The organism is Streptantibioticus silvisoli (genome assembly GCF_027947535.2).
Classification (GTDB): domain Bacteria; phylum Actinomycetota; class Actinomycetes; order Streptomycetales; family Streptomycetaceae; genus Streptantibioticus_C; species Streptantibioticus_C silvisoli.
Map to the genome: position 1 here is coordinate 56,385 of NZ_JAAGKO020000011.1, position 57,671 is coordinate 114,055.

Consider the following 57,671-nt stretch of genomic DNA (forward strand, 5'->3'; position numbering starts at 1 on the left):
TGGAACGCGAGGTGCTCTTCGAAGGGGTGCATTTCCCCGACGGACACGACCCGGAGGTGCTGCACCGGATCGGCCCGCTCGCCTGAGCCCGGTCCACCGCACCTCCCGCGCGAACCCGCTCGCCCCCACCCCCGAAGGAGCCCCACGGTGACCATCACCCCGCCCGAACTCAGTGTCTTCGAGTCGCTGGAGTCCGAGGTCCGAAGCTACTGCCGCGGCTGGCCGGCCGTCTTCGACCGCGCCCAGGGCAGCTGGCTGCACGACGAGGACGGTCACGCGTACCTGGACTTCTTCTCCGGGGCCGGCGCCCTCAACTACGGCCACAACAACCCGGTGCTCAAACGCGCGCTGCTGGACTACCTGGAGCGCGACGGCATCACCCATGGACTGGACATGTCCACCACCGCCAAGCGGCGGTTCCTGACCAGCTTCCAGGACGTCGTGCTGCGGCCGCGCGAGCTGGACTACAAGGTCATGTTCCCCGGCCCCACCGGCACCAACGCCGTCGAGGCGGCGCTGAAGCTGGCCCGCAAGGTCAAGGGCCGCGAGGCCATCGTGTCGTTCACCAACGCCTTCCACGGCATGTCGCTGGGCGCGCTGGCCGTCACCGGCAACGCCTTCAAGCGGGCCGGCGCCGGCATACCGCTGGTGCACGGCACCCCGATGCCGTTCGACCACTACCTCGACGACCAGACCCCGGACTTCCTGTGGTTCGAACGGCTGCTGGAGGACCAGGGCTCCGGCCTGAACCGGCCGGCCGCGGTCATCGTCGAGACCATCCAGGGCGAGGGCGGCATCAACGTGGCCCGCCCGCAGTGGCTGCGGCAGCTGGCCGAGCTGTGCGAGCGGCGCGACATGCTGCTCATCGTCGACGACATCCAGATGGGCTGCGGGCGCACCGGACCGTTCTTCTCGTTCGAGGAGGCCGGCATCACGCCCGACATCGTCACGCTGTCGAAGTCCATCGGCGGCTACGGCATGCCGATGTCGCTCACGCTGTTCAAGCCGGAGCTGGACATCTGGGAGCCGGGCGAGCACAACGGCACCTTCCGCGGCAACAACCCGGCGTTCGTCACCGCCACCGCGGCGCTCGACACGTACTGGGCCGACGGGCAGATGGAGAAGCAGACCCTCGCCCGCGGCGACCAGGTCGAGTCCGCGATGCGCGACATCCTGCGCGAGCACCGCGACACCAAGGCCGACTTCCGCGGCCGCGGCCTGGTGTGGGGCCTGGAGTTCGCCGACAAGTCCCGGGCCGCCAAGGTCTGCGCCCGCGCCTTCGAACTCGGCCTGCTGCTGGAGACCTCCGGCCCGCAGAGCGAGGTCGTCAAGCTGCTGCCCGCGCTGACCATCGGCCCCGACGAGCTCGACGAGGGCCTGCGCATCACCGCCCGCGCCGTCCGCGAGACGGCCTGAGACCACCGGCGCCGGACCGGCGCCGGCGCCGCCGCGCGAGCGCCCCGGCGCGGGAGCGCGGCACGGGGCGCCGGTGACACCGTCCGACCGCGCGCCCCCGGCCGGAACCGTGGAACCCCCGACCGGACAACCGTAGAACCCCCGACCAGAAAGGTATGCCCGTGATCGTTCGATCGTTCAAGGAACTCGAGGGAACCGACCGGCACATCAAGTCGGAGTCCGGTACCTGGGAGAGCAAGCGCATCGTGCTGGCCAAGGAGGGCGTCGGCTTCTCCCTGCACGAGACGATCCTGTACGCCGGGACCGAGACGGCGATGTGGTACGCCAACCACATCGAGGCCGTCTGGTGCCTGGAGGGCGAGGCGGAGCTCACCGACGAGGAGACCGGCGAGAAGTACTGGATCTCGCCGGGCACCATGTACCTCCTCAACGGCCACGAGCGGCACACCCTGCGCCCGAAGACCGACTTCCGTTGCGTGTGCGTCTTCAACCCGCCGGTCACCGGGCGGGAGGACCACGACGAGCACGGGGTGTACCCGCTGCTCACCGAGGAGGCCTGAGCCATGACCACGATCACCGACCTGTACCCGACCCGGGGCGCCGCCGAGGTGTCCACCCCGCGCCAGGACCCGGTGGTGTGGTCGCAACCAGGTGCGGCCGGACCGATCCGGCCGGGGGACCTGCGCGGGCTCGACCGCGACGGTTTCCTGACCGTGGAGCAGATCGTCGGTCCGCAGGAGGTCGACCAGTACCGTGCCGAGCTGGACCGGATGATCTCCGACCCGGCCGTGCGGGCCGACGAACGCTCGATCATCGAACCGGGGACGCAGGACGTCCGGTCGATCTTCGAGGTGCACAAGATCAGTGAGGTCTTCGCCTCGCTGGCGCGCGACCCGCGGCTGCTCGACCGCGCCCGGCAGATCCTCGGCTCCGACGTGTACGTCCACCAGAGCCGGGTCAACGTCAAGCCCGGTTTCGGGGCCAGCGGCTTCTACTGGCACTCCGACTTCGAGACCTGGCACGCCGAGGACGGCCTGCCGCGCATGCGGACCGTCTCGGTGTCCATCGCCCTCACCGAGAACCACGACACCAACGGCGGGCTGATGATCATGCCGGGCTCGCACCGGACGTTCGTCGGCTGCGCGGGCGAGACGCCGAAGGACAACTACAAGCGGTCGCTCCAGATGCAGGACGCGGGTACCCCGTCCCACCTGGCGCTGACCGAACTGGCCGAAGAACACGGCATCAAGCTGTTCACCGGCCCGGCCGGCTCCGCGACCTGGTTCGACTGCAACTGCATGCACGGCTCGGGCGACAACATCACGCCCTACCCGCGCAGCAACGTCTTCATCGTCTTCAACAGCATGGACAACCAGGCCGTCGACCCGTTCGCGGCCCCGATCGCCCGCCCCGACTTCATCGGAGCGCGCGGCCCGTTCACGGCCCTGACCAGCGCGTAGCCGCTGCCGCCGCGTCACGGCGTGACATCCCGGCCCCGGAAGCCCCCCGTGCTTCCGGGGCCGCGGCACGCCGGAAAACCCGTCGGCGCCGGCCCCGCACTCCTTCTAGGGTCTCCCTCATGACGGACAGTGAGCAGGAGCACCGGGACCACCGGGCACAGCGGGCGTTGTCGTTCGGCACGCAGGCGGCCTCGTACGAGATCAACCGGCCGCCCTACCCGCCGGCCGCGGTGCGGTGGGGCCTGCGGGTCGCACCGGGAGCGGACGCGGCCGGCATGCGGGTGCTCGACCTCGGCGCGGGCACCGGGAAGCTGACCCGGGCACTGGTGGCGCTGGGGGCGGACGTGGTCGCGGTCGAACCCGATCCGCAGATGCTGGCGGAGCTGCGGCGCGGCCTGCCCGGCGTGGAGTCGCACGCCGGCCGCGCGGAGGCGATCCCGCTGCCGGACGCGTCGGTGGACGCGGTGGCCGTCGGACAGGCGTTGCAGTGGTTCGACACGGACCGCGCGATGCCGCAGATCGCCCGCGTACTGCGGCCGGGCGGCGTGCTGACCGGGCTGTGGAACGCCGACGACCACACGGTGGACTGGGTGGCGGGCCTGGCCCGGATCGAGGGACGCGCGGTGCAGCGGCTGCGCGAGACCTTCGCCGGCGACGACGCGGTGGAACTGCCCGGATTCCCGCACAGCGACGGCAGGTTGTTCGACAACGCGCACCGGCGCACCGCCGAGTCGCTGACCTCGACCATGGCCACCCGGTCCGCGGTGGCCGTACTGCCCGACGCGGAACGGGCGGCCCGGCTGGCCGAGATCCGCGCCTACCTGGTCTCGGTGCCGCAGACCGCGCGGGGCGAGTTCGACATGCCGCTGGTGACGATGGTGCACCGGTGGTGGCGGGAGTGAGGGGGGCTCCGCCGGTTACCGGGGATGGGGGCGCCGGCCGGTGACGGGGTGCCGCGGGTGCTGGCGGGGACGGGGGCGCCGCCGGTCGCGGTGAACGGGGGCGCTGGCCGGTGACGGGGGAACGGGGAAGGGGGACGCCACCGGTGACGGGGGGACGGGGGCGTCGCCGACAGCGGGTCGACGGCGGCGTGGCGCCCGCAGCGGGGCGGCGGCGTGGCGCCCGCAGGAATCCGCCGCAGCGGCAACTCACCGTCACGCGGGGGCAGTTGGGGCAACCGGTCGGCGCGGCGGCCCGGTGGGGGCAGCCGGCGCGGCGCGGCGGCGCGCGCGGGCGGCCGGATGGCTGGAACCACATCGGGTCCGGCGGCGTTCCTATGGGCATGACCGCCATGACGCCCGGTTCCAACGTCGCGCTGACCGCCGCGCGGCTCACCGTCGAGGTAACCGCGCCGGTCGCGCTGGACGTGTCCGCCCTGCTGGTCACCGCGGACGGCAAGGTGCGGTCCGACGACGACTTCGTCTTCTACAACCAGCCCTCGGCGCCCGGCGTCCGCTACGAGGGCGGCGCGATCGTGGTGGACACCGCCGAGGTGCCGGACGGCGTCGAGAAGGTCGTCGTGACCGCCAGCCCCGGCACCGACGGGCAGACCTTCGCCGGCACCGAGCCGACCGCCACGGTCACCGGCGACGGCGCGGTGGTCGCCGACTTCACCCCGTCGGGCCTGGGGGCGGAGACCGCGCTGGTCGTGGTGGAGGTCTACCGGCGCGGCGCCGCCTGGAAACTGCGCGCGGTCGGCCAGGGCTACGCCGACGGACTGGCCGGCATCGCGACCGACTTCGGCGTCACCGTCGAGGAGCCGGCCGGCGTGGCCACCGGCGAGCCGATGAGCACGTCCGCGACGGCGGCGGTCGCCCCGCAGGCACCGCAGGCGCCGACCGCACCGGACCCGCGGATCGCCGCGCCCGTATCCGCCCCCGCGCCCGCCCCCGCGCCGTTCACCCTGCCGGCCAGCTTCCCGCCGCCGCCCGCGCCGCCCGGTCCGCCGCCGCCCACCGCGCCGACCGGGTTCGGGCCGCCGCCGGGCGGGTTCGGTGGTGGGCCGGCGCCGGACCTCCCGCCGCCGGCCGGTGCCCCGGTCACCGCGTTCCCACCGCCGTCCGGCACGCCGGCCCCGGTGCCGCCGCCGGCCGGGGGCAAGGTCAACCTGGACAAGGGCCGGGTCAGCCTGCGCAAGAACGAGAGCGTGTCGCTGGTCAAGGGCGGCCGCCCGCTGCTGTCCGCGGTGCGGATGGGGCTGGGCTGGGAGCCGAGCCGGTCCGGCCGGGACATCGACCTCGACGCGTCCGTCATCGTCTACGGCCCCGGCCGCGAGCACGTCGACTCCTGCTACTTCGGCAAGAAGACCGTGCTCGACGGCGCGATCCGGCACTCCGGCGACAACCTCACCGGGGCGGGCGGCGGTGACGACGAGACCATCGTGGTCCACCTGGGTTCCTTGCCGCCGCAGGCCGCCGCCCTGGTGTTCACCGTCACCTCCTACTCCGGCCAGAAGTTCACCAAGGTCGCCCGCGCCTACTGCCGCCTGCTCGACGACGCCACCGGCGAGGAACTGGCCCGGTTCGACCTGACCAACTCCGAGAACAGCACCGGCGTGATGATGTGCAAACTGGTCCGGCAGCCCACCGGTGAATGGGACATGACCGCCCTCGGCGTCTTCGCCGCCTCCAAAACGGTCCGCGGCATGGTCCAGCCGGCCACGGAGCTTCTGTAACCCCGGGCGTCCGCGACGGCGGGCGCCGCGCGGGCCCGGGCGCCGCACACGGTCGGTCGCCGCACACGGTCCGATCGCCGCACACGCCCGGGCGCCGCAGACCGTCGACCGCCGCAGCCGCCGCCAGGCACCGCGGACGGCCCCGCGCCGCGGTCCCCGCGCCGCAGACCGTCAGTGGCCGCCGCGGAGCCCCCGGCACCGCGGACGCCCCTCCCCCGGACACCGGACCCCGACGCGGACACCGGGCCCCGACCCGAACCCCGGTGCGGCCGGCGCCGCGCGGGCCTGTCAACCCGCGGAGCGGGCGGCCCCCTCAGCCCGCGGAGCGGGCCTTGAAGGCGGCCTTGCGGGCCTCCTTGGCCACCGAGCGGTCCGGGTGCAGGCGGCCGACGGCCTCCAGGACGGCGGCGGTGTCCGGGTGGTCGACCCGCCAGGCGGCGTCGAAGAAGCCGTCGTGCCGGGCGACGAGGTCGCGCACCAGGTCGGCCAGCAGTTCCGCGTCGTCGTCCACGTCGAGCTGGGCGGCCAGGGTGTCGACGGTGAGCCAGAAGACCATCGACTCGTCCGGGGCCGGCACGTCGGACGCACCGCGTTCCACCAGCCAGACGCGGGCCAGGCCGCCGAGTTCGCGGTCGCCCAGCACCTCGCGCAGCGCGGGCTCGGCGCGGATGTCCAGCCGGCTGAGCGTCTGCTGGCAGGCCAGCCGCCGGGCCGGGGCGCCGGTGCCCGTGCCGCGGGCCGCCGCCAGCAGCTCACCCGCCGCGACCCGCGGTTCGCGGTCGGCCAGCCAGCGCTCCGCCTCGTCGAACGCGGCGTCCTCGGGGTAGGAGACCAGCGCCGCCAGCAGGGTGGCGGCGTCCTCGCCGGCCAGGTCGCCGACGACCGGCGCGGTGACGCCGGCCGCGCGCAGCCGTTCGCGCACCCCCAGCACGCCGAGCGGGGTCAGCCGGACCATGCCGTAGCGGGAGACCTCCTCCTCGTCGAGCTCGTCGGGCACCGCCGGTTCCTCCTCGTCGGCGGCATCCTCCTCGATCAGCGCGTCGTCGACCGGCTGGTAGTCGACGAGGCCGGTGTCGGCCAGCAGCCGGAAGTGGTCGTCGAGGCGCATCATCGCCTCCGAGACCTCCTCCAGCACCGCGTCGGTCGGTACGTCCATGTCGTCCGGCACGACCATGGACGCCGCCAGCACCGGCAGCGGCACGGCCTGGGCACCGGGGGCGGTGCCGGGCGGCGGGGAGCCGGCGGCGGCGGCCGGTACGGGTCCGGCCGGGGCGGTGGAGCGGCGGGCGGCGGACTCCTCCAGCGCGGTCAGCAGGTAGAGGTTGGCGAGCGCGCCGTCGAGGAAGGCGGCCTCCTCGCCGGGGTTCCAGGCCGGCTCGTCGGCGTCCCGGTCGGGTTCGCCGTCCGGGTCCGCATCACCGAAGAGATCGGCCAGCCCCGCGGAGGCCGCCTCGGCGAGCGCCGACTCGAAGCCGGTCCGCCACAGGCCGAGTACGGCGGCCGGGTCGCCGGCACCGACGACCTCCAGCGTGCCGCCGGGCACCGCGGTGCCGGCCGGGGTGCCCGGGTCGGCCCCGGGGACGTGCGGGTCGTCGGCCGGCCCCGCGTCGGCCAGCTCGACGTCGACCAGGCCGGTGTCGACCGCGAACGCCCAGGCCTCGGTGGTCTCCGGCAGGCCGTCCGGATCGTCGGCGATGCCCAACTCGGCTGCGGCGCGCAGCAGTTCGGCCTCGACCAGCTCGGCGGCGGCGTCCACCGCGACCTGCGGCGCGGCCCAGCGGGCCAGCCGGACCGCCCGGTCGAAGAGCGGGGCGGCCAGCGCGAGTCGCGCGAGGTCGGCGTCGGGCAGCAGCCGCACCGGCGGCATGTCGCGGCTGTCAGCGGGCATCGGGGTTGGTCTCCTCGTACACGTGGTACACGGGCTCGGTCCCGGCCCCGGGGCCGGAAGGCGGCGCCACGGGGCGGGTGCGGCATCAAGCGTAGACGTATTCGCGCGGCCGGCGTCCGGTTCACCGGCGGGTCTCCCGGCGTTCGCCTGTTCTCTCTTGACAACTGGGGCGAATCGGCAGGAGATTTACGCGCGTAGAGATCGCTGGCCGGAATCCGCCGCCCGATCGCGCACCCCCTCTTCTCCCGTCCCCGGAGGACTTCCGTGACCCCTCGTCGCCACCTGCGCAGACCCGTGACGGTCAGTGCGCTGTCCGCCGCCGCGATCGCCGCCGGACTGCTGATCGCTCCCGCGCAGGCCTCGGCGGACCAGGTCCGCATCCACGACATCCAGGGCTCCACCCGCCTGTCCCCGCTGGCCGGGCAGACCGTCAGCGACGTACCGGGCGTGGTCACCGGGGTGCGGACCTACGGCTCCAACAAGGGTTTCTGGCTCCAGGACCCGCAGCCGGACGACAACCCGGCCACCAGCGAGGGCATCTTCGTCTACACCTCCGCCACCCCCACGGTGAAGGTCGGTGACAGCGTGACGGTGACCGGCACCGTCGACGAGTACTACCCGGGCGGCGCCTCCACCGGCGTGCAGTCCATCACCGAACTGGGCGGCAAGCCGGTCGTCACCGTCGTCTCCTCCGGCAACCCGGTGCCCGCCCCGGTCGTGCTGGACGCCAAGGACATCCCCGACGCGTACGCCCCGGACGCGGCCGGCGCGAACATCGAGCCGCTGACGCTCCAGCCGAAGAAGTACGCGCTCGACCTGTTCGAGTCGCTGGAGGACATGAACGTCGAGGTCGACAACGCGCGGGTCGTCGGACCGACCGACGCGTACAGCGAGTTGTGGGTGACCGCCAAGCCCGGCCAGGAGCCGACCCGGCGCGGCGGCACGGTCTACGAGGGCTACGACAACCCCAACTCCGGCCGTATTCAGGTGCAGTCGCTCATCCCGACCGCGCAGGCCGCCTTCCCGCAGGCCGACACCGGCGACGAGCTGACCGGCGCCACCACCGGCCCGCTGGACTACAACCAGTACGGCGGCTACACCATCGCGGCCAACGCGATCGGCACGCTGAAGTCCGGCGGTCTGAAGCCCGAGGTCACCGCCAAGCAGAAGAAGGACCAGCTCGCGCTGGCCACCTACAACGTGGAGAACCTGGCGCCCGGCGACCCCGACAGCAAGTACACCGCGCTGGCCGCCGGCGTCGTCGACAACCTCCAGTCCCCCGACATCGTCGCGCTGGAGGAGATCCAGGACAACGACGGCGCCACCGACGACGGCGTGGTGGCCTGCGACCAGACCGTGCAGAAGTTCGTCGACGCCATCAAGGCGGCCGGCGGGCCGGCCTACGACTGGCGCTCGATCAACCCGGTCAACGACCAGGACGGCGGCGAGCCCGGCGGCAACATCCGCCAGGTCTTCCTGTTCAACCCGGCGCGCGTCAGCTTCGACGACATCCCCGGCGGCGACTCCACCACCGCGGTCGGGGTCGCCAAGGACCACGGCCAGGCGCGGCTGACCACCTCCCCGGGCCGTATCGACCCGGCGGACTCCGCCTGGACCGCCAGCCGCAAGCCGCTGGTGGGGCAGTTCGAGTTCCAGGGCAAGCGGGTCTTCGTCATCGCCAACCACCTGGTGGCCAAGCTCGGCGACCAGGGCCTCGACAGCCGCTTCCAGCCGGCCACCCAGTCGAGCATGGCGCAGCGCCTCCAGCAGGCGCAGGTGGAGAACGGCTTCGTCAAGCAGCTGCTGGCGGTCGACAAGCACGCCGACGTCGTCGCGCTCGGCGACCTCAACGACTTCCAGTTCTCCCCGGCGCTGGCCCAGCTGACCGACGGCGGCGTGCTGAAGGACCTGATCACCACCCTGCCGGTCAAGGAGCGCTACTCCTACGACTACGAGGGCAACTCCGAGGTGCTGGACCACATCCTGACCAGCCCGGCGCTGACGAACGCGCAGTACGACGTGGTGCACATCAACGCCGAGTTCGCGCACCAGACCAGCGACCACGACCCGCAGGTCGTCCGGGTCCGGCCGTGACCGCCCGGCGGTAGCGCACGACGCGAAGGGCCCGCACCGGCCGTGCTCGGCAGCTCCCGGTGCGGGCCCTTCGCGTTCGCCGTCAGTTGTGGCTGTGCAGCACGGAGTTCAGGCCGCCCCAGGAGCCGGTACGCGGCCGGGCCTCGACACGGCCGGTCCGGGAGTGGCGGATGTAGAGCAGGTTCTCGGCGCCGGACAGCTGCTGCGCCTTGACGACCTCGCCGTCGGGCAGCGTGACCAGGGTGCCGGCGGTGAGGTAGAGGCCGGCCTCGACCACGCAGTTGTCGCCGACCGAGATGCCCAGGCCCGACTCGGCGCCCAGCAGGCAGCCCTTGCCGACCGAGACGATCTGCTTGCCGCCGCCGGACAGCGTGCCCATGATCGACGCGCCACCGCCCACGTCGGAGCCGTCACCGACGACGACGCCCTGGCTGATACGGCCCTCGACCATGGAGGTGCCGAGCGTGCCGGCGTTGAAGTTGCAGAAGCCCTCGTGCATGACGGTGGTGCCGGCCGCCAGGTGGGCGCCGAGCCGGACCCGGTCGGCGTCGGCGATCCGCACGCCGGACGGCACGACGTAGTCGGTCATCCGGGGGAACTTGTCGACGCCGTACACCGACAGGTGCAGTCCGGCGGCGCGGGCGGCGAGCCGGGCGCTGTCGACCGAGCCGGCCGGCACCGGGCCGAGCGAGGTCCACGCGACGTTGGCCAGCAGGCCGAAGACGCCGTCCAGGTTCTGTTCGTTGGGCCGCACCAGGCGGTGGCTGAGCAGGTGCAGCCGCAGGTAGACGTCGTGCGTGTCGAGCGGCTTGTCCTCCAGCGAGCCGATCACCGTGCGCACCGCGACCACCTCGACGCCGCGCCGGGCGTCCCGGCCGAGCGCGTCCGGGGCGGCGGCGCCCAGCAGTTCGGCGGCGCGGTCGGCCGACAGCCGCTCGGAGCCGGCCGGGCCGGGCCGCTCGACCAGTTCCGGCGCCGGGAACCAGGTGTCGAGGACGGTGCCGTCGTCGGCGATCGTGGCGAGCCCGGCGGCTGCGGCACCGGTGGCGCGGGAGGCGGTCGTTTCAGTCATGCCCCGAACGCTAGCCGCTGACCGGCGTGAACACCCAGCCGGGTCCGGACGGCGGGCGCGTCAGGGGCCCGCGGGCGGCGTCGGGGGCGCGTCAGGGCGAGGAACTGCCGAGGTTGATCACGACGACGCCCGCGATGACCAGGGCGATGCCCAGCATCTTCAGCGGCGTCGCCGACTCGTGCAGGAAGGCGATCCCGATGGCGGCGATCAGCGCGGTGCCGGCCGCCGACCAGATCGCGTAGACGGTACCGACCTCCAGGCTGCGCAGCGTCTGGGCCAGCAGGTAGAACGACAGGCCGTAGCCGGCGATCACCGCGAGCGACGGCCACAGCCGGGTGAAGCCCTCGGCGAACTTCAGCGCGGTGGTCGCGAGCACCTCGGAGACGATGGCGCCCGCCAGCAGGACGTAGGGCATGCCCGCGAGCCTATGCGCTGCTCACGGGCATGCCGGGGCCGGGTGGCCCGGCGGCCTCGGGGGCCGGGGGCGCAAGGGGCTCAGGGGCCCGGGAGCCTCAGAGGGTGAACCAGGTGGTGCGGGACTTCTGCCACTCGGTCTGGTCGAGGTCCTTCGCCTCGGTGCCGTCCCCGTACAGGTCGGCGGAGCCGTCGTCCTGGACCAGCTGGACGACCGGGGAGGGCTGGGTGAGGTCGGGCACCGTGATGATGTCCTCCCACCCGCCGTACTCGGTGGGCACCGTCATCAGCTTGGCGGGCGCGTCGGCGGGCACCCCGTCCCAGGAGTACAGCACGTACGGTTCGGTGTTGTCGTCGGCGGCCCAGGAGCCGGCGATGATCAGGTACTGGTTCTGCGCGTTCTTGCGGATGTCGCGGAAGCTGAGGCCGCCGAGGTCCATCTCGACCGGGTCGCCGAAGGTGGCGTGGGTGGCGGTCTGCGGCGATCCGGAGACCAGCTGGCCCATGTCGGTGACCGGCACCAGCAGCGCCTTGCCGTCACCGGCCGGCGGCACGAGCGGGGCGCGGAAGGCGATGTAGGCGGTGCTGGTGGAGCCGGCGGCGAACTCCAGGCCCTCGACGTTGAAGCCGTTGGCCTCCTTGGGTATCTGGCCCGCCGCGCTGCCGGCCGCGAAGCCGAAGCGGTTGCCGTTGGCCTGGTCCCAGGCGACCAGGTCGTCGCGCAGGCCGGTGTAGTAGCCGCCGAAGGTCAGCCCGGCGGTGGCGCCGGAGCCGGTGACGTTCGTGGTGAACAGGATGGCGCGGTCCGGCTCCAGCTTGCCGTCCTTGTTGTTGCCCATCGAGCCGGTCCAGTAGATGGTGTCGCCGACCCGGGCGGCGGCCTCCAGGTCCAGCTCGTCGTCGTCGGACAGGCCGAGCTGGGAGCTGAAGTCCCAGGTCTTCACCGGTGCGCCGGAGGTCTGGTCCTGGTAGAGCCGCAGGGTGTTGTTCTCGTCGTCGCCGACGACGGTGTAGCCGCCGCCCAGGTCGACGGCGGCCGAGGCGTCGGCGGCGCCGGTCCAGTACCGGGTCTGCGCGGCGTCCTGCACGGACGGCGAGGCGGCGTAGTGCAGCGTGGTGGTGGCGGTCTTGCCGCCCCCGCCGGTGACCTCCAGGGTGACGTCGGTCTCGCCCTGGCCCTCGGCGGCGATCGCCACGGTCCGGGTGGCGCCGGTGCCGGTGATCGTCACGTCGCCCGGCTGTGCGACCGACTTGCCGGTGGTGTGGGTGGCGGTCACCGTCAGCTGTGCGGCGGTCGCCCCGCTCTGCGAGACGGTCACGGTCGCCACCGGGTCGCCGGTGGAGCCGACGGCGCCGGACAGGTAGGAGTCGGCCAGCTTGATGTCCGGGGTGCCATAGCTCGACGCGTGGGCGGTACCGCCCAGCAGCGGCGCCGCCAGCAAAGTGGCCACCACGGCCACGTACCGGGCAGAACGCGGGTAAGTCCGCACGACGATCCCTTCCGACGGTGAACGGTCCTCGGCAAGTATCCGCTGCCGGGGTCAACTCCCGGCGGACTACGGGCGGATACCGGCTGAACGCCGAACGACGCGACCCCCGCCCGGAGGTACCGGACGGGGGTCGTGCGGGGCCGCTGGGACCGTCAGACGTTGAAGCCGAGAGCGCGCAGCTGGTCGCGGCCCTCGTCGGTGATCTTGTCGGGGCCCCACGGGGGCATCCAGACCCAGTTGATCTTCAGTTCCTCCACCAGGCCGTCGGTGGCGCTGCGGGCCTGGTCCTCGATGACGTCGGTCAGCGGGCAGGCCGCCGAGGTGAGCGTCATGTCGAGGGTGGCGATGTTGGCCTCGTCGATGTGGATGCCGTAGATCAGGCCGAGGTTGACGACGTCGATACCGAGTTCGGGGTCGACGACGTCGTACAGGGCCTCGCGAATGTCCTCCTCGGACACCGCGGCGGCGGTCGTGTTGTCGGTCATACTGACTCCTCCACGGACAGCGCCTGCGCGGTCGCGTCCTTCCATGCCATCCAGCTCAGCAACGCGCACTTCACGCGCGCCGGGTACTTGGAGACGCCGGCGAACGCGACCGCGTCCTCCAGCACCTCCTCCATCGCGTCGTCCGGCTCGATCCGGCCCTTGGACTGCATCAGCTCCAGGAAGACCCCCTGGATCCGCTGCGCGTCGGCGATCTCCTTGCCGACCAGCAGGTCGTTGAGCACCGAGGCGCTGGCCTGGCTGATGGAGCAGCCCTGGCCCTCGTAGGAGACGTCCTCGATGGTCGACCCCTTGAGCTTCACCCGAAGGGTGATCTCATCGCCACACGTCGGATTGACGTGGTGCACCTCGGCGTCGCCGTCCCGCAAGCCCCGGCCGTGCGGGTGCTTGTAGTGGTCCAGGATGACGTCCTGGTACATCGAATCCAGCTTCACGCGGCAGCCCCAATAACCCGCTTCGTCAATTTAACCGAAAAAGTTCCGTACGTGCTCCAGCCCGTCGACCAGGGCGTCCACCTCGGCCGGCGTGGAGTACAGATAGAACGACGCCCGCGTGGTCGCGGGAATTCCGTACCGCAGGCAGACCGGCCGGGCGCAGTGGTGCCCGACCCGGACGGCGATGCCCTGCTCGTCGAGCACCTGGCCGACGTCGTGCGGATGGATGTCGCCCAGCGTGAAGGAGATCGCCGCGCCGCGCTCCTCGGCCGTGGTGGGGCCGATGACGCGCAGGTCGGGGACCTCCAGCAGGCGTCCTATCGCGTACTCGGTCATGGCGTGCTCGTGGGCGAGGATCTTGTCCATGCCGATCGAGGTCAGGTAGTCCACCGCGACGCCCAGGCCGATGGCCTGGGCGATCGGCGGGGTGCCGGCCTCGAACTTGTGCGGCGCCGGGGCGTAGGTGGACGAGTGCATCGAGACCGTCTCGATCATCTCGCCGCCACCGAGGAACGGCGGCAGGTCCTCCAGCAGCTCCTGGCGGCCCCACAGCACCCCGATGCCGGTCGGCCCGCACATCTTGTGACCGGTGAAGGCCACGAAGTCGGCCTGCAGCGCCTGCACGTCGACCGGCATGTGCGGGGCGGCCTGCGAGGCGTCGACCACCACGAGCGCCCCGACCTGCTGGGCACGGCGGACGATCGCCTCGACCGGGTTGACGGTACCGAGGATGTTGGAGACCAGCACGAACGAGACGACCTTGGTCTTCTCGGTGATGACCTCCTCGATGTTCGACAGGTCCAGCCGGCCGTCGTCGGTGAGGCCGAACCACTTCAGCTTCGCGCCGGTGCGCTGCGCGAGCAGCTGCCACGGCACGATGTTGGAGTGGTGCTCCATCTCCGTGATGACGATCTCGGTGTCCCGGTCCACCCGGTAGGGCTCGTCGGCCCAGCCCAGCATGTTGGCGACCAGGTTGAGCGACTCCGAGGCGTTCTTGGTGAAGATGACCTCGTCACGGCTGGGGGCGTTGATGAAGGCGGCGACCTTGTCGCGGGCGCCCTCGTAGCCGGCCGTGGCCTCCTCGGCGAGCACGTGCACCCCGCGGTGCACGTTGGCGTTGTAGTTCTCGTAGTACTCCGACAGGGCGTCGATCACCTGGCGCGGGGTCTGCGAGGTGGCGGCGTTGTCGAGGTAGACGAGCTTCTTCCCGTCGTGGACGAGTCGGTCCAGGATCGGGAAGTCCTTACGGATCCCCTCGGTGTCGAGCAGGCCCGTGAGCACGGCGGGACGGGAGTTCACTCGGAAGCGCCGCCCTTCACGTAGGCCTCGTAGCCCTCGTTCTCCAGCTTGTCGGCCAGCTCCGCGCCGCCGGACTCCACGATGCGGCCCTTGGCGAACACGTGGACGTAGTCGGGCTGGATGTAGCGCAGGATGCGGGTGTAGTGGGTGATCAGCAGGGTGCCGACCTCGCCGCCGGAACGCACCCGGTTGACGCCCTCGGACACCACGCGCAGCGCGTCGACGTCCAGGCCGGAGTCGGTCTCGTCGAGGATGGCGATCTTCGGCTTGAGCAGCTCCAGCTGGAGGATCTCGTGGCGCTTCTTCTCACCGCCGGAGAAGCCCTCGTTGACGTTGCGCTCGGCGAAGGCGGGGTCCATCTGGAGGCCGGCCATGGCCTCCTTGACCTCCTTCACCCAGGTGCGCAGCTTGGGGGCCTCGCCGCGCACCGCGGTGGCGGAGGTGCGCAGGAAGTTGGAGACGGAGACGCCGGGCACCTCGACGGGGTACTGCATGGCGAGGAAGACGCCGGCGCGGGCGCGCTCGTCGACGGTCATCGCCAGCACGTCCTCACCGTCGAGGGTGACGGTGCCGCCGGTGATCCGGTACTTGGGGTGCCCGGCCAGCGAGTAGGCGAGGGTCGACTTGCCGGAGCCGTTGGGGCCCATGATGGCGTGCGTCTCGCCCTGCTTCACGGTCAGGTCGACACCACGCAGGATCTCGCGCGGGCCGCCCTCGGCCTCGACGGAGACGTGCAGGTCGTGGATCTCAAGCGTAGCCATGGGTGCTCAGGACTCCTGGGTGACGGAGACGAGCACAGTCGCGGCTGGGCCCTCTCCTTCGATCTTGACGGGGTAAACGGGAACGGGCCGCGTCGCGGGCAGCCCGGACGGCTTGCCGGTGCGCAGGTCGAAGCTGGAGCCGTGCAGCCAGCACTCGATCTGGCAGCCCTCCACCTCGCCCTCGGACAGCGAGACGTTGGCGTGCGAACAGGTGTCGTTGATGGCGAAGACCTCGCCCCCGGTGCGGACCAGGGCGATCGGGGTGCCGGCCAGCTCGACCCGCTTGGGGGTCTCGTCCGCCAGCTCGCCGAGCGGGCAGGCGACGAGGAAACCGTCGGCGGTCATCGGGAGGACGCCTCCAGCTCCTGCTCGATCTTGGCCATCAGTCGCTCTTCCAGGTCGGCGACGCCGATCTGCTGGACGAGTTCGGCGAAGAAACCGCGCACCACCAGGCGGCGGGCCTCGCCGGCCGGGATGCCGCGGGCCATCAGGTAGAACAGTTGCTCGTCGTCGAACCGGCCGGTGGCGGAGGCGTGTCCGGCGCCGACGATCTCACCGGTCTCGATCTCCAGGTTGGGCACCGAGTCGACGCGGGCGCCGTCGGTGAGCACCAGGTTGCGGTTGAGCTCGTAGGTGTCGGTGCCTTCCGCACCGGCCCGGATGAGCACGTCGCCGATCCACACCGCGTGCGCGTCCTTGCCCTGCAACGCGCCCTTGTAGGCGACGTTGCTGCGGCAGTGCGGCGCCTCGTGGTCGATGAACAGCCGGTGTTCCTGGTGCTGGCCGTTGTCGGTGAAGTACAGCCCGTACAGCTCGGCCTCGCCGCCGGGGCCGGCGTAGACGACCCGCGGGTGCAGCCGGACCAGGTCGCCGCCGAAGGTGACGATGACCGACTTGAACGTGGCGTCCCGGCCGACCAGCGCGGTGTGCTGGGCGACGTGCACCGCGTCGGCGTCCCAGTCCTGCACGCAGACCACGGTGAGCTTGGCGCCGTCGCCGATGAGGTACTCGACGTTGGCGGCGAGCGTCGCGTCGCCGGTGTGGTCGACGACCACCACCGCCTCGGCGAACGGCTTCAGCTCGACGACCTGGTGGGCGTAGGCCACCCCGCCCTCACCGTGCACGGCGATGCGGACCGGCTCGGTGAGCACGGTGTCGCGCGGCACGGTGACGACGGAGGCCTTCTCGAACGAGCTGTACGCCTGGGCGGCGACCCGGTCGACCGGCTTGCCGGACCGGCCGAGCCGCTCGTCGTCGCGGTCGACGGTCTCCACCGTGACCCCGTCCGGGGCGCTGACCTCCACCCGCAGCCCGCCGGTGGCCTCGGCGGTGCCGTCGTGCAGACCGCGCAGCCGCTCCAGCGGAGTGAACCGCCACTCCTCCTCACGGCCGTGCGGGACGGGGAAGTCGGCGACGTCGTAGGACGCCCCCACATTGACCCGCGCGTCGGCGGGATGGGCGGGCGTGCCCACCTGGATGGCACCGTCGGTTGTGCTTCCCGCCGGGATGCTTGTCGCCATGGCTTGCGTACGGCTCTCTTTCTGCGTCTCTCTCACGGTCTGTCGCCTGGTGGTCGATGGCGCCCGGTCAGCCGACCGAGCCTTCCATCTGAAGCTCGATGAGCCGGTTCAGCTCCAGGGCGTACTCCATGGGCAGTTCGCGGGCGATCGGCTCGACGAAGCCGCGCACGATCATCGCCATGGCCTCGAACTCGGTCATCCCGCGGCTCATCAGGTAGAAGAGCTGGTCGTCGGAGACCTTCGAGACGGTCGCCTCGTGGCCCATCGACACGTCGTCCTCGCGGACGTCGACGTAGGGGTAGGTGTCGGACCGCGAGATGGTGTCGACCAGCAGCGCGTCGCACAGCACGTTGGACTTCGAGCCGGGCGAGCCCTCGCCGATCTCGATCAGGCCGCGGTAGGAGGTGCGGCCACCGCCGCGGGCCACCGACTTCGAGACGATGTTGGAGGAGGTGTTCGGCGCCATGTGGACCATCTTGGCGCCGGCGTCCTGGTGCTGGCCCTCACCGGCGAAGGCGATGGACAGCGTCTCGCCCTTGGCGTGCTCGCCCATCAGGTACACGGCCGGGTACTTCATCGTCACCTTGGAGCCGATGTTGCCGTCGACCCACTCCATGGTCGCGCCCTCGTAGGCCACCGCGCGCTTGGTGACCAGGTTGTAGACGTTGTTCGACCAGTTCTGGATGGTGGTGTAGCGGCAGCGGCCGCCCTTCTTGACGATGATCTCCACCACCGCGGAGTGCAGCGAGTCCGACTTGTAGATCGGCGCGGTGCAGCCCTCGACGTAGTGCACGTAGGCACCCTCGTCGACGATGATCAGCGTCCGCTCGAACTGGCCCATGTTCTCGGTGTTGATCCGGAAGTAGGCCTGGAGCGGGATCTCCACCTGCACGCCCTTGGGCACGTAGATGAACGAACCGCCGGACCACACCGCGCTGTTGAGCGAGGCGAACTTGTTGTCGCCGACCGGGATGACGGTGCCGAAGTACTCCTGGAACAGCTCCGGGTGCTGCTTGAGCGCGGTGTCGGTGTCCAGGAAGATGACGCCCTGCTCCTCCAGGTCCTCACGGATCTGGTGGTAGACGACCTCCGACTCGTACTGCGCGGCGACACCGGCGACCAGGCGCTGCTTCTCCGCCTCCGGGATGCCGAGCTTGTCGTAGGTGTTCTTGATGTCCTCCGGCAGGTCCTCCCAGCTCTCGGCCTGCTTCTCGGTGGAACGCACGAAGTACTTGATGTTGTCGAAGTCGATGCCCGACAGGTCCGAACCCCAGGTGGGCATCGGCTTCTTGCCGAAGAGCTTCAGGCCCTTCAGCCGCAGCTTCAGCATCCATTCCGGCTCGGACTTCTTGGCGGAGATGTCCCGGACGACCTCTTCGGACAGACCGCGGCGGGCGGAGGCGCCGGCGACGTCGGAGTCGGCCCAGCCGTACTCGTACGTGCCCAGGCCGTCCAGCTCCGGGTGGGTGGTCTCGGTGGGAGCAGTCATGCGGGGTTCCTCCCGGACGTGGTGGCTGACGCGGGGCCGGCCGATCGCTTGGCTTGTCGCTGTTGCTTGGCTCGCGGTGCTCGCGGGGCGTACTGCGGTGGTGCTCCGGGCGGGGCTTCCCGTCTCGGGACGAACGTGGTGCACACCCCGTCGCCGTGGGCGATGGTGGCGAGCCGCTGGACGTGGGTCCCCAGCAGGTGGGAGAAGACCTCGGCCTCCGCCTCGCACAGCTGGGGGAACTGCTCGGCGGCGTGCGCCACCGGGCAGTGGTGCTGGCAGAGCTGTTCGCCGAGGGAGGAGGCGTGCGCGTCACGCGTGGTGGCCGCGTAGCCGTCCTCGGTCAGCGCCTGGGCGAGCACCCGGGCCCGGTCGCGGGGGTCCGCGGCCTCGACCCGTTCACGGTGCCGTTCCAGTTGCGCGGTCACCCGGGCGCGGGCGAAGGCGGCCACCGCGGCGTCGCCGCGCTCACCGCCGCCGACCGACTCGGCGATCCAGCGCATCGCGTCCTCGGCGAGCCGGTCGTACGCCTGGTAGAAGGCGTCACGGCCGCAGTCGGTGAGCGCGAAGGCCTTGGCGGGGCGGCCGCGGGCCCGTGATCCGTAGACCCGGCGGTCGCGGGGCTCGACGATGCCCTCGGCGACCAGCGCGTCGAGGTGGCGGCGTACCGCCGCCGGGGTGAGTTCCAGCCGTTCGGCCAGGTCCACCGCGGTGGACGGCCCGTGGTCGAGGATGGAACGGGCCACCTTGTTGCGCGTGCCGCGCAGGCCGTCACCGGCCTCCGCGGGGTCTCCCGCCAGGTCGCCCGCACCGTGCTGGGCAGGGGCGATCCGCGCGGCGGCTGTCGCCTGCCGCGCGTCGTCGGCGTCGCCGCCGTGCTCGCCCGTGTATTTCACAACGCCATTGTTGCGTAATTCCGCCGCCGGGGACAAGGCACCCGGGGAGACCGACCGGTGCGGTCGATCACGTTAGGTAAGGCTTAGTGCGGCGGGAACACGGGTGCGGAGGCCGGCCGGGACACCGGGGGAACACGGGTGCGGAGGCCGGCCGGGGTCCCGCGGAGACCCGGTGGGGCGGCCGCGGAAACCGGGGTGCGGACGCTCGTCGGGGTACCGCGGGACGGAAGGCGGACGCCGGCCGGATGACCGCGGGAACACGGGTGCGGAGGCCGGCGGAGGCATCGCGGAGACCGGTGGGGCGGCCTCGCGCACCGGACCGCCCGCACGGCCCCGCGCACCGGGCGTGGCGGAGGCTGCCTAGACTCCCCCCATGCGAAGCACCCCCGCCGTCGAGGTCGTCGGCCTGGTCAAGCGGTACGGCAGGAACGGCGCGAAGACCGCGGTGGACGGGCTGGACCTCACCGTGGAACCCGGGCGGGTGACGGCCGTGCTCGGACCGAACGGCGCCGGCAAGACCACCACCGTCGAAACCTGCGAGGGCTACCTGCGGCCGGACGGCGGCACGGTGCGGGTCCTGGGCCTGGACCCGGTGCGCGACGGCGCCCGGCTGCGGCCGCGGATCGGCGTCATGCTCCAGTCCGGCGGCGTCTACCCCGGCGCCCGCGCGCAGGAGATGCTCCGGCACACCGCGAAGCTGCACCGCGACCCGCTCGACCCGGACACGCTCATCGCCCGACTCGGCCTGGACGGCTGCGGCCGCACCACCTACCGGCGGCTGTCCGGCGGCCAGCGGCAGCGGCTCGCGCTGGCCATGGCGGTGGTCGGGCGGCCCGAACTGGTCTTCCTCGACGAACCCACCGCCGGCCTGGACCCGCAGGCCCGGCACGCCACCTGGGAGCTGGTGCGCGAGCTGCGCGACTGCGGGGTGACGGTGGTGCTGACCACGCACTTCATGGACGAGGCCGAGCAGCTCGCCGACGACGTCGCGATCATCGACGCCGGCCGGGTCATCGCCCGCGGCACGCCCGAGGAGCTGTGCCGGGGCGGCGCCGAGGACAGCCTGCGCTTCGCCGGCCGCCCGGGTCTCGACCTGAAGTCGCTGCTGACCGCGCTGCCCGCCGGCAGCGCCGCCACCGAGCTCACCGCGGGCGCCTACCGGGTCGACGGCCGGATCGATCCGCAGCTGCTGGCCACCGTCACCTCCTGGTGCGCGCAGCACGGCGTCATGCCGGAGCGGATCGCCGTCGAGCGCCGCTCGCTGGAGGACGTCTTCCTGGAACTGACCGGCAAGGAGCTGCGGGCATGACCGTCACCGAACCCACCACGGGGTCCTTCCTCCCCGCGCCGGGCGCGGCCCCGCTGCCGCGGATGATCGGCGCGCAGGCCGGCCTGGAGACCAGGATGCTGCTGCGCAACGGCGAGCAGCTGCTGCTGACGGTGATCATCCCCAGCGTGCTGCTGGTGCTGTTCAGCGCGGTGCCGATCGTGCAGACCGGCGCGGGCCGCCGGGTGGACTTCCTGGCGCCGGGGCTGCTGGCGCTGGCGGTGCTGTCGACCGCGTTCACCGGCCAGGCGATCGCCACCGGCTTCGAGCGGCGCTACGGCGTGCTCAAGCGGCTGGCGGCCTCCCCGCTGCCGCGCTGGGGGCTGATGGCGGCGAAGACCTGTTCGGTGCTGGTGGTCGAGGCCGGCCAGGTGGTGCTGCTGGCGGTGATCGCCCTCGCGCTGGGCTGGTCCCCGCACGGCGACCCGGCCGCGGTACTGCTGCTGCTGGTGGTCGGCACGGCCGCGTTCTCCGGCCTGGGGCTGCTGATGGCCGGCACGCTGAAGGCGGAGGCCACGCTGGCCGCCGCCAACCTGGTCTTCCTGCTGCTGCTGGTCGGCGGCGGGGTGATCGTGCCGCTGGCGAAGTTCCCGCACGCGATGCGCGCGGTGCTGGAGCTGCTGCCGATCTCCGCCCTGTCCGGCGGCCTGCGCGACGTCCTCCAGCACGGCACCGGCGTCCCGTGGGGACCGCTGGGGGTCCTGGCCGTCTGGGCGGTGGTCGCGCTGGCCGCGGCGGCCCGATTCTTCCGCTGGGAGTGAGGCGCCGGGGGCCGCTTCCGCCGGGGGATGAAGGCTCCGCGCGGGGGGTGACGGGCTCCGGGGGCCGCTTCCGCCGGGGGATGAAGGCTCCGCGCGGGGGGTGACGGGCTCCGGTGGCCGCTTCCGCCGAAGGTGCGGGGCGCTTCTGCCGGGAGGCTCGACGCCGTGCCCCGGAAGGCCCAACGCGGCGGAACAGTGGCAGGTGGGCGGCGGTGGCGGCCGGGGCCGGGACCCTCGTGAAGGAATGCACAAGCGGCCCGCCTACGATGAGCGGGTGCCGAATTCGCTCAATCCCCTCGCGCTGCTCGCCCGCCGCTGGCAGCCGTCCGCCACGTTCGTGGAACGCGCGGCGCTGGCCACGGTGGTGATGGCGGTGCTCATCGTGGTGGGCGGTGGCGCGGTCCGGCTGACCGACTCCGGTCTCGGCTGCCCGACCTGGCCCACCTGCACCCCGCAGAGCCTGACGCCCACCCGGGCGATGGGCATCCACGGGGCCATCGAGTTCACCAACCGCATGATCACCGACGTGCTGTGCGTCGTGGTGGGCGTGGCGATCCTGGCGGCCCGGTCCCGCTCGCCGTGGCGGCGCGGTCTGACCCGGCTGGCCTGGGCGCAGTTCTGGGTCGTGATGGGCAACGCGGTGCTCGGCGGCATCGTGGTGCTGACCGGCCTGAACCCGTACCTCGTCGGCTCGCACGACGTGCTGGCGTTCTCCCTGCTGACGGTGGCGGTGCTGATGTGGCACCGGACCCGGGAGGGCGACGCGCCGGTGCGGGACCTGGCGCCGCGGCCGGTGCGGCAGCTGACGTGGGTGCTGGCCGCGGCGACCGCCGGGCTGCTGCTGGCCGGCACGGTGGTCACCGGTGCGGGTCCGCACGCGGGGGATGCCCGCAAGGTGCACCGCATCCCGGTCGACTGGCGCGAGGTCACCCAGCTGCACACCGACTTCGTGTGGAGCGTCGTCGGCCTGACCGTCGCCCTGTGGTTCGTGCTGCGCGCGACCGGCGCCGGAGCCGGTCCCCTGCGGCGGGTGGCGGAGCTGTTCTGGGTGCTGATGGCGCAGGGCGTCATCGGTTACGTCCAGTACGCCACGCACGTGCCGGTCGGCCTGGTCGAGGCGCACATGTTCGGCGCCTGCCTGGTGTGGATCGCGATGCTGCGGGTCGTGCTGTCGCTGCGGGAGCGCCCGGCGGCCACCGCGGAGGGCGACCCGGCGCTGCCGGCCCAGGACTCCGCACGGGGCCCGGCCCAGGAGCCGGCCCAGGGGTCCGGGGTCACGACCGCAGTGTGATCCCGGTGATCCGCGGCGGCGCGGGCGTCACGGCAGCCGGTAGACGCGGCGGGCGTTGCCGTCGACCAGCAGGGCGGCGACCCGGTCGGCGTCGGGCCGTGACCAGGCGCCCTCGTCCACCCACGCGGTGAACAGCCGTTCCAGCGCGTCGGTGAACAACCGGGCGCCGGTGACGAACAGTTCGGGCAGCCCGTAGGCGTCGGTGGAGAACATCAGCTTGCCGAACGGCGCCAGCTCCAGGGTCTCGGCCAGCACGGCGGCGGCGCGGGAACCGGTGTGGGTCAGCGCGAGGCCGACGTCGGCGTAGACGTGCGGGAAGACGTGGGCCAGGTAGGCGGCCTGCCGGTGGTACGGGTAGCCGTGCAGCAGCACGATGGCGGCGCCGGAGTCGGCGGTGGCCCGCACGAAGTCGGTCAGCAGCGTGGGGTCGGCGCGGTCCAGGCGCAGGTCGGGGTCGCCGAAGCCGGTGTGCAGTTGCAGCGGCAGGCCGGTGGCGACCGCGTTCCACAGCAGGTGCCGCAGCAGGACCGGGTCGGTGACGCGTCCGCCGGGTGCCCGGGCCGCCAGCCAGTCCTCCGCCGCGAGCCGTACGTACGCCGGCGAGGGCGGCTGGGGGGCCAGCGCCAGCCCGTGGCGGTAGGCGGCGACCGACTTGAACGCGATGGCGGTCTCGGCGGCGGCGTGCACCGCCTCGGCGAGGTCGCTGACGAAGGCGGCGGCGGTGGCGGAGGCGTCGGCGACCTGTTCGGCGACGGACTCCAGCCGGACGATCTCGTGCGCGGCGCCGCCGGCGATGCCGGCCAGTTCGTCGGGTGCCGTCAGGTCGCCGGGCAGGCCGGTGTCGACCAGGAAGGTGCCGATACCGGTGCCGGCCAGCAGCCGGCGGGTGGCCTCGTAGGGTCCCAGTTCGCGGCGCCGGGCCAGGTAGTGCGCGGGCGGGCAGTGCGGTTCGAGCCCCAGCAGCGGCGGGCACCAGCGGCGTACCGCGAAGCCGGTCTGGGTGTCGAAGTACGTGGTGCCCGGCGCGGCGGGGGCGTGCGCCTCGGTGAGGTAGGGCTCGAAGGACCCTATGCCGAGCTGGGTCCTGACCACGCCGTGGCAGTGCTGGTCGATCAGCGGGGGCAGCGGGCTCGTCACGCTCATCAGTAGCGCCGCAGGGTCGCCGCCACCACGTCCTGCGGGGACCGGCCGGCGAGTGCCTCCTCCTCGGCGCGGCGCACGGCGAGCACGGCGTCGTGCAGCACCGGGCCGAACGCGGCGCGCAGCACGTCGTGCGCGGCGAGGTGGTCGGCGGCCTCGGTCAGGGTGCGCGGCAGCCGGGGGGTGCCCGGGGCGTTGACGGCCGGGTCGCCGCGGACCGGGGCGGGCAGCCGGGCGGCGGCCTCCAGCCCGGCCAGCCCGGCGGCGAGGACCGCGCCGGCCAGCAGGTAGGGGTTGGCGGCGGCGTCGCAGCACTTGACCTCGGCGTGCGCGCCGCCGGGTTCGCCGGGCGGGCCGCTGACCAGGCGCAGCGCGGCCTCCCGGTTTTCCAGGCCCCAGCACTGGTAGGCGCCGGCCCAGCGCGAGGGGCCGAGCCGCAGGTAGCTCGCCGGGGAGGGCGCGCCGACGGCCAGCAGCGCGGGCAGCGCGTCGAGGACGCCGGCCAGGAACGCCTCGCCCTCCGGCGTCAGCCCGTGCGGCCCGGCCCCGCCGCGCAGCAGTTCCCCGCCGGGGGCTTCGCCGGGGCCGGCCGCGCCGCTCGCCACCGCGCCGGCCGTGCCGCTCTCGCCGGGAGCCACCTCGTCGCCGGTGCCGGGCGCCACCTCGTTGCCGGAGCCGGGAGCCACCTCTCCGGGAGCCACTTCGCCGCCGGCGCCGGGCGTCACCTCACCGGTCGCCGCCTCGTCCGCCCCGGCCGGGGCCCCCACCGCCTGCGGTCCCGCGCGCCCCGCCGGAGCCGCGGTGAGGGAGAAGTGCAGGTGGCAGCCGTTGCCGACCTGGCCGGCGACGATCGCGGGGGCGAAGGCGGCGGTGAGGCCGTGGGCGTGGCTGACGGCGCGGACGGTCTCGCGGACCAGGACGACGTCGTCGGCGGCGGCCAGCGGGTCCGCCGGGGCGGTGCTGACCTCGAACTGCCCGGGGGCGTACTCGGGGTGCACCTGCCGGACGGCGACGTCCTGGGCGCGCAGCGCGCTGACGATGTCGCGCAGGTAGTCGGAGGCCGCGACCAGCCGGCTCATGCCGTAGGCGGGCCCGTCGAACGCGGGGACGTGGTGGCCGTCGGGGCCGGGGCGCAGCGCGACCCACTCGGTCTCGTACCCCATCGCGACCCGCAGGCCGCGGGCGTGCGCGGCGGCGGTCGTACGCCGCAGGAAGTGCCGCAAGCAGCCGGGGTGCGGGGTGCCGAGCTGGTCGAAGCGGTCGGCCGGGGCCCAGGCCCAGCCGGGCTGGGCGGCCAGGACGGTGAGCCGGCCCAGGTCGGGCACCAGCCGCAGGTCGCCGTCGGGGCCGCCGAGGTCGGCGGTGGCGGTGATGGCGTCGGCGGAGGTGAAGACGTCGAAGACCGGGGAGATGCCGACGCCGCGCACGGCGGCGTCGGCCAGCCGGTCGACCGGGACGGCCTTGACCCGGACGACGCCCGCGGTGTCGGTCACGGTGAGCGCGACCGCGGTCACCTCCAGCGCGGTCAGCCGGGCCGCCGCGCGGCGGGCCGCCGCGTACGTCTCGCGGTCGGCGTCCGGCGGCCTGGTCCGGTCCCGGTCCCCCGTGGCCATGGCTGCTCCTCGCCTCGCGGTCGGTGAACGTCGTCCACGCGTGCGGTGGATCACGTCCATGGTGCCGAGGGCAGGGGCGGATCAGCGGTTGGCGGCGCCGCCCAGCTGGATTCCGGCCATCCGCTTCCACTCGTACGGGCCGGTGCGCACGGTGGCGGCCAGCTCGCCGTCGAAGTCGTCGTGGACGGTGATCCCGGCACGTTCGACGGCACGCCGGGCGATCTCGTGGGACGGCGCGACCAGATCACCCCATGCCCCGTCGGCGCCGACCAGGACGATACGGCTTCCGATCTCGCCCAGGTACGCGATCTGGCCATCGGCGCTGCCGCCGTGGCCGGTGGCGAACGCGCTGATCTGCCGGGCGAGTCGTGCGACGCGGCGCTCGGTTCGGGCGTCCTGTCCGGTTTCCGCCGCCGGGGTCTCCTGCGATGTCTCTGGCATGATCTCGATGCTACCCGTCGGTAATCGGCCGGTACAGATTCACCGCGGTATGAGGTCCGTTACGCCGCCGGCCGCACCCCCGGCGACGGGGGCACGGCCGGTCCGCGCGGCGAACCGGCCCGGAGCCGGTCCGCCGGTGAGCGGTGGGGTCAGAGGTGGATGAACGGGTCGATCGCGACGGCGACGAACAGCAGGGTCGCGTAGGTGATCGACCAGTGGAACAGCCGCATCTCCTTCAGCGCGCCGCCGGTGACGCCGTTCCTGGCGCGGGCGTGCAGCGCGTGCGCCTCCTTCAGCCACCAGGCGCCCAGCAGCACCGCGACCATGCCGTAGACCGGCCCGGCGGCGCCCAGCGGCCACCACAGGGTCAGCGAGACGGCGACCATCACCCAGCTGTAGAGCACGATCTGCCGGGCGACCGCCTGGCTGCCGGCCACCACCGGGAGCATCGGCACGCCGACCCGCTCGTAGTCGTCCTTGACCTTCATCGACAGCGGCCAGTAGTGCGGCGGCGTCCAGAAGAACAGCACCAGGAAGAGCACGAACGGCGCCCAGGCGAGGTCGTCGCGGACCGCCGACCAGCCGATGAGGACCTGCATGCACCCGGCCACCCCGCCCCACACGATGTTCTGCGTGGTGCGGCGCTTGAGGCCGAGGGTGTAGACGAAGACGTAGTAGAGGATCGCGGTCAGCGACAGCACCGCGGACAGCGGGTTGACCAGCAGCGCGAACCACGCGGTGGAGACCACGGACAGCGTGATGCCGAAGACCAGCGCCTCGGCCGGTGAGACCATGCCGGTCACCAGCGGCCGCTGCGAGGTGCGGTCCATCAGCGCGTCGATGTCGCGGTCGATGTACATGTTGAGCGCGTTGGCGCCACCGGCCGACAGATAACCGCCGACCATGGTGGCGACCACCAGCCACAGGTCCGGAACGCCGTGCGCCGCCAGGAACATCACCGGAACGGTGGTGATCAGCAGCAGTTCGATGATCCGCGGCTTGGTCAGCGCCACGAACGCCATGACACGGGCCCCGAACGGCCGGTGCCTCGGTGGCGTCGTCGTGATGACCCCGGAGGGTCGGGAATCGACGGCCGTCACGAACACCTCTGGGAGGGAGAAAGACCAGCGGGACCATCACAGTTGTGACGACTTGCGGCGGTCCCCGCACGTACCACGCCACTGTAGACGCTGCCGTGACGCCGCCGACCGCCGGGGTGACCCTGTGTTGACCCCGGGCCGACCGGGTACCCGCCGAACGGTGGCCGGGGTCGCGTGCCGCGGGCACCACCGGTAGGCGAGACTATGTACCGGGAATGAACAAACCGTTCCGAGGTTGCTCCGGCAGGGGTGAACCCGACGGCGGGGCTGCCCAGCAAGGGTAGGCTCCAAACGCCCGGTGGGCGTATGGCCCGACCGGCTTATCGATCATTGTGGAGAGGAGCCCTGACCCAGGGTGAGCACCAAGCCGACCACCACAGATCTCGCGTGGACCGATCTGGACAAGCGGGCCGTCGATACCGTCCGGGTACTGGCCATGGATGCCGTGCAGAAGGTCGGCAACGGCCATCCGGGCACCGCCATGAGCCTGGCGCCCGCCGCGTACCTGCTGTTCCAGAAGATGATGCGGCACGACCCGTACGACCCGGACTGGACCGGCCGGGACCGCTTCGTGCTGTCCCCCGGCCACACCTCGCTGACGCTGTACATCCAGCTCTACCTGTCCGGCTACGGCCTGGAACTGGATGACCTGAAGGCGTTCCGCACCTGGGGCTCGCGCACTCCCGGCCACCCCGAGCACGGTCACACCACCGGTGTGGAGACCACCACCGGCCCGCTGGGCCAGGGCATCGGCAACGCCGTCGGCATGGCCATGGCCGCCCGTTACGAACGCGGCCTGTTCGACCCGGAGGCCCCGACCGGCGAGTCGGCGTTCGACCACACCATCTGGGCCATCGTCTCCGACGGCGACCTGGAGGAGGGCATCTCCGCCGAGGTCTCCTCGCTGGCCGGCCACCAGAAGCTCGGCAACCTGGTCGCCCTGTACGACGACAACCACATCTCCATCGAGGGCGACACCGAGACTGCCTTCAGCGAGGACGTCTGCGCCCGCTACGAGGCGTACGGCTGGCACGTGCAGCGCATCGAGCAGTCCGCCAGCGGCGACTTCGACGTCCAGGCGCTGCACCAGGCCCTGCAGGCCGCCCGCGCCGAGACCGGCCGCCCGTCGCTGATCGCCGCGCGCACCATCATCGCCTGGCCCGCCCCGCACGCGCAGAACACCGGTGCCGCCCACGGCGCGGCGCTCGGCGAGGACGAGGTCGCGGCCACCAAGAAGGTCCTCGGCTTCGACCCCGAGCAGCACTTCGGGGTCGAGGACAAGGTGCTGGCGCACGCCCGCGAGGTCGCCGAGCGCGGCCGCCAGGCGCACGCCGAGTGGGACAAGCGGTTCCAGCAGTGGCGCGCCGCCAACCCCGAGCGTGCCGCCGAGTTCGACCGCATCCGGTCCGGCAAGCTGCCCGACGGCTGGGAGAAGGCGCTGCCGGTCTTCCCCGAGGGCAAGTCCGTCGCGACCCGCAAGGCCTCCGGCGAGGTGCTGGGCTCGCTCGGCAAGCTGATCCCCGAACTGTGGGGCGGCTCGGCCGACCTGGCCGGCTCCAACAACACCACGTTCGACAAGGACTCCTCGTTCCTGCCGGTCGGCAACTCGCTGCCGGGCGCCAGCCCCTACGGCCGCACCGTGCACTGGGGCATCCGCGAGCACGCCATGGGTTCGACCATGAACGGCATCGCGCTGCACGGCAACACCCGTATCTACGGCGGCACGTTCCTGGTCTTCTCCGACTACATGCGTCCCGCGGTCCGGCTGGCCGCGCTGATGCGGCTGCCGGTCACCTACGTGTGGACGCACGACTCCATCGGCCTGGGCGAGGACGGCCCGACCCACCAGCCGATCGAGCACCTGGCCGCGCTGCGCGCCATCCCCGGCCTGAACGTGGTCCGGCCGGCCGACGCCAACGAGACCGCCATCGCCTGGCACGAGATCATGCGCCGCCACGACGCCCGTCCGGCCCCGCACGGCCTGGCCCTGACCCGGCAGAACGTGCCGACCTACCCGGCCAACCCGGACGCCGCCAAGGGCGGTTACGTGCTGCTGGACTCCGAGGGCGGCGCGCCCGAGGTCATCCTGATCGGCACCGGTTCCGAGGTGCAGATCGCGGTCGCCGCCCGCGAGCGGCTCCAGGCCGAGGGGGTGCCGGCCCGGGTGGTCTCCATGCCGTCGGTGGAGTGGTTCGAGGAGCAGGACCAGGCGTACCGCGACAGCGTGCTGCCGCCGTCGGTGCGGGCCCGGGTCGCCGTCGAGGCGGCCATCGGCCTGACCTGGTACCGGTTCGTCGGCGACGCCGGCCGCATCGTGAGCCTGGAGCACTTCGGCGCCTCCGCCGACTACGAGGTGCTCTACCAGGAGTTCGGCCTCACCGACGAAGCCGTGGTCGAGGCCGCCCGCGCCTCGCTCGCCGACGCCAAGCGCTGAACCCACCGCTTCAGACAATCCGAGGAGATGCAAGACCGATGACAGACGCACTCCAGCGCCTCTCCGACGAGGGCGTGGCGATCTGGCTGGACGACCTGTCCCGCAAGCGGATCACCTCCGGCAACCTCGCCGAACTGATCGAAGGCAGCAACGTGGTGGGGGTCACCACCAACCCCACCATCTTCCAGAAGGCGATCTCGGCCGGCGACGGCTACGACCAGCAGCTCGCGGACCTCGCGGTGCGCCGGGTCAGCGTCGAGGAAGCCGTCCGCATGATCACCACCGCGGACGTGCGGGACGCGGCCGACATCCTGCGCCCGGTCTTCGACCGCACCGACGGCCAGGACGGCCGGGTCTCCATCGAGGTCGACCCGCGGCTGGCGCACAACACGCACGCCACGGTCGCCGAGGCCAAGCAGCTGGCCTGGCTGGTGGACCGGCCCAACACCCTGATCAAGATCCCGGCCACCGAGGCGGGCCTGCCGGCCATCGCCGAGGTCATCGGCCGGGGCATCAGCGTCAACGTCACGCTGATCTTCTCGCTCGAGCGGTACCGCAAGGTGATGGACGCCTACCTGACCGGCCTGGAGAAGGCCAAGGAGGCGGGCCTGGACCTGTCGAAGATCCGCTCGGTCGCCTCGTTCTTCGTCTCGCGCGTCGACACCGAGATCGACAAGCGGCTGGACAAGATCGGCGGCGAGCGGGCTGCGGGCCTGAAGGGCAAGGCCGCGCTGGCCAACGCCCGGCTGGCGTACCGCGAGTACGAGGAGGTCTTCGGCTCGAAGCGCTGGGCGGCGCTGGAGAAGGCCGGCGCCCGCAAGCAGCGGCCGCTGTGGGCCTCCACCGGGGTCAAGGACCCGTCGATGCCCGACACCCTCTACGTCACCGAGCTGGTCGCGCCGAACACCGTCAACACCATGCCGGAGGCCACCTTGGAGGCCACCGGCGACCACGGTGAGATCACCGGCGACACCGTCACCGGCGGGTACGAGCAGGCGCAGGCGGACCTGGACGCGCTGGCCGCGGCCGGCATCGTCTACGACGACGTCGTCCAGGTGCTGGAGGACGAGGGCGTCGAGAAGTTCGAGGCGTCCTGGAACGACCTGCTCAAGTCGACCGAGGCGGAGCTCAAGCGCCTCGCCCCCTCGGAGGCATGAGACACGTGACGCTCACCAGCAATCCGCTGCGTGACCCGTCCGACCGGCGGCTCCCGCGCATCGCGGGACCGTCCGGTCTGGTCATCTTCGGGGTCACGGGGGACCTGTCCCGCAAGAAGCTCATGCCGGCCGTCTACGACCTGGCCAACCGCGGCCTGCTGCCGCCGGGCTTCTCGCTCGTCGGCTTCGCGCGCCGCGACTGGGAGGACGAGGACTTCGCCCAGGTCGTGCACGACGCCGTCAAGGAGCACGCCCGCACCCCGTTCCGCGAGGAGGTGTGGACGCAGCTGGCCGAGGGCTTCCGCTTCGTGCCCGGCGAGTTCGGCGACGACGAGGCGTTCAAGACCCTGGCGACCACCATCGCCGACCTCGACCGGGCCCGGGGCACCGGCGGCAACTTCGCGTTCTACCTGTCGGTGCCGCCGAAGTTCTTCCCCAAGGTCGTCGAGCAGCTGAAGAAGCACGGCCTGTCGGAGGGCCAGGGCGAGTCCTGGCGCCGGGCGGTCATCGAAAAGCCGTTCGGCCACGACCTGGCCAGCGCCCAGGAGCTCAACAAGGTCGTCCACAGCGTCTTCCCGCCCAACGAGGTCTTCCGGATCGACCACTACCTGGGCAAGGAGACGGTCCAGAACATCCTGGCGCTGCGGTTCGCCAACACCATGTTCGAGCCGATCTGGAACCGGTCCTACGTCGACCACGTGCAGATCACCATGGCCGAGGACATCGGCATCGGCGGCCGCGCGGGCTACTACGACGGCATCGGCGCGGCCCGCGACGTCATCCAGAACCACCTGCTCCAGCTGCTGGCGCTGACCACGATGGAGGAGCCCGGCTCCTTCCACCCCAAGGCGCTGGTGGCGGAGAAGCTGAAGGTGCTGGGCGCGGTCGAGCTGCCCGACGACCTCGGCAAGCACACCGTGCGCGGTCAGTACGCGCACGCCTGGCAGGGCGGCGAGGAGGTGCTCGGCTACCTGGAGGAGGACGGCATCGACCCCAAGTCCAAGACCGACACCTACGCCGCCATCAAGCTCACCATCAACAACCGCCGCTGGGCCGGGGTGCCGTTCTACCTGCGCACCGGCAAGCGGCTGGGCCGCCGGGTCACCGAGATCGCGGTGGTCTTCAAGCGCGCCCCCTACCTGCCCTTCGAGTCCGGTGCCACCGAGGAGCTGGGGCAGAACGCCCTGGTCATCCGGGTCCAGCCGGACGAGGGCATCACCGTGCGGTTCGGCTCCAAGGTGCCGGGCACCGCGATGGAGGTCCGCGACGTCACCATGGACTTCGCGTACGGCGAGTCGTTCACCGAGTCCAGCCCGGAGGCGTACGAGCGCCTGCTGCTGGACGTGCTGCTCGGCGACGCCAACCTCTTCCCGCGGCACCAGGAGGTCGAGCTGTCCTGGACCATCCTGGACCCGATCGAGCAGTACTGGGAGCAGCACGGCAAGCCCGCGCAGTACGCCTCCGGGACCTGGGGTCCCACCGAGGCGGACGAGATGCTCGCACGAGACGGCAGGAGCTGGCGCCGGCCATGAAGATCGATCTCACGGACACCAACTCGTCGAAGATCAACAACGGTCTCATCCACGCACGGCGGGCGATCGGCACCCCGGCCGTCGGCATGGTGCTGACCCTGGTCGTCGTCACCGACGAGGGCAACGCCTACGACGCGCTCCGGGCGGCCGGTGACGCCTCGCGCGAGCACCCCTCGCGCATCCTGGCGGTCATCAAGCGGCACGGCCGTTCACCGCGCGAGCGGGCCGGTTCGCGGCTGGACGCCGAGATCCGGGTCGGCTCGGACGCCGGCACCGGTGAGACGGTGCTGCTGCGGCTGCACGGGGAACTGGCCAACCACGCCGAGTCCGTCGTGCTGCCGCTGCTGCTGCCGGACGCCCCGGTCGTGGTGTGGTGGCCGGAGGACCCGCCGGCCCACCCGTCGGAGGACCCGCTGGGCCGGCTGGCGCAGCGCCGGATCACCGACGCCGCCGCCCACGAGGACCCGGTCGGCCAGCTCGGCAACCGGGCGGAGACCTACTCCCCCGGCGACACCGACCTGGCCTGGACCCGGATCACCCCGTGGCGCAGCATGCTGGCCGCGGCGCTGGACCAGAAGCACGCCAAGATCAAGGGCGCGGTCGTCGAGGGTGAGGCGTACAACCCGAGCACCGAGCTGCTGGGCATGTGGCTGGCCGACCGGCTGGGCGTACCGGTCGAGCGCCGGGTCTCCGACGGCCCCGGGCTGACCGCCGTGCGGCTGTCCACCGCCGACGGCGAGATCTGCCTGGACCGCGCGGACGGCGCGCTGGCGGAGCTGGCCGTGCCGGGGCAGCCGGACCGGCACGTGGCGCTCAAGCGGCGGGAGACCGCCGAGCTGATCGCCGAGGAGCTGCGCCGGCTGGACCCGGACGACATCTACGAGTCCGCGGTGAAGTTCGGCGTCGACCGGCTGTCGGCCGACGGCGGCCCGGCCGGCGGTGACGTCCCGGGTGCCACCGGTGCGTCGGCGCCGAAGAAGGCGGCGGCCAAGAAGGCGGCGCCGAAGTCCGACGCGGACGGGGAGCAGCCGAAGTGACCCCGCAGGTCGTGGTCCACCGGGACAAGGAGCTGATGGCGCAGGCCGCGGCGGCCCGGCTGATCACGAAGATCGTGGACGCCCAGTCCGCCCGCGGCACCGCCTCGGTGGTGCTCACCGGCGGGCGCAACGGCAACGCGCTGCTCGCGGCGCTCGCCGCCGCGCCGGCCCGGGACGCGGTGGACTGGGCACGCCTGGACCTGTGGTGGGGTGACGAGCGGTTCCTGCCCGCGGGCGACCCGGACCGCAACGACACCCAGGCCCGCGACGCGCTGCTGTCCTCGGTGCCGCTGACCCCGGAGCGGGTGCACGCCATGCCGGTCTCCGACGGGGAGTTCGGCGGCGACCTGGACGCCGCCGCCGAGGGCTACGAGCGGGAGCTGGCCGCCGCCGCCGGACCGCAGGACCGCACCCGCGTTCCGGCGTTCGACGTGCTGCTGCTCGGCGTCGGCCCGGACACCCACGTGGCGTCGCTGTTCCCCGAGCACCCGGGCGTACGGGAGTCCGAACGCACGGTGATCGGGGTGCGCGGGGCTCCCAAGCCGCCGCCGACCCGCATCTCGCTGACCCTGCCGGCCATCCGGCAGGCCCGCGAGGTGTGGCTGCTGGCGGCCGGTGAGGACAAGGCGCAGGCGGTGGCCATCGCGCTGTCCGGCGCCGGTGAGGTGCAGGCCCCGGCGGCCGGTGCCCAGGGCCGCAGCCGCACGCTGTGGCTGCTGGACCGGGCCGCGGCGGTGAAGCTGCCCCGGCAGCTGTATCCGCCGGCCTCCGGCTGACGGAGGAGTCCACGACGGCGACGGCCCGGCCGCGCACCCCTCACGGGGGCGCGGCCGGGCCGTCGTGCCGGGTGGCGCGGTGCGTCAGATCTCGCCGCGCAGCTTGGCCAGCGCCTCGGCGAGGATCGCCTCGCCGTCCGCGTCGCTGCGCCGCTCGCGCACGTAGGCGAGGTGCGTCTTGTACGGCTCGGTGCGCGGCGGGGCCGGCGGGTTGTTCTCGTCCTGTCCGGCCGGGAAGCCGCAGCGGGGGCAGTCCCAGGTGTCCGGGATCTGCGCGTCACTGGCGAAACTCGGCTGGGTCTCGTGCCCGTTGGAGCACCAGAAGGAGATGCGAAGACGGGGCGCGGACTCGCCGCGTTCCGCCTCACCCATCGGCCCCGCTCCGACCCGACTGCCTCGGATCGCGTTGCCACTTGCCACGGTCGTAACTCCCTGCGTGATGGTGCTGCCAGGTCGTCCAGTTTACGGAGACCTTACGACGCGTCCCGCTGCGGGCCAATGGGCCGGGCTGACGAGGGACACGGTCCCATGATAAGCCGCCGACGCGACAAGGCGTCAGTTGTGCTCCCAGTGGGGCCGTTACCGGTACGAACGCGCCAGTACGGCCGTCACTTCTGGAACTTGATGACCAGGGCGAGACCGACGACGGCGACCGCCCACAGCAGTCCGACGATGACGGTGATGCGGTCGAGGTTGCGCTCGGCGACGGACGAACCGCCGACGGAGGACTGCATACCGCCACCGAACATGTCGGACAGGCCGCCGCCCTTCCCCTTGTGCATCAGGACCAGCAGCATCAGCAGCAGGCTGAACACGATGAGGGCGATGGAGAACCCGATGACCACGGCTGGAGCCTCTCTGGGGGACAACGACGATCCGGGGGCCTTACGGCGATGCGGAGCCGGCCACGAGGAGATCGCGTCCGGCCCCGCCAGAGTACTTCGGAACCAGCCCGTCAGCCTACTGCCTGGTCGCCGAACCGGACGATCCTGACGAACTCCTCGGCGTCCAGCGCGGCACCGCCGACCAGTGCGCCGTCGACGTCCGGCTGCGCCATGATCGCCGCGATGTTGCCGGACTTCACCGAGCCGCCGTACTGGATGCGGACCGCGTCGGCCACCGTCGGGTCGTACAGCTGGTCCAGCTTGGTGCGGATCGCGCCGCAGACCTCCTGGGCGTCGTCCGGGGTGGCGACCTCGCCGGTGCCGATGGCCCACACCGGTTCGTAGGCCACGACCAGGGTGCGGGCCTGCTCGGCCGGCACGTCCTTGAGGGCGCCCTCGACCTGGGCGAGGGTGTGGGAGACCTGGTCGCCCGCCTTGCGGACCTCCAGGCCCTCACCGACGCACAGGATCGGGGTCAGCTCGTGCCGGAAGGCGGCCTTGACCTTGGCGTTGACGATCGTCTCGTCCTCACCGTGGTACTGGCGGCGCTCGGAGTGGCCGACGGTCACGTAGGAGCACCGCAGCTTGGCCAGCATCGCGCCGGAGATCTCCCCGGTGTACGCGCCGGAGTCGTGCGCCGACAGGTCCTGGGCGCCGTACTTGATCTTCAGCTTGTCGCCGTCGACCAGGGTCTGCACGGTGCGCAGGTCGGTGAACGGCGGCAGGACCGCGACCTCGACGGCCGCGTAGTCCTTGTCGTTGAGCGAGAAGGAGAGCTTCTGGACGTGCGCGATGGCCTCGAGGTGGTTGAGGTTCATCTTCCAGTTGCCCGCCATCAGCGGGGTGCGGGTGGTCGTCACGCGGTCAGTCCTCCAGTGCGTCGAGGCCGGGCAGCTTCTTGCCCTCGAGGTATTCGAGGCTGGCGCCGCCGCCGGTCGAGATGTGGCCGAAGGCGTTCTCGTCGAAACCGAGGGTGCGCACCGCGGCCGCGGAGTCACCGCCGCCGACGACGGTGAAGGCCGGACTGTCGACGAGCGCCTGGGCGATCGCCCGGGTGCCCTCGGCGAAGTCCGGGTGCTCGAAGACGCCGGCCGGGCCGTTCCAGAAGACGGTGGCGGCGTCGGCGAGCTTGGACGCGAACAGCTTGCGCGACTCCGGGCCGATGTCCAGGCCCATCAGGTCGTCCGGCATCGCGTCGGCGGCGACCGTACGCGGGTGGGCCGGCGCCTTGGTCTTCAGGTCCGGGAACTCGGTGGCGCCGACCACGTCGGTCGGCAGCACGAACTCCACCCCCGCCGCCTCGGCCCGCGCCAGGTAGTCGCGGACGGCCGGCAACTGGTCCTCCTGCAGGAGGCTGCGGCCCACCGGCAGGCCCTTGGCGGCCAGGAAGGTGAACATCATGCCGCCGCCGATCACGATGCGGTCGGCCTTGTCCAGCAGGTGGTCGATGACCCCGAGCTTGTCGGAGACCTTGGCGCCGCCGAGCACGACGACGTAGGGCCGGCTGACGTCCTCGGTGAGCTTCTTCAGCACGCCGACCTCGGTGGCGATCAGTCCGCCGGCCGCGTGCGGCAGCCGGGCGGGCAGGTCGTAGACCGAGGCGTGCTTGCGGTGCACGGCGCCGAAGCCGTCGCCCACGTAGGCGTCGGCCAGCGCGGCCAGCTCGTCGGCGAACGCGCCGCGCTCGGCGTCGTCCTTGGCGGTCTCGCCCGCGTTGAACCGCAGGTTCTCCAGCAGCGTGACCTCGCCGTCGGCCAGGGCGGCGACGGTGGCCTTCGCGCTGTCGCCCACGGTGTCGGAGGCGAACGCGACCGGCCGGCCGAGGAGTTCGGCCAGCCGCTCGGCGACCGGCGCGAGCGAGAACTGCGGGTCCGGCGCGCCCTTGGGGCGGCCGAGGTGCGAGGCGACGATCACCCGCGCGCCGCGTTCGGCGAGCGCGGTGATGGTGGGAACGGCGGCCCGGATGCGGCCGTCGTCGGTGATCTCGCTCCCGGAGAGCGGAACGTTCAGGTCGGCCCGGACGAACACCCGTCGGCCGGCGACGTCAAGATCGTCGATCGTCTTCACAGTGGCTCCTGGATCGTGGAACGGGGACGGGGCCCGGACGAAGGCGTCGTCCGGGCCCCGTCCCGCGTACCGGTGCTACCGGGTGGGGGTCAGAGCTGTCCGCCGATGAAGGTGGTCAGGTCCACCAGGCGGTTGGAGTAGCCCCACTCGTTGTCGTACCAGCCGATGATCTTGACGCTCTTGCCCTGGACCATGGTCAGGGAGGAGTCGAAGGTGCACGAGGCCGGCCAGTTGACGATGTCCGAGGAGACGATCGGGTCCTCGGTGTAGTCCAGGATGCCCTTGAGCTGGCCGGAGGCGGCCTTCTGGAACGCGGCGTTGACCTCGTCCCGGGTGACCTCGCGCTCCACCTCGATGACCAGGTCGGTGACCGAGCCGGTGGGGACCGGCACCCGCATGGCGATGCCGTCCAGCTTGCCCGCCAGCTCCGGGATCACCAGCGCGGTGGCCTTCGCGGCACCGGTGGTGGTCGGGATGATGTTCTCGGCGGCGGCGCGGGCGCGGCGCAGGTCCGAGTGCGGGAAGTCCAGGATGCGCTGGTCGTTGGTGTACGCGTGGACCGTGGTCATCAGGCCCTTGACGATGCCGAAGTTCTCCAGCAGGACCTTCGCCATCGGCGCCACGCAGTTGGTGGTGCAGGAGGCGTTGGAGATGATGTGGTGCTGGGCGGCGTCGTACTTCTCGTTGTTGACGCCCATGACGATCGTGATGTCCTCATCCTTGGCCGGAGCCGAGATGATGACCTTCTTGGCGCCGCCGGCGATGTGCTTGCCGGCGTCGGCCGCCTTGGTGAAGATGCCGGTGGACTCGATGACGATGTCGACGCCGAGCTCACCCCACTTGATGTTGGCCGGGTCGCGCTCGGCGAGGACCTTGATGGTCTTGCCGTCGACCGTGATGGAGTCCTCGGTGTGCGACACCTCGGCCTTGAGGCGGCCCAGAATGGTGTCGTACTTGAGCAGGTGGGCGGTGGTCGCGGTGTTGCCCAGGTCGTTGACAGCCACGATCTCCAGGTCCGCACCCTGCTCCAGGGCGGCACGGAAGAAATTACGACCGATGCGGCCAAAGCCGTTGATGCCTACGCGGATCGTCACGAACCGATCTCCTTGTTGATGCGCCGGAATACACTCCGGCTGCTTCGTATGGGATGTCCCCGACCACTGACGACCCTACCTTGACGAGATGTCCCGGGTGACATCGCCGGGGCCGTGGCGAACGGTCCGCGGGAGCCGCCCCGGCACCCCGGCACGAGGCGTGCGCCGGGCGCGCGCCGGGCGGACACGGGGTGGGCACGGAGCGTGCACCGGGCGGGCACGGAGCGGGCACGGGACCATGGCGGTACGCGGGGGCGGTGGGGCGGCGCCGCGGCGCGAGGCGGCGCGGGGGCGGTGGGGCGGACGGTGCGCACGGGGGCGCGGGTTGGAGTGGGGGCGGGCGGTACGCACGAGGCGGGCGCGGGAGTTGGGGCGCGCGCGGTGCGGGCCGGTCTCGCGGAGTGGGTGGACGGTGGGCGCGGGCCCCACGCGGTCGGGTGAACGGTACGTGCGAGCCGGCGCGGTCGGGTGAGCGGTGCGCGCGAGCCAGCGCGATCGGGTGAGCGGTGCGCGCGAGCCGACGCGATCGGGTGAGCGGTGCGCGCGAGCCGACGCGGTCGGGTGAGCGGTGCGCGCGGGTGCACGGGTGCACGGGTGCACGGGTGCACGGGTGCACGGGTGCACGGGTGCACGGGTGCACGGGTGCACGGGTGCACGGGTGCACGGGTGCACGGGTTCCGCAGGGATCGGCGGACGGTGCGTGCGGCGCAGGGTGCACAGGAAGCGGCGCGGCGGTCGGGGCCGGCGCTGGTCGGGGGCCGGCGTTACGCGGGGCCGGCGTTACGCGGGGCCGGCGTTACGCGGGGCCGGCGTTACGTAGAGCCGGCATACGCGGGGCCGGCATGCGCGGGGCCGGCGTTACGCGGGGTCCCGCGGGGAGCGGGCCGGTGGTGCGTCGGGGTCCCGCGGGGAGCGGCGTCGGGGCGGGCGGGGTGGCCCGCCCCCGGCGTCAACCGACCATCTCCTCCGTCAGGTTGGACTCCGTGCCCGGGATGCCCAGGTCGGAGGCGCGCTTGTCGGCCATCGCCAGCAGCCGCCGGATCCGGCCGGCCACCGCGTCCTTGGTGAGCGGCGGGTCGGCCAGCGAGCCCAGCTCCTCCAGCGACGCCTGCTTGTGGTCCATCCGCAGCCGCCCGGCCGCCGCGAGGTGCTCGGGCACGTCGTCGCCGAGGATCTCCAGCGCCCGCTGCACCCGGGCCCCGGCCGCCACCGCGGCCCGGGCCGACCGGCGCAGGTTGGCGTCGTCGAAGTTGGCCAGCCGGTTCGCCGTCGCGCGCACCTCGCGGCGCATCCGGCGCTCCTCCCAGGCCAGCACCGACTCGTGCGCCCCCAGCCGGGTCAGCAGCGCGCCAATGGCGTCGCCGTCGCGGACCACCACCCGGTCCACCCCGCGCACCTCGCGGGCCTTGGACGGGATGCCGAGCCGCCGCGCGGCGCCGACCAGCGCCAGCGCCGCCTCCGGACCGGGGCAGGTCACCTCCAGCGAGGAGGAGCGCCCCGGCTCGGTCAGCGAACCGTGGGCCAGGAACGCGCCGCGCCAGGCGGCCTCCGCGTCGCAGGTCGAGCCGGAGACCACCTGGGGAGGCAGGCCCCGGATCGGGCGGCCGCGGCCGTCGACCAGGCCGGTCTGCCGGGCCAGCTGGTCACCGCCGGCCACCACCCGCACCACGTACCGGCTGCCTCTGCGCAGGCCCCCGGGCGCCATCACCACCAGGTCGGAGGCGTGCCCGAAGATCTCCAGGATGTCCTTGCGCAACCGCCGCGCGGCGATACCGGTGTCGAGTTCCGCCTCGATCACGATCCGGCCGCTCACCAGGTGGAGGCCGCCGGCGAACCGCAGGATCGACGACACCTCCGCCTTCCGGCAGCAGGTACGGGTGACGGGGAGCCGACTGATCTCGTCCTTCACCGCTGCCGTCATCGCCATGGGCCGATCCTTCCATGCATCCGAAAAATCCGGTCGTACGCGGCGGCCAGCAGCTCCGGGTCGTGCCGGGGCCCGTCGGGGGCCGCGACCCTGGCCAGTTCCACCCGGCCGGCCAGCCGCTCCGCGGCCTCCACGAGGCTCGGGCGGTCGGGCACGGCGGCCTCGTCGGCCAGCACCACGTCGATGGTGAGTTTAGGGGCGTGTCGGGCCAAAACCTCCAAGTGACGCTGCGGAGAGAAGCCGTCGGTTTCGCCGGGTTGCGGCACCAGGTTGAGGGTGAGCACCCGGCGCGCCCGGGTCTGGGTCAGCGCGTCGGCGAGCTCCGGCACCAGCAGGTGCGGGATGACGGAGGAGAACCACGACCCCGGCCCCAGCACCACCCAGTCGGCGTCCAGAACCGCCTGTACGGCCTGTGGAACGGCCGGCGGGTCGCCCGGGACCAGGTTGACCCGGAGCACCTCGCCGGGCGTCAGAGCGACCGCGGCCTGCCCCCGCACGGTGCGGGTGTCCATCGGCCGGGCCGGGTCGTGACCGCGTACCAGGGCCTCCAGGTGCAGCGGCACCGCCGACATCGGCAGGACCCGCCCGTGGGCGCCCAGCAGGCGGGCCACCCACTCCAACGCGGCCACGGGGTCGCCGAGTTGCTCCCACAGGGCGACGATCAGCAGGTTGCCGACCGCGTGGCCGTGCATCTCACCCTTACTGGTGAACCGATGTTGGATCACCCTTGACCACGTCTGGCCCCATTCGTCGTCCCCGCACAGCGCGGCGAGCGCCTTGCGCAGGTCGCCGGGGGGCAGAACGCCGAGTTCGTCGCGCAGCCGGCCGCTGGAGCCGCCGTCGTCGGCGACGGTGACCACGGCCGTCAGGTCCTGGGTGATGCGGCGCAGAGCCGCGAGGGAGGCGGACAGGCCGTGCCCGCCGCCGAGGGCCACCACTTTCGGAGCGGCCCCGGAACGGCGGTTGCCGCGCAGCCGCCGCGCCGATGTCGCTCTGATCACTCGCGCCCCATGTCCCGGTGGACCGTCACGGTCTCCACCCCGTCGGCCGACAGCCGCCGCGCCAGCCGCTCCGACATCGCGACGCTGCGGTGCTTGCCGCCGGTGCAGCCGACCGCGATCGTCACGTACCGCTTGCCCTCGCGGCGGTATCCGGCGGCCACGATGTGCAGCAGTTCCGCGTAGCCGTCCAGGAACTCCTTGGCGCCGGGCTGGTTGAAGACGTACTGGGCGACCTCGTCGTTGAGCCCGGTGAACGGCTGGAGTTCCGGCACCCAGTGCGGGTTGGGCAGGAAACGGCAGTCGACCACCAGGTCGGCGTCGACCGGCAGGCCGTACTTGAAGCCGAACGACATGACGGTGGCCCGCAGTTCCGGCTCCTCGTCGCCGGCGAACTGGGCGTCCATCTTGGCGCGCAGCTCGTGGACGTTGAGGCCGGAGGTGTCGATGACCAGGTCGGCGTCGCCGCGCAGTTCGCACAGCAGGTCGCGTTCGGCGGCGATGCCGTCGACGATCCGGCCGTCGCCCTGGAGTGGGTGCGGGCGGCGCACCGACTCGAAGCGGCGCACCAGCGCGTCGTCGGACGCCTCCAGGAACAGCACCCGGCGCCGCACGCCCTTGGCGTCCAGGCCGGCCAGCGATTCGCGCAGGGTGTCGAAGAAGCGCCGGCCGCGCACGTCGACCACGACCGCGATGCGCGCGACGTTGCCCTGCGAACGGGCGCCGAGGTCGACCATGGTGGGGATCAGGGCCGGTGGCAGGTTGTCCACCACGAACCAGCCCAGGTCCTCCAGGCATTTCGCCGCGGTGCTGCGGCCCGCCCCGGACATGCCGGAGATGATCACCAGTTCGGGGATGGCTTCCGCCACCCGACTCGCTCCGTCCGTGGTCACGTGTGCTCCGTCTACGTCGTTCGGTCTGCTGGTGCGCGGGGTGCCCGCCGGGGTGCCGCTGTCGCTCGGTGTCATGCCTGCGACCGCCCGTCGCCCGCGTCGCGCGGTACGGGAGCCTGCGGCGCGGGAGGTATGTACGGGACGGCCCGCGGCGCGGGGGGTTCGGCGGGGGTGGTGGTGTTCGAGGGGTCGGGGGTGGTGGCGCCTGAGGTGTCGGGGGTGGTGTCGGGGTCAGGGGTGTCGGGGTCGGGGTTCGCGGGGGTGGGGCGGATGTCGGAGGTGGTCTCGGGGGCCGCCGAGGTGGGAGCGGCCGGGGGGACGGTGTCGGGGGCGGCGGTTTCGGGAGTGGTGGTGGCCGGGCCCTCTTCCTCCATGATCTCTCCTGTCGCGGTGTTCACGGCGGGCGCGGACGGCGCGGCACCGGCGAGTGCGGCGGCGACCGCCTCGGCGGTGTGCCGGCCCACGCCGGGCACCTCGCGGATCTGCTCGACCGTGGCGGCGCGCAGCCGCTTGAGCGAGCCGAAGTGCTTCAGCAGCGCCTGCCGGCGGGTCTCCCCCAGCCCCGGTACGGCGTCCAGCGCGCCGGAGCGCAACGCCTTGGTGCGTTTGCTGCGCTGGTAGGCGATCGCGAACCGGTGCGCCTCGTCGCGCACCCGCTGGAGCAGGTACAACCCCTCACTGGTGCGCGGCAGGATGACCGGGTCCGTCTCGTCCGGCAGCCACACCTCCTCCAGCCGCTTGGCCAGGCCGCAGACGGCGATGTCCTCGATGCCCAGCTCTTCCAGCGCCCGCCGGGCGGCCGCGACCTGCGGCTGTCCGCCGTCGACCACGAGCAGCTGCGGGGGGTAGGCGAACTTCCGCGGCCGGCCGGTGTCCGGATCGATCGGCCCGGACGGCAGCTCGTGCCCGTCCCCGTCCGGCCCGTCACCGTCCGGGCCGGCCCCGTCGGCCACGGCGCCGGCGGGCCCGTCGAGCACGATCGAGTGGTCGCCGGCGTGCTCACCGCGGTCGTCGCCGTGGTCACCGCCGTGGTCACCGGTGCCCGCGCCTGCGGCGCCGCCCTCTACGGCGTCCCCGGGCCCTCCGGGGGCGTCCCCGGTCCCGGCGGCGGCCGGCCATTCGCCGTCGCGCTGCATCTCGCGCAGGTAGCGGCGGAACCGCCGGGAGACCACCTCGTGCATCGACCGGACGTCGTCCTGGCCGGCGAAGGACTTGATCTGGAAGCGGCGGTATTCACTCTTCCGGGCGAGGCCGTCCTCGAAGACGACCATGGAGGCGACCACGTCGTCACCCTGGAGGTGGGAGATGTCGAAGCACTCGATGCGCAGCGGGGCCTGGTCGAGGCCGAGCGCCTGGCTGATCTCCTCCAGCGCGCGGGAGCGGGTGGTCAGGTCGGAGGCGCGCTTGGTCTTGTGCAGCGCCAGCCCCTGCTGGGCGTTGCGCTGCACGGTCGCCATCAGGTCCTTCTTGTCGCCGCGCTGCGGTACACGCAACGACACCTGCGAACCGCGCCGTTCGGCCAGCCACTCGGCGATCGGCTCGGCCGGCTCCGGCACGACGGGGACCAGCACTTCCTTGGGCACGGTGTCGCCGCGCTCCTCGCCGTACAGCTGGACGAGGGCGTGCTCGACCAGTCCGGCGGTGTCGACCGCCTCGACCTTGTCGGTGACCCAGCCGCGCTGGCCGCGCACCCGGCCGCCGCGGACGTGGAAGATCTGGACCGCGGCCTCCAGTTCGTCCTCGGCGACCGCGATGAGGTCGGCGTCGGTGGCGTCGGTGAGCACGACGGCGTTCTTCTCCATCGCGCGCTTGAGCGCCTCGATGTCGTCACGCAGCCGGGCGGCCCGCTCGTACTCCATCTCGGAGGCGGCCTCGCGCATGCCGGTCTCCAGGCGGCGCAGGTACGTACCGGTGCGGCCGGCCATGAAGTCGCAGAACTCGTCGGCGAGTTCGCGGTGCTCCTGCGGCGTGACGCGGCCGACGCAGGGCGCCGAGCACTTGCCGATGTACCCCAGCAGGCAGGGCCGGCCGATCTGCGCGGACCGCTTGAAGACGCCGGCGGAGCAGGTGCGCACCGGGAAGACCCGCAGCAGCAGGTCGACGGTCTCCCGGATCGCCCAGGCGTGCGCGTACGGCCCGAAATACCGCACGCCCTTGCGCTTGGGACCGCGCATCACCTGGACCCGGGGGAACTCCTCGTTCAGCGTGACGGCCAGCGACGGGTAGCTCTTGTCGTCGCGGTACTTGACGTTGAACCGCGGGTCGTACTCCTTGATCCAGGAGTACTCCAGCTGGAGCGCCTCGACCTCGGTGGAGACCACGGTCCACTCCACGGAGGCGGCCGTGGTGACCATGGTGGCGGTGCGCGGGTGGAGGTTGGTGATGTCCTGGAAGTACGACGAGAGCCGCTGGCGCAGGCTCTTGGCCTTGCCCACGTAGATCACCCGGCGGTGATCGTCACGGAACCGGTAGACCCCCGGCGAATCGGGGATCTGTCCCGGCTTCGGGCGGTAGCTGGACGGGTCGGCCATGGGTCAACCCTACTGGCGGGGTGGGACAATCCCGTCCCGCGCACCGGCGGGCGCGGGACGGCGGGCCGGCGGGCGCGGGACGGCGGGGCGCAGGGGGCGGAGACGCCGGGCCGGGCGGGGCGGAGGACGCCGGGGCGGGCGGGGCGGCGGGCGCCGGGCCGGGCGAACCGTGGCGCCCTTCGGTGGCGGTCCTATGATCCGGCGATCATCTTTCCGTCCTCGACCCTCAGGCTCACCGCGGGCAGCGCCCGGGTGGCCGGCCCCTGCACGACGGCGCCGGTGAGGGCGTTGAACTCGCTGCCGTGGCACGGGCAGCTGATCACCCCGTGGGCGATCGAGGCGACGACGCAGCCCTGGTGCGTGCAGACCGCGCTGAACGCCGCGAAGTGCCCCTTCGCGGGCTGGGCCACCACGACCTTGTCGTCGCGGAACAACGCCGCACCGCCCACCGGCACCTGGTCGGTCGAGCCGAGGTGCACCGGCCCGGCCGGCTTGGCGGGCTTGGCCGCGCAGCCGCTCAGCGCGGTCACCCCGAGCCCGGCGACCCCGGCCAGGGCCGCCCCCTGGAGCACGGAACGGCGGGCGTGGTCGGCGGCGGGCTGGGCGTCGGTCATGGCGGGTGCTCCGGAACGGGACGGGAACGGCGAGGGGAACGGGGGGAACGGGAGGGGGAGGCGAGAACGGGAACGGCGAGGGGAAGCAGGAACGCGAACCGCGGGACGGAACGCGAACGGGACGCGGGGTGCGGCGGGTGACCGCCGCCGAGCGGGCGGTGGTGAACCGCTCCGCACCCTACGTCCCGTTCCTGAGGCTTCCTCCCCCGGGGCCCGTCAGCGCCCGGTCACCGTCAGTCGCCGCTGGCGCGCTTGCGGGTGGCCGCCGCCTTGCGGGCCGGGGCCTTCGCGACCTTCCCTGCGCTTGCGGCGGGGGCCTTCACAGCGGCCTTGGCCGGGGCCTTCACGGTGGCCTTGGCGGTCTTGGCGGTCTTGGACGCCCTGGCCGCCGGCTTGCCGGTGGTGGCGCCGCGGCCGCCGGACCGCTGCTGGGCCGGGATGGCCGCGTCGCTGACCCGGTCGCCGAGGACCTCGCGGAGGAACTTGCCCGTGTGGCTGGTGGGCTCCGCGGCGATCTCCTCGGGGGTGCCCTCGGCGATGACCAGGCCGCCGCCGTTGCCGCCCTCGGGACCCATGTCGATGACCCAGTCGGCGGTCTTGATGACGTCGAGGTTGTGCTCGATGACGATCACCGAGTTCCCCTTGTCGACCAGGCCCTCCAGCACCGTGATGAGCTTGCTGATGTCCTCGAAGTGCAGGCCGGTGGTCGGCTCGTCCAGCACGTAGACCGTGCGGCCGGTGGAACGGCGCTGCAGTTCGCTGGCCAGCTTGACCCGCTGGGCCTCGCCGCCGGACAGCGTGGGCGCGCTCTGGCCGAGCCGGACGTAGCCGAGGCCGACGTCGTTGAGGGTGCGCAGGTGGCGGGAGATGGCGGGGACCGCCTCGAAGAACTCCGAGGCCTCCTCGATCGGCATGTCCAGCACCTCGGCGATGGACTTGCCCTTGTAGTGCACCTCCAGGGTCTCCCGGTTGTACCGGGCACCGTGGCAGACCTCGCACGGGACGTATACGTCCGGCAGGAAGTTCATCTCGATCTTGATCGTGCCGTCACCGGTGCAGTTCTCGCACCGGCCGCCCTTGACGTTGAACGAGAAGCGGCCCGGCAGGTACCCGCGGACCTTGGCCTCCATGGTCTCCGCGAACAGCCGGCGCACGTGGTCGAAGACGCCGGTGTACGTGGCGGGGTTGGACCGCGGGGTGCGGCCGATCGGCGACTGGTCGACGTGCACGACCTTGTCCACCAGGTCGTCGCCGTCCACCCGGGTGTGCCGGCCGGGCACCGTGCGGGCGCCGTTCAGCTCACGGGCCAGGTGGGTGTAGAGGATGTCGTTGACCAGGGTGGACTTGCCGGAGCCGGAGACGCCGGTGACCGCGGTGAAGACGCCCAGCGGGAAGGAGACCGACACGTCCCGCAGGTTGTGCTCGCGGGCGCCGTGCACGGTCAGCTGCCGCTTGCGGTCGACCGGCCGGCGCTCCTGCGGGGTGGGGATGGCCCGGCGGCCCGAGAGGTAGGCGCCGGTCAGCGACTCCTCGTTGGCCAGCAGGCCCTCCATCGAGCCGGAGTGCACGACCTTGCCGCCGTGCTCGCCGGCGCCGGGGCCGATGTCGACCACCCAGTCGGCGGTACGGATGGTGTCCTCGTCGTGCTCGACGACGATCAGGGTGTTGCCCAGGTCGCGCAGCCGGATCAGGGTCTCGATGAGCCGGTGGTTGTCGCGCTGGTGCAGGCCGATGGACGGCTCGTCCAGCACGTAGAGCACGCCGACCAGGCCGGAGCCGATCTGGGTGGCCAGCCGGATGCGCTGGGCCTCGCCGCCGGACAGCGTGCCGGCCGCGCGGTTGAGCGAGAGGTAGTCCAGGCCGACGTCGACCAGGAAGCGCAGCCGCTCGTTGACCTCCTTCAGCACCCGCTCGGCGATGGTCTTCTCGCGGTCCGACAGCTTCAGGGTGCGCAGGAACTCCGCGCAGTCGCTGATCGACATGGCGGAGATGTCGGCGATGGAGCGCTCGGCGACCGTGACGGCCAGCACGATGGGCTTGAGCCGGGTGCCCTCGCAGGTCGGGCAGTGCACCTCGCGCATGTAGCCCTCGAAGCGCTCACGGCTGGAGTCGGACTCCGCCTCGGAGTGCCGGCGCTTGACGAACGGGATCGCGCCCTCGAAGGCCGTGACGTAGGAGCGCTCTCGGCCGTACCGGTTGCGGTAGCTGACCTGGACGCGGGTCTTGTGCCCGTTGAGCAGGGCCTTGCGCGCGCGCAGCGGCAGCCCGGCCCACGGGATGTCGGTGCGGAAGCCGAGCTCGCCGGCCAGCGCGCCGATCAGCCGGCCGAAGTACTCCTTGCTGTGGCCGAGCGACCACGGCGCGATGGCGCCCTCGTCCAGCGACTTCTCCTCGTCGGGGACGATCAGCTCGGCGTCGACCTCCATCCGGGTGCCGATGCCGGTGCACTCCGGGCAGGCGCCGAACGGGGAGTTGAACGAGAACGACCGCGGCTCCAGCTCCTCGAACGACAGATCGTCGTACGGGCAGTAGAGATGCTCGGAGAACATCCGCTCACGCTGCGGGTCGTCCTCGGGCAGGTCGACGAAGTCCAGGATGACCATGCCGCCGGACAGCCCGAGCGCGGTCTCCACCGAGTCGGTGAGCCGGCGCTTGGCGCTCTCCTTGACGGTGAGGCGGTCGATGACCACCTCGATGGTGTGCTTCTCCTGCTTCTTCAGCTTCGGCGGCTCGGCGAGCTGGACGGTGACGCCGTCCACCCGGGCGCGGCTGTAGCCCTTGGTCTGCAGGTCGGAGAAGAGGTCGACGTACTCGCCCTTGCGCTCGCGCACCAGCGGGGAGAGCACCTGGAAGCGGCTGCCCTCCTCCAGCTCCAGCACCCGGTCCACGATGGCCTGCGGGGACTGCCGGGAGATGGGCCGCCGGCACTGCGGGCAGTGCGGCTTGCCGATCCGGGCGAACAGCAGCCGCAGGTAGTCGTAGACCTCGGTGATGGTGCCCACGGTCGAGCGCGGGTTGCGCGAGGTGGACTTCTGGTCGATGGAGACCGCCGGGGACAGTCCCTCGATGAAGTCGACGTCCGGCTTGTCCATCTGGCCGAGGAACTGCCGGGCGTAGGAGGAGAGGGACTCGACATACCGACGCTGTCCCTCGGCGAAGATGGTGTCGAACGCCAGGGACGACTTCCCCGAGCCGGACAGTCCGGTGAAGACGATGAGCGAGTCCCGCGGGAGATCCAGCGAGACGTTCTTCAGATTGTGCTCGCGAGCGCCGCGTACGGTGAGTCGATCGGCCACGCCGTTCTGTGCCTTTCGTAGGACGAAGGGGGTAGCACCCCCGTTCAGCGTAACCGGGGTGCGTTCCCGACCCTCTGGTCGAGCGGTGTCAAGCCTCGTGATGGTGGTCTCAGTGGTCGGCGGGGGCTTCCGACGCTGTGTGCCCACGAGCCTATAGCACGTACATTCGATTCCCGAGCCACGGCAAAAAGGTTCACTCGACCGAGTGAGCCAGGGCGATGTCGGAGATGATCGACGGTGAACGACGATCCGAACGACATCCCGGAGGCGCCCGTGTCCCCTCAACGACCTGACCCCGTCAACGATGCGGCCGCGGTCCGGGAAGCGACCGCCCGGCTGCTGGAGGAGGCCGCCGCGCTCGGCCCGGCGGCGGTCGCGGAACCGTCCCGGCTGCCCGGCTGGACCCGCGGCCACGTCCTGACCCACCTCGCCCGCAACGCGGACGCCCTGGTCAACCTGCTGACGTGGGCCCGCACCGGCGAGGAGACGCCGATGTACGACGACGCCGACGCGCGCGACCGCGAGATCGAGACCGGCGCCGGCCGCCCGCTCGCCGAACAGCTCGCCGACCTGCGCGCCGCCGCGGACCGGTTCGACGCGGCCGCCGGGGCGCTGCCGCCGCAGGCCTGGGCCACGCAGGTGAGCCTGCGCGGCGGCGCGGTCCTGCCGGCCGCCGCGATCCCGGGACGCCGGCTGACCGAGATCCAGCTGCACCGGGTCGATCTGGACGCCGGCTCCGGCTTCGCCGACCTGCCCGCCGAGTGGGTCGACCGCGAACTGGACCACGTCCTGGACCGCCTCACCGGCCAGGAGGGCGTCGCCGCGGTCCGGCTGCACGACACCGGCTCCGGCGAGACGTGGGTGATCGGCGCGGCGGACCGCGCCGAGGTGACGGTGGCGGGCACCGCGGCGGCGCTGCTGGCCTGGGTCACCGGCCGCGGCGACGGGCACGACCTCGTGGCGGATCCGGCCCTGCCGCTGCCGGTCCTGCCGCCACTAGGGTGAAGGCATGTCGTACACCGGAGCAGTGAAGGTCGGCGGACCGCCGGACGTGCACGAACTCGCCGATCTGATGATCACCAAGGTGGCCGTGGGCCCCATGGACAACAACGCGTACCTGCTGCGCTGCCGCGCCACCGGCGAGCAGTTGCTGATCGACGCGGCAGCCGAACCGCGCACCCTGATCGGCCTGATCGGCGACGGCGGCATCGCCTCCGTCGTCACCACGCACCGCCACGAGGACCACTGGTCCGCGCTGGCCGAGGTCGTCGCGGCGACCGGCGCGACGACCTACGCCGGCCGTGAGGACGTCGAGGGCATCCCGGTCGCCACCGACGTCTCCGTCGACGACGGCGGCACGATCACCGTCGGCCGCGTCGAGCTGACCGCCCGCCACCTCGTGGGGCACACCCCCGGCAGCATCGCGCTGGTCTACGACGACCCGCACGGCCACCCGCACGTCTTCACCGGCGACTGCCTCTTCCCCGGCGGCCCCGGGCTCACCACCCGGCCCGAGGAGTTCGCGTCCCTGATGGGCGGCCTGGAGGAGAAGCTCTTCGGCCGCCTGCCCGACGAGGCGTGGGTCTACCCGGGACACGGCAACGACACCACGATCGGCGCCGAGCGTCCGCATCTCGCGGAGTGGCGCGCCCGCGGCTGGTGACCGAAGCCCGCCCGAAGGCCCGCGTCGTCCCGACGCGGGCCTTCGTCGTGCGGGCGGTGATCCGCTGCGCGCGGGGCGGGTGTGTCGTGTACGGCGCGGGGCCGCGGGGCCGCGGGGGGCGTGGGAGGGGCGTGGGGCGGAGGCTGCTGTGTGCGTACGGCGCGTAGGCGCGGTGCGAAGGCCGACGCGTACGTCACGAAGCCGCTGGGGGCGTGGGAGGGACGGGGAGGCCGGGAGGGGCGGCCCGCGTCGCAGAGGGCCGGTGAGCGGGCTGCTGTGCCATGCCGTGCTGGGCTGGACTGCGTCGTGACGTGTTGTGCCGGGTCCTGCCGTGTCGGGTCGCGTCCTGCAGGATCGTGCGCCGGGCGGCGTCATCGCGGGGGGCGCGGGGTCGGCGCCGGGCCGTTCCGAGACCGGCGCGGCCGTTCCGGGACCGGTGCCAGGCAGATGGGGGCGGGGCGGTCGCGGCGTTCCGCCGGGTGGTCGGCGCGGGCGGACGGCGGGCTCGACGGCCCCCGGACGCGGTCGTACGCACGCGCTCTCCCGCGACGAACGGGACACCGGTACCGACTGGTCCGGCGGATCGCGGGCAGTCTCCTCCCACAACCGGGGTCACGTCGACGAAAGGGGCCCGTCATGGGAATCGCGGCGCAGTCGGCCGGGACACACGTGGGCGTCATCATCGTCGCCGCCATCGTGCTGGCCGGCGTTATCGGCATGATCACCACGCACAAGGGCAACAAGACCGGGCGCCGCACCTCGACCAAGCGGCGGTCGGCCCGACGCAGGTAACCGCAGCGGACGCCACGCCCGCGGCCTCGACGCCCCTCCGACCGCACGCACTACTACCGGCGGTTCAGGGTCGCGGCGGGGCCGCACGACGGCCTGCGGTCTCCAGGAGCCTGGCAGCGAACACGCACTATTACCTGCGGCTGCCGGGGTCCTGGCGGGCTGCCGGGGTCCTGGGGGCTTGCGGCTTCGGCTTCGCGCTCGGGCAACACGCTTCAGGTCGCTGCTCGGCCAACACGACGTTTCCAGCGGCACCGTGGGGCGTACGAACGCTGCGGCCCGCGGGATCACCCGGTGCCCCGATGAGTCCTTGGGCGGCGGGAACGCGTCCACTACTGCCCGTTTGGGAGTTCTCCCGGCGGCTCCGGAGGGGCCGGTGTCACGGCGCCGGCGGCCGCGGGATGGTCATATCGGCGTCCCCGCCGCCGCTTACCGTCCGAGCGGGCGGACACCGGCCGGCCCGACGCCTGGGCGGCGCCGGGCACCGGTTCCGTCAGCCACCGCTCTTGCGGCGGAACGAGCGGCGGCCGGCGGCCGGCCCGTGGGCACCGTGGATCTTCGAGCGGTCGCCGCCGGCGCCGCCGGCCGCGTTGGACTGACCGCCGCGCTTGCGCTCCAGCGCCTCACGGAACTTGCGCTTGACCGGGTCCTCGTCCGGGTCGACGACGGCGTCGGCCTCTTCGGCGCCCGGGGCGGCGGCCTGGAGCTCCTCGGGGGAGTCCTGCGGTGTGGGGGCGGCCATGCTGACCTCCTGGTTCGGCGGCGCGGGCGGCGTCGCGTGCGGGGCCAGCCTCCCACGTCCGGCGGTACGGCGCGGCCACATCGGCCCCGGGGGCGGCCCCGGGGCGGCCGGCCGGCCCGTGCCGTCAGCCCCGCCGGGCGCCGCGCCGCATGCGGTCGGCGACCTCGCCGCCCTCCGTCTCCCACCACGGGCGGACCCGGTCGGGCGGCGGAACGGCGGTGCCGGACGCGGCGGTACCGGTCTCGGCGGAGGCCGTCGCGGGTGCCGCGTCCTGGGCGCTCGCGGCGGGGGCAGGGCCGGCGGGCGCAGCGGAGACCGGGACGAGTTCGCGGTCGAGGCGTTCGTCGAGTTCGGCGGTCCTGGAACGTTCCGTACGCCACCAGTCGACGAAGACCGCGAACAGGAAGGGCACACCGACGAGTTCGGCGATGGTGAGCATCAGACCGCCGCCGATCTGCTGGTCGTGGGCGGCGGGCGGCCCCCAGGTGCGCGGGTGGGCGGCGTACCAGTGGCCGGCGACCAGGGTGTTGCTGAACAGCACGACGATGCCCGGGATCGAGTCGAACAGCCCGTCCATGAAGACCAGCAGCGCCCGGATCGGGTGAGTGCACCAACGAGGCAGCAGATCCTGTTTGGTGAGCATCGGCAGGACGAACAGGCAGCCGGTGAACAGCAGTTGGAGGTGCATCAGCTGCCGGACGCCGTAGTGCTCCAGCGAGGTCTGGAAATACGACGTGAAGTAGATCGACATCTCCGAGACCAGCACCAGCACGGTGCTGAGGAACGGGAACGTCAGGAACCGCACGACGAGGCCGCCGGTCAGCTTCTCCAGCCGCCGGGCGCCACCGGGCGACAGGGCGCGCCCGGCCAGGGTGAGCGGGTCGCCCAGCGCCAGGCCCAGCGGAACGATGAGGTCGAGCATGATGTTCTGCACGGCGGCCGGCCAGAACAGCACGCGGCTGTAGACCATGAACGCCGACATCGTGGCGACGACCAGCGTGCCGAGCCCCAGCACGGCGAACGCCACGGTCCGCGCCGCAGACCACCGCTCGCCGCGCCGCCGCAGCCGGACCACGCCGGCCGTGTAGAGCGCGGCCAGGACCAGCACGACGGCCAGCGCCGCCGGGTCGATCTCCCACGTGGTCAGAAAACGCGAGCCGTCAAGCTCCGGCAGAACCGTCGCCGCCACAGTGCTCACCGGCACCCACCCGCCCTCACATCCGGCACCCTCACACAGCGGCAACCAGGCTAGACCGGCCACGGGACTCCTTGGCGGGCGCCCCTCCGAAGACGTTGCGCGGACGGCGTGGACGGCAGGCAGCGGGGTGCCGTGACGGCCTCAGGAGCCGTCTCAGGGGCCAGCCTCAGGCGCCGGGAGGGGCTGCCGGAGACGCCGGACCGCGCGCTGCCGCGGCGGCCTCATAGGCGCCCTGGGGAACGCGTACGGGTCGCCGGGGAACGCGTGCCGTACCGCCGGGGAGCGCTGCGCGCGTCAGGTGCGGGCGTGCTCGCGTTCGCGCGCGTGTCCGGCGCGGGCCTCGCGGCGGGAGGCCAGCAGGCTGGTGGCGGTCGTGACGGCGAGGACGCCGACGATGACGCCGAGCGAGACCGGCGTGGAGATCTCCGGCACGCCCACCCCGGACTCGTGCAGCGCGTGCAGCACCAGCTTGACGCCGATGAAGCCGAGGATGACCGACAGGCCGTACGACAGGTGCACCAGCCGCTTGAGCAGGCCGCCGAGCAGGAAGTACAGCTGGCGCAGGCCCATCAGCGCGAAGGCGTTGGCGGTGAAGACGATGTACGGGTCCTGGGTCAGCCCGAAGATCGCCGGGATGGAGTCGAGGGCGAACAGCACGTCGGTGGTGCCGATCGCCAGCATCACGATGAGCATCGGCGTCACCAGCCGGCGGCCGTTCACCCTGACGACCAGCCGGGTGCCGTGGTACCGGTCGGTGGCCGCGACCCGCTTCTCGAACGCCTTCAGCAGGCGGTTCTCCTCGTACTCCTCGGGCTCCTCGCGCTCCCGGTCCTCAGCACCCTCGTCGTGATCGTCCTCATCGTGTCCGTCCTCGTCGTGAACGTCGTGACCGTGGTGAACATCGCGATCGTGCCCCTTGTGCGCCGTGCCGGACCGCGCCTCCTGGATGAGCTTCCAGGCGGTCCACACCAGGAACGCGCCGAAGACGTAGAAGATCCAGGAGAAGCTGGCGATCATCGCCGCTCCGGCCGCGATGAAGACCGCACGCAGCACCAGTGCGATGAGCACACCGATGAGCAGGACGCGTTGCTGGTAGATGAGAGGCACCGCGAACTTCGTCATGATCAGGACGAAGACGAAGAGGTTGTCGACGCTGAGGGATTTCTCGGTGATGAACCCGGCCGCGAACTGCCCGGCCGCGCCACCCCCGCCGAAGACCAGCAGCCCTCCGCAGAACAGCGCCGCCAACGCCATCCACACGGCGGTCCAGACAGCCGCCTCCCGGATCGAGACCTCGTGCGGCTTACGGCCGCCGATGAGGAAGTCGACGGCGATGAGGGCGCACAGACCGAGGATGGTCAGTACCCAGAGAGTGAGGGACACGTCCACTCCCGAAACAGTACAGGCGAACCCAATAGCCGGTAAAGCAGTGCCCAAGGCCCCAGGTCACAGGCGCGCGATGCAGCGGTGTGCGCCCCCTTTCACGCCCCTTCGCCAAGTCGCGCGCCCCCGGTGATCACGTCCAGCACCTGGTCCAGCACCCGCCCGGTGTCCGGTGGCAGCGACGGCTCGTAGGTCCAGGCGTGCCCGACCCACGGATCGGCGAGGTGGTCGTCCGGCAGCGGGGACAGCCGCAGCAGCGACCGCCACATCGGATCGAGCACCGGGCCGAACCGCCGGGCGTCCGCCGGGTCCGCGACCACCATCAGGTGCACCCCGGCGGCCGGTCCCTCGTCGGCCAGGTACCGCAGCAGGCTGACCGCCCGGTCGTCGACGTCGTCCGGGATGCCGCCGAGCACCAGCAGCCGCTCCCCCGGTTCGCCCGCGCCGGCCGCCGCCGGGTCCAGTCCCGCGCGCACCGCCATCGCGACCAGGTCGGCGTGCCGGACCATCTCCTCCAGCGCCGCCGGGACGTCCGCCCGTTGCCGCAGCGCCCCGGTGCGCGCCAGCGGTGCGAACGCCGTCGCCAGCGTGCCGCCGGGGTCCGCCAGATGCACCGTGAGCCCGCCGGCCGGGTGGGACGCCAGCAGCCGCACCGCGAGCGCGGCCGCTGTGGCACCCGCCCGGTACAGCGCCGTCCCGGCGTCCTGCGGGGTCAGGCCGGCGTAACCGGTACCGGTGTCGATCCACACCCCGCGCTCCAGCGGCAGCCGGGCCAGCAGCGGCAGCCGCAGTTCCGGCACCTCCGGCAGGTGTACGTCGCCCAGCCGCACCGCCATCGGTACCGCCGGCGGCGACCGGTACCCGTGCCACACCGGGCTCTCCCAGGCGGCGAAGGCCGGCGGCAGCGCCGGCTCGACCACCTCGGACTCGGCCGTCAGCTGCCGCAGGTCGTGGTCCAGCACGGCACGCGCCCGGTCGGCGAGTTCGTCACGCCGCGCCCGGGCCCGTTCCCGCGCCGTGTCGGCGGCCGGCCCGAGACGGGTCGCCGGGTCGGCCAGCACCGCGTCCAGTTCCCGGTCCAGCCGCGCCTGCGCGAAGTCCACCGCCGACCGGTACGCCGCGATCCGCCGCGCCAGGTCCTCCCGCATCGCCGCGACCTGGCCGAACAGCCGCTCCTCCAGCGTCCACCCCGGCGCGTCCCCCGCCACCGGCCCGCCCTGCTCCGGCCGGTCCGCCGCGCCGGCCCGCTGAGCGGGCACCACGGCGCCGGACGGCGCCCTGTGCGGCGCGGCGGCGGACGGTGGGGCCGTCTTGGGATGCGTGGCGAAGGGGGGCGACGGCGCCGCCTTGGGGGCTGCCGGGGCTGCCGGGGTCGCCCGGGGGGTTGCCGGGGCCCGTCGAGGCGCCGGGGCCGCCGGAGGCGTTGCGCGGGCCGTCGGGGCCGTCAGCAGGCGTTCGGCCTGGCGGGCGGGGTCCGGGACACCGTGGTCGGCCAGCATGTGTGCCAACCCGTCCGCGTAGCCCTGCCCGACCGCCCGCAGCCGCCAGGCACCGTTGCGCCGGTAGACCTCCAGGACGGCGACCGCGGTTTCCGGACCGAGCCCGGTCAGCGCGAACGCTCCCACCCGCGAACCGTCCGCACCGGTCACCACCGCGTGCGGCGCCGGCGCGACCGCGCCGAACCGCCCCGCCGACGCCCCGCCCGGCAGCGCGAGCAGGACCGTCAGCGACTGCGGGGGCGCCGGACGGGCGTCCGGCGAGGGGGCGGCGGGGGCGCGGTTCGCGGAGGAGTGGTTCGCGGACGCGCGGCCGGAGGGGTTTTCCGCCGGAGGGGTACCGGTGCCGTTTTCGTCCGCCCGGGTACCGCTGCCGGTGCTGTTGCCGAGCCCTGCGGTGTACGTGACGATTTCCGGCGCCGCAGTACGGGTGCCGTCCTCGGACACCGCGGTACACGTCACGTTTTCCCGTAGCGCGGTATACGTGCCGTCTTCGGAAGCTGCGGTGTACGTGCCGATTTCCGATGCCGCGGTACGGGTGCCGTCTTCCAGCGCCGACGTACACGTCATGTTTTCCGGCGCAGCGGTACACGTACCGTTTTCCGGCGTCCCGGTTCGCGCCACCGCTTCCAGCGCGGCCGGGGCGATGACGACGCGGTGTTCGCCCGGCGTGAGCTGTTCGACGGTCACACCGGGCAGGGGTGGTCCGCCGGACGGGGTGAGCCGGGGCCGGATGCCCGGGCCGGCGATGATGACGGCCACCACGGCCGGGACCGCGCAGGCGATCCGTATCTCGACCGGGGTGTGCGGCAACGGAACGTTCTGGCCTCGCAGCAGTCCGGGCGCCATGCTCGCCACCCGCCTCTCCCTCGTGCGCCGCCGGGTTACAGGGGTCCGGGTCCGCTACAGGTGCGAACCGATGGCGGGCATCAGGTCCTTGAACGTGCGGCCGGCCGCCGGCGCCCCGATCGCGGTCATCGCCCAGCCGTCGCCGGACCGGTGGACCTTCGCCATGATCTGCGCGGTGTAGGGGCCGCCGCCGGTGAGGGTGTGGCGGGCCAGTTCCTGCCCGTTGGTCTCGTCGACCAGGCGGCAGAACGCGTTCTCCACCTCGGCGAACGTCTGGCCGGTGAAGGAGTTGACGGTGAAGACGATCTGGTCGACGTGGACCGGGACGCGTTGCAGGTCGACCAGGATCGACTCGTCGTCGCCGCCCTGTCCCACCCCGCCGACCAGGTTGTCCCCGGTGTGCCGGACCGAGCCGTCGTTGCTGATCAGGTGCTGGAAGAAGACCACGTCGACCAGGTCACCGGCGGCGAACAGCACGGCGGAGGCGTCCAGGTCGATCTCCCGGGTACGGCGGCCGAACAGCCCGCGGCGCGGCGCCGCCTGCCAGCCCAGCCCCATCCGTACGGCGGACAGCGTGCCGCCCCCGGACTTCGTCAGACTGACCTGCTGCCCCTTGGCCAAGTTCACCGTCACCGGACATCCCTCCCACGGCCGTTCCCGCCGCTGTGCCGCTGCGGCGCTGACCTGCAACCCTACGCAGACTTCGGCGCACCGCACCCGTCCGTGAGCGGGTTTGTGGCGGTCCTGATACGCGCGGACCGCGCCGCAGGGGTCGACACGGGCGTGTCCGAGGCCCGTTGGGGACCGCTGCGGCCGGGCCGGAGGGGTCAGGCGATGCCGGCCTCCTTCATCTGCCGCAACTCCTTCTTGAGTTCACCCAGCTCGTCCCGCAGCCGGGCCGCCACCTCGAACTGCAGCTCGGCGGCGGCGGTGTGCATCTGGTCGGTCAACTCCTGGATGAGGTCGACCAGTTCGGCCGCGGGCAGGCTCTTGGCCGTGCTGCGGCCGCCGGACTTGGCCGACAGTCCCGGCACCGGCGCCTTGCCGCGCGACCGCTGGCGCCCGGAGCCGAGCAGTTCCTCGGTGTCCGCGTCCTCGCGGGCGAACGAGTCGAGGATGCCGGCGATCTTCTTGCGCAGCGGCTGCGGGTCGATGCCGTGCTCGGTGTTGTAGGCGATCTGCTTGTCGCGGCGCCGGTTCGTCTCGTCGATGGCACGTTCCATACCCGCGG

At 72.6% G+C, this 57,671-nt stretch carries 51 protein-coding genes (2 of these 51 cut by a window edge); 18 read left to right on the plus strand and 33 right to left on the minus strand.

The features are described 5' to 3' along the window. The 6 genes from ectA to POF43_RS10425 form a co-directional block, all read left to right on the plus strand. Window positions 1-86 carry the final stretch of a diaminobutyrate acetyltransferase gene (gene ectA / locus POF43_RS10400; RefSeq protein WP_271315578.1) on the plus strand. The gene continues 424 nt to the left of window position 1, outside the view, so the window shows 86 of its 510 coding nt (coding positions 425-510); its start codon lies off the left edge, out of view; it ends in the stop codon at window positions 84-86. A gap of 61 nt (window positions 87-147) precedes the next feature. Continuing rightward, window positions 148-1,416, plus strand: coding sequence for a diaminobutyrate--2-oxoglutarate transaminase (ectB, locus tag POF43_RS10405; protein ID WP_271315579.1), 1,269 nt, complete (start codon window positions 148-150; stop codon window positions 1,414-1,416). A 161-nt stretch (window positions 1,417-1,577) separates the two neighbouring features. After that, entirely contained in the window at window positions 1,578-1,976 is a 399-nt protein-coding gene (locus POF43_RS10410; protein WP_271315580.1) for an ectoine synthase, read from the plus strand. Between the two features lie 3 nt (window positions 1,977-1,979). Next, window positions 1,980-2,876 (plus strand): ectoine hydroxylase, encoded by an 897-nt coding sequence (gene thpD / locus POF43_RS10415; RefSeq protein WP_271315581.1) that lies wholly within the window; start codon window positions 1,980-1,982, stop codon window positions 2,874-2,876. 119 nt (window positions 2,877-2,995) lie between these two features. Continuing rightward, window positions 2,996-3,778 carry a class I SAM-dependent methyltransferase gene (locus POF43_RS10420; RefSeq protein WP_271324311.1) on the plus strand — a complete coding sequence of 261 codons (783 nt, stop codon included), beginning with the start codon at window positions 2,996-2,998 and terminating at the stop codon, window positions 3,776-3,778. A 389-nt stretch (window positions 3,779-4,167) separates the two neighbouring features. After that, the gene (locus POF43_RS10425) at window positions 4,168-5,550 is read left to right on the plus strand and encodes a TerD family protein (RefSeq protein WP_282704528.1); all 1,383 of its coding nucleotides are present in this window, start codon (window positions 4,168-4,170) and stop codon (window positions 5,548-5,550) included. 313 nt (window positions 5,551-5,863) lie between these two features. Here the strand turns inward: POF43_RS10425 and POF43_RS10430 are convergent, their stop codons facing one another. Continuing rightward, window positions 5,864-7,438: a hypothetical protein gene (locus POF43_RS10430; RefSeq protein WP_282704522.1), complete on the minus strand. Its 1,575-nt coding sequence runs from the start codon at window positions 7,436-7,438 to the stop codon at window positions 5,864-5,866. A 264-nt stretch (window positions 7,439-7,702) separates the two neighbouring features. Between POF43_RS10430 and POF43_RS10435 the strand changes: the two genes are divergently transcribed. Next, window positions 7,703-9,532 (plus strand): DUF8508 domain-containing protein, encoded by a 1,830-nt coding sequence (locus POF43_RS10435; protein WP_271322201.1) that lies wholly within the window; start codon window positions 7,703-7,705, stop codon window positions 9,530-9,532. An 82-nt stretch (window positions 9,533-9,614) separates the two neighbouring features. Here the strand turns inward: POF43_RS10435 and dapD are convergent, their stop codons facing one another. The 11 genes from dapD to POF43_RS10490 all read right to left on the minus strand — a co-directional run bounded on the left by dapD (window position 9,615) and on the right by POF43_RS10490 (window position 19,407). Beyond that, the gene (gene dapD, locus POF43_RS10440) at window positions 9,615-10,604 is read right to left on the minus strand and encodes a 2,3,4,5-tetrahydropyridine-2,6-dicarboxylate N-succinyltransferase (protein ID WP_271322200.1); all 990 of its coding nucleotides are present in this window, start codon (window positions 10,602-10,604) and stop codon (window positions 9,615-9,617) included. A 91-nt stretch (window positions 10,605-10,695) separates the two neighbouring features. Next, window positions 10,696-11,019 (minus strand): DMT family transporter, encoded by a 324-nt coding sequence (locus POF43_RS10445; protein ID WP_271316557.1) that lies wholly within the window; start codon window positions 11,017-11,019, stop codon window positions 10,696-10,698. A 97-nt stretch (window positions 11,020-11,116) separates the two neighbouring features. Next, window positions 11,117-12,508: a hypothetical protein gene (locus tag POF43_RS10450; protein ID WP_372515946.1), complete on the minus strand. Its 1,392-nt coding sequence runs from the start codon at window positions 12,506-12,508 to the stop codon at window positions 11,117-11,119. Between the two features lie 152 nt (window positions 12,509-12,660). Next, the gene (locus tag POF43_RS10455) at window positions 12,661-12,993 is read right to left on the minus strand and encodes a metal-sulfur cluster assembly factor (protein WP_271312870.1); all 333 of its coding nucleotides are present in this window, start codon (window positions 12,991-12,993) and stop codon (window positions 12,661-12,663) included. Then, a complete protein-coding gene (gene sufU, locus POF43_RS10460) occupies window positions 12,990-13,445 on the minus strand; it encodes a Fe-S cluster assembly sulfur transfer protein SufU (protein ID WP_271322198.1) in 456 nt (151 codons plus the stop codon). The genes POF43_RS10455 and sufU overlap by 4 nt, the downstream gene beginning before the upstream one ends. Before the next feature lie 30 nt (window positions 13,446-13,475). Further along, a complete protein-coding gene (locus POF43_RS10465; RefSeq protein ID WP_271312872.1) occupies window positions 13,476-14,726 on the minus strand; it encodes a cysteine desulfurase in 1,251 nt (416 codons plus the stop codon). A gap of 14 nt (window positions 14,727-14,740) precedes the next feature. After that, a complete protein-coding gene (gene sufC / locus POF43_RS10470) occupies window positions 14,741-15,505 on the minus strand; it encodes a Fe-S cluster assembly ATPase SufC (protein ID WP_271312873.1) in 765 nt (254 codons plus the stop codon). A gap of 6 nt (window positions 15,506-15,511) precedes the next feature. After that, entirely contained in the window at window positions 15,512-15,850 is a 339-nt protein-coding gene (locus POF43_RS10475; protein ID WP_271312874.1) for a non-heme iron oxygenase ferredoxin subunit, read from the minus strand. Then, on the minus strand, window positions 15,847-17,025 hold the full coding sequence (gene sufD, locus POF43_RS10480; protein ID WP_271312875.1) for a Fe-S cluster assembly protein SufD: 1,179 nt from the start codon (window positions 17,023-17,025) through the stop codon (window positions 15,847-15,849). The genes POF43_RS10475 and sufD overlap by 4 nt, the downstream gene beginning before the upstream one ends. A 67-nt stretch (window positions 17,026-17,092) precedes the next feature. Continuing rightward, complete coding sequence (sufB, locus tag POF43_RS10485; protein WP_271312876.1) at window positions 17,093-18,514, minus strand: Fe-S cluster assembly protein SufB; 1,422 nt, start codon at window positions 18,512-18,514, stop codon at window positions 17,093-17,095. Then, on the minus strand, window positions 18,511-19,407 hold the full coding sequence (locus POF43_RS10490) for a helix-turn-helix transcriptional regulator (protein ID WP_372515947.1): 897 nt from the start codon (window positions 19,405-19,407) through the stop codon (window positions 18,511-18,513). Before POF43_RS10490 ends, sufB begins: the two co-directional genes overlap by 4 nt. A 373-nt stretch (window positions 19,408-19,780) precedes the next feature. Between POF43_RS10490 and POF43_RS10495 the strand changes: the two genes are divergently transcribed. From POF43_RS10495 to POF43_RS10505, 3 genes are all read left to right on the plus strand, one after another. Then, entirely contained in the window at window positions 19,781-20,716 is a 936-nt protein-coding gene (locus POF43_RS10495) for an ABC transporter ATP-binding protein (RefSeq protein ID WP_271312877.1), read from the plus strand. Then, window positions 20,713-21,495, plus strand: coding sequence for an ABC transporter permease (locus tag POF43_RS10500; RefSeq protein WP_271322197.1), 783 nt, complete (start codon window positions 20,713-20,715; stop codon window positions 21,493-21,495). Before POF43_RS10495 ends, POF43_RS10500 begins: the two co-directional genes overlap by 4 nt. A 274-nt stretch (window positions 21,496-21,769) precedes the next feature. Continuing rightward, complete coding sequence (locus POF43_RS10505; protein WP_271322196.1) at window positions 21,770-22,786, plus strand: COX15/CtaA family protein; 1,017 nt, start codon at window positions 21,770-21,772, stop codon at window positions 22,784-22,786. Window positions 22,787-22,813: 27 nt separating this feature from the next. Here POF43_RS10505 and POF43_RS10510 read toward each other — a convergent pair whose 3' ends face one another. The 4 genes from POF43_RS10510 to POF43_RS10525 form a co-directional block, all read right to left on the minus strand. After that, window positions 22,814-23,929, minus strand: a complete 1,116-nt coding sequence (locus POF43_RS10510; RefSeq protein ID WP_271312880.1) for an amidohydrolase family protein — start codon at window positions 23,927-23,929, stop codon at window positions 22,814-22,816. Further along, entirely contained in the window at window positions 23,929-25,539 is a 1,611-nt protein-coding gene (locus POF43_RS10515; RefSeq protein WP_271322195.1) for a type I glutamate--ammonia ligase, read from the minus strand. The genes POF43_RS10510 and POF43_RS10515 overlap by 1 nt, the downstream gene beginning before the upstream one ends. Before the next feature lie 81 nt (window positions 25,540-25,620). Next, entirely contained in the window at window positions 25,621-25,980 is a 360-nt protein-coding gene (locus tag POF43_RS10520; RefSeq protein ID WP_271312882.1) for a hypothetical protein, read from the minus strand. Window positions 25,981-26,129: 149 nt separating this feature from the next. Further along, entirely contained in the window at window positions 26,130-27,080 is a 951-nt protein-coding gene (locus tag POF43_RS10525; RefSeq protein ID WP_271322194.1) for a heme o synthase, read from the minus strand. 355 nt (window positions 27,081-27,435) lie between these two features. Here POF43_RS10525 and tkt point away from each other — a divergent pair, with 355 nt between their 5' ends. From tkt to pgl, 5 genes are read left to right on the plus strand one after another with little or no spacing between them, the layout of a single operon-like run. Continuing rightward, entirely contained in the window at window positions 27,436-29,514 is a 2,079-nt protein-coding gene (tkt, locus tag POF43_RS10530; protein ID WP_271322193.1) for a transketolase, read from the plus strand. Between the two features lie 38 nt (window positions 29,515-29,552). Then, on the plus strand, window positions 29,553-30,671 hold the full coding sequence (tal, locus tag POF43_RS10535) for a transaldolase (RefSeq protein ID WP_271322192.1): 1,119 nt from the start codon (window positions 29,553-29,555) through the stop codon (window positions 30,669-30,671). Further along, window positions 30,668-32,203 (plus strand): glucose-6-phosphate dehydrogenase, encoded by a 1,536-nt coding sequence (gene zwf / locus POF43_RS10540; protein ID WP_271312886.1) that lies wholly within the window; start codon window positions 30,668-30,670, stop codon window positions 32,201-32,203. Before tal ends, zwf begins: the two co-directional genes overlap by 4 nt. Beyond that, the gene (gene opcA, locus POF43_RS10545) at window positions 32,200-33,240 is read left to right on the plus strand and encodes a glucose-6-phosphate dehydrogenase assembly protein OpcA (protein ID WP_271322191.1); all 1,041 of its coding nucleotides are present in this window, start codon (window positions 32,200-32,202) and stop codon (window positions 33,238-33,240) included. Before zwf ends, opcA begins: the two co-directional genes overlap by 4 nt. Beyond that, entirely contained in the window at window positions 33,237-34,016 is a 780-nt protein-coding gene (gene pgl, locus POF43_RS10550) for a 6-phosphogluconolactonase (RefSeq protein ID WP_372515948.1), read from the plus strand. Before opcA ends, pgl begins: the two co-directional genes overlap by 4 nt. 84 nt (window positions 34,017-34,100) lie before the next feature. Here pgl and POF43_RS10555 read toward each other — a convergent pair whose 3' ends face one another. From POF43_RS10555 to uvrA, 11 genes are all read right to left on the minus strand, one after another. Then, window positions 34,101-34,436 (minus strand): RNA polymerase-binding protein RbpA, encoded by a 336-nt coding sequence (locus tag POF43_RS10555; RefSeq protein WP_078590626.1) that lies wholly within the window; start codon window positions 34,434-34,436, stop codon window positions 34,101-34,103. Window positions 34,437-34,624: 188 nt separating this feature from the next. Then, window positions 34,625-34,861: a preprotein translocase subunit SecG gene (gene secG, locus POF43_RS10560; protein WP_271312889.1), complete on the minus strand. Its 237-nt coding sequence runs from the start codon at window positions 34,859-34,861 to the stop codon at window positions 34,625-34,627. Between the two features lie 110 nt (window positions 34,862-34,971). Further along, a complete protein-coding gene (gene tpiA, locus POF43_RS10565) occupies window positions 34,972-35,736 on the minus strand; it encodes a triose-phosphate isomerase (RefSeq protein ID WP_271312894.1) in 765 nt (254 codons plus the stop codon). 28 nt (window positions 35,737-35,764) lie between these two features. Next, window positions 35,765-36,967 carry a phosphoglycerate kinase gene (locus POF43_RS10570; protein WP_271312890.1) on the minus strand — a complete coding sequence of 401 codons (1,203 nt, stop codon included), beginning with the start codon at window positions 36,965-36,967 and terminating at the stop codon, window positions 35,765-35,767. Window positions 36,968-37,056: 89 nt separating this feature from the next. Beyond that, the gene (gap, locus tag POF43_RS10575; RefSeq protein WP_271312891.1) at window positions 37,057-38,061 is read right to left on the minus strand and encodes a type I glyceraldehyde-3-phosphate dehydrogenase; all 1,005 of its coding nucleotides are present in this window, start codon (window positions 38,059-38,061) and stop codon (window positions 37,057-37,059) included. A 949-nt stretch (window positions 38,062-39,010) separates the two neighbouring features. Beyond that, window positions 39,011-39,988 carry a DNA-binding protein WhiA gene (gene whiA, locus POF43_RS10580; protein ID WP_271318058.1) on the minus strand — a complete coding sequence of 326 codons (978 nt, stop codon included), beginning with the start codon at window positions 39,986-39,988 and terminating at the stop codon, window positions 39,011-39,013. Next, a complete protein-coding gene (locus tag POF43_RS10585) occupies window positions 39,979-40,989 on the minus strand; it encodes a gluconeogenesis factor YvcK family protein (protein ID WP_271318059.1) in 1,011 nt (336 codons plus the stop codon). The genes whiA and POF43_RS10585 overlap by 10 nt, the downstream gene beginning before the upstream one ends. Next, window positions 40,986-41,954, minus strand: a complete 969-nt coding sequence (rapZ, locus tag POF43_RS10590) for an RNase adapter RapZ (protein ID WP_271318060.1) — start codon at window positions 41,952-41,954, stop codon at window positions 40,986-40,988. The genes POF43_RS10585 and rapZ overlap by 4 nt, the downstream gene beginning before the upstream one ends. Next, the gene (gene uvrC / locus POF43_RS10595; RefSeq protein WP_282704523.1) at window positions 41,951-44,410 is read right to left on the minus strand and encodes an excinuclease ABC subunit UvrC; all 2,460 of its coding nucleotides are present in this window, start codon (window positions 44,408-44,410) and stop codon (window positions 41,951-41,953) included. The genes rapZ and uvrC overlap by 4 nt, the downstream gene beginning before the upstream one ends. Before the next feature lie 191 nt (window positions 44,411-44,601). Further along, complete coding sequence (locus POF43_RS10600) at window positions 44,602-45,024, minus strand: Rieske (2Fe-2S) protein (protein ID WP_271324969.1); 423 nt, start codon at window positions 45,022-45,024, stop codon at window positions 44,602-44,604. Window positions 45,025-45,257: 233 nt separating this feature from the next. Beyond that, window positions 45,258-48,320, minus strand: a complete 3,063-nt coding sequence (uvrA, locus tag POF43_RS10605; RefSeq protein ID WP_271324970.1) for an excinuclease ABC subunit UvrA — start codon at window positions 48,318-48,320, stop codon at window positions 45,258-45,260. Between the two features lie 237 nt (window positions 48,321-48,557). Here uvrA and POF43_RS10610 point away from each other — a divergent pair, with 237 nt between their 5' ends. From POF43_RS10610 to POF43_RS10620, 3 genes are all read left to right on the plus strand, one after another. Beyond that, complete coding sequence (locus tag POF43_RS10610) at window positions 48,558-49,325, plus strand: maleylpyruvate isomerase family mycothiol-dependent enzyme (RefSeq protein WP_271324971.1); 768 nt, start codon at window positions 48,558-48,560, stop codon at window positions 49,323-49,325. Between the two features lie 4 nt (window positions 49,326-49,329). Further along, window positions 49,330-49,983: an MBL fold metallo-hydrolase gene (locus tag POF43_RS10615; RefSeq protein ID WP_271324972.1), complete on the plus strand. Its 654-nt coding sequence runs from the start codon at window positions 49,330-49,332 to the stop codon at window positions 49,981-49,983. 636 nt (window positions 49,984-50,619) lie between these two features. Then, on the plus strand, window positions 50,620-50,775 hold the full coding sequence (locus tag POF43_RS10620; RefSeq protein ID WP_271317231.1) for a hypothetical protein: 156 nt from the start codon (window positions 50,620-50,622) through the stop codon (window positions 50,773-50,775). A gap of 490 nt (window positions 50,776-51,265) precedes the next feature. On the opposite strand, the gene POF43_RS10625 is transcribed toward POF43_RS10620, so the two are convergent. The 6 genes from POF43_RS10625 to uvrB all read right to left on the minus strand — a co-directional run. Beyond that, on the minus strand, window positions 51,266-51,514 hold the full coding sequence (locus tag POF43_RS10625; protein WP_271317230.1) for a DUF5302 domain-containing protein: 249 nt from the start codon (window positions 51,512-51,514) through the stop codon (window positions 51,266-51,268). Window positions 51,515-51,638: 124 nt separating this feature from the next. Further along, the gene (locus POF43_RS10630; RefSeq protein WP_271325031.1) at window positions 51,639-52,712 is read right to left on the minus strand and encodes a cytochrome c oxidase assembly protein; all 1,074 of its coding nucleotides are present in this window, start codon (window positions 52,710-52,712) and stop codon (window positions 51,639-51,641) included. A gap of 294 nt (window positions 52,713-53,006) precedes the next feature. Further along, entirely contained in the window at window positions 53,007-54,101 is a 1,095-nt protein-coding gene (locus POF43_RS10635; protein ID WP_271325030.1) for a TerC family protein, read from the minus strand. A gap of 92 nt (window positions 54,102-54,193) precedes the next feature. After that, on the minus strand, window positions 54,194-56,440 hold the full coding sequence (locus POF43_RS10640; protein ID WP_282704529.1) for a TerD family protein: 2,247 nt from the start codon (window positions 56,438-56,440) through the stop codon (window positions 54,194-54,196). A gap of 54 nt (window positions 56,441-56,494) precedes the next feature. After that, window positions 56,495-57,073: a TerD family protein gene (locus POF43_RS10645; protein ID WP_271325074.1), complete on the minus strand. Its 579-nt coding sequence runs from the start codon at window positions 57,071-57,073 to the stop codon at window positions 56,495-56,497. Between the two features lie 194 nt (window positions 57,074-57,267). Further along, on the minus strand, window positions 57,268-57,671 hold the 3' portion of the coding sequence (gene uvrB, locus POF43_RS10650) for an excinuclease ABC subunit UvrB (RefSeq protein WP_271314323.1). The gene runs 1,693 nt beyond the window's last position; only the last 404 of its 2,097 coding nucleotides appear in the window; its start codon lies beyond the right edge, outside the window — the gene reads right to left on this strand; the stop codon is at window positions 57,268-57,270.

What these genes read in the sequence shown, in the direction of transcription:
- thpD (WP_271315581.1), top strand. Translation starts at nt 1,980, where the DNA reads ATGACCACGATCACCGACCTGTACCCGACCCGGGGCGCCGCCGAGGTG.
- POF43_RS10420 (WP_271324311.1), top strand. Translation starts at nt 2,996, where the DNA reads ATGACGGACAGTGAGCAGGAGCACCGGGACCACCGGGCACAGCGGGCG.
- POF43_RS10425 (WP_282704528.1), top strand. Translation starts at nt 4,168, where the DNA reads ATGACGCCCGGTTCCAACGTCGCGCTGACCGCCGCGCGGCTCACCGTC.
- POF43_RS10430 (WP_282704522.1), bottom strand. Translation starts at nt 7,438, where the DNA reads ATGCCCGCTGACAGCCGCGACATGCCGCCGGTGCGGCTGCTGCCCGAC.
- dapD (WP_271322200.1), bottom strand. Translation starts at nt 10,604, where the DNA reads ATGACTGAAACGACCGCCTCCCGCGCCACCGGTGCCGCAGCCGCCGGG.
- POF43_RS10445 (WP_271316557.1), bottom strand. Translation starts at nt 11,019, where the DNA reads ATGCCCTACGTCCTGCTGGCGGGCGCCATCGTCTCCGAGGTGCTCGCG.
- POF43_RS10455 (WP_271312870.1), bottom strand. Translation starts at nt 12,993, where the DNA reads ATGACCGACAACACGACCGCCGCCGCGGTGTCCGAGGAGGACATTCGC.
- sufC (WP_271312873.1), bottom strand. Translation starts at nt 15,505, where the DNA reads ATGGCTACGCTTGAGATCCACGACCTGCACGTCTCCGTCGAGGCCGAG.
- POF43_RS10475 (WP_271312874.1), bottom strand. Translation starts at nt 15,850, where the DNA reads ATGACCGCCGACGGTTTCCTCGTCGCCTGCCCGCTCGGCGAGCTGGCG.
- sufD (WP_271312875.1), bottom strand. Translation starts at nt 17,025, where the DNA reads ATGGCGACAAGCATCCCGGCGGGAAGCACAACCGACGGTGCCATCCAG.
- sufB (WP_271312876.1), bottom strand. Translation starts at nt 18,514, where the DNA reads ATGACTGCTCCCACCGAGACCACCCACCCGGAGCTGGACGGCCTGGGC.
- POF43_RS10495 (WP_271312877.1), top strand. Translation starts at nt 19,781, where the DNA reads ATGCGAAGCACCCCCGCCGTCGAGGTCGTCGGCCTGGTCAAGCGGTAC.
- POF43_RS10500 (WP_271322197.1), top strand. Translation starts at nt 20,713, where the DNA reads ATGACCGTCACCGAACCCACCACGGGGTCCTTCCTCCCCGCGCCGGGC.
- POF43_RS10510 (WP_271312880.1), bottom strand. Translation starts at nt 23,929, where the DNA reads ATGAGCGTGACGAGCCCGCTGCCCCCGCTGATCGACCAGCACTGCCAC.
- POF43_RS10515 (WP_271322195.1), bottom strand. Translation starts at nt 25,539, where the DNA reads ATGGCCACGGGGGACCGGGACCGGACCAGGCCGCCGGACGCCGACCGC.
- POF43_RS10520 (WP_271312882.1), bottom strand. Translation starts at nt 25,980, where the DNA reads ATGCCAGAGACATCGCAGGAGACCCCGGCGGCGGAAACCGGACAGGAC.
- tal (WP_271322192.1), top strand. Translation starts at nt 29,553, where the DNA reads ATGACAGACGCACTCCAGCGCCTCTCCGACGAGGGCGTGGCGATCTGG.
- zwf (WP_271312886.1), top strand. Translation starts at nt 30,668, where the DNA reads ATGAGACACGTGACGCTCACCAGCAATCCGCTGCGTGACCCGTCCGAC.
- opcA (WP_271322191.1), top strand. Translation starts at nt 32,200, where the DNA reads ATGAAGATCGATCTCACGGACACCAACTCGTCGAAGATCAACAACGGT.
- tpiA (WP_271312894.1), bottom strand. Translation starts at nt 35,736, where the DNA reads ATGGCGGGCAACTGGAAGATGAACCTCAACCACCTCGAGGCCATCGCG.
- whiA (WP_271318058.1), bottom strand. Translation starts at nt 39,988, where the DNA reads ATGGCGATGACGGCAGCGGTGAAGGACGAGATCAGTCGGCTCCCCGTC.
- rapZ (WP_271318060.1), bottom strand. Translation starts at nt 41,954, where the DNA reads ATGACACCGAGCGACAGCGGCACCCCGGCGGGCACCCCGCGCACCAGC.
- uvrC (WP_282704523.1), bottom strand. Translation starts at nt 44,410, where the DNA reads ATGGCCGACCCGTCCAGCTACCGCCCGAAGCCGGGACAGATCCCCGAT.
- POF43_RS10600 (WP_271324969.1), bottom strand. Translation starts at nt 45,024, where the DNA reads ATGACCGACGCCCAGCCCGCCGCCGACCACGCCCGCCGTTCCGTGCTC.
- POF43_RS10615 (WP_271324972.1), top strand. Translation starts at nt 49,330, where the DNA reads ATGTCGTACACCGGAGCAGTGAAGGTCGGCGGACCGCCGGACGTGCAC.
- POF43_RS10620 (WP_271317231.1), top strand. Translation starts at nt 50,620, where the DNA reads ATGGGAATCGCGGCGCAGTCGGCCGGGACACACGTGGGCGTCATCATC.
- POF43_RS10625 (WP_271317230.1), bottom strand. Translation starts at nt 51,514, where the DNA reads ATGGCCGCCCCCACACCGCAGGACTCCCCCGAGGAGCTCCAGGCCGCC.
- POF43_RS10640 (WP_282704529.1), bottom strand. Translation starts at nt 56,440, where the DNA reads ATGGCGCCCGGACTGCTGCGAGGCCAGAACGTTCCGTTGCCGCACACC.